A 57198-nucleotide genomic window follows, 5' to 3' on the forward strand; every position below is an offset into this window, starting at 1 on the left:
CCAGGGTGTCGGTGTGGTCGGGGCCGAGCAGGTCGGGACGCCCGGTGGAGCCGTACAGCAGCGATCCGCCGGTGAACACCGCGATCTGCTCGCCGCCGGCCTCCAGCGCGAAGGAGAGGTGGGTGTGGGTGTGGCCCGGTGTGTGGATCACCCGCACCCGCATGGTGCCGACCTCGACGACGTCGCCGTCGCGGACGCCGGTGCGCTCGTAGGAGACCTCGTCGTCGGCGTTGACCAGGTACTGCGCGCCGGTCTCCCGGGCCAGGGCCAGGCCGCCGGTGACGTAGTCGTTGTGGATGTGGGTCTCGAAGACGTGGGTGATCCGCACGCCCGCGGCCTCGGCCAGCGCCGTGACGCGGTCGTAGTCGCGCTGCGGGTCGACCACCAGCGCGGTGGAGCCGTCGTGGGCGAGGTAGGTGCGGTCGCCCAGGCCGGGGGTCTCGATGGGCAGAACGGTGATCATCGGGTCTCCTCGGTGGTGGCGGTGGTGTCGGGGGTGCCGGACTCGTCGCCTGTGGCCACGGGCCGGCCCGCGTCGGTCCAGGCCGCGGTGCCGCCGCTGGCGCTGTGGGCGTCGTAGCCCACGCCGCGCAGCAGTGCGGTCGCCTGCGTGCTGCGGCCGCCGCTCTGGCAGATCACGTAGACCGGGCGGTCCCTGGGCAGCTCGGCCGGCTTCAGCGGGAGCAGGCTGAGCGGCGCGGGCCGGGCGCCGGGGACGTGACCGGTGCGGTACTCGCCGCGGTCGCGGACGTCGACGACGAGGGCGCCGGCCGCGTGCGCCTCGGCGAACCGCTGCCGGCCGATCTCGGGAACCATGCGGGGACTCCTGCTCGCTTGCCTACGGTGAATACCCGGGGGGGTATGACTGGGTCAACCGTAACAGGGGTCGCCTTATGCCCCCGGGGGTATATAGGGTGACGTAGGTCACGGCAGAGGGGGCTGCGGGATTCGCCGGAGCGGTCTCCGGGAGCGCTCCTTGCGACGGAGCGCGGGTCCGCCGCGGCGGGAGTGGGGAGCGCACGACCGCCCGGCCGTGGACGGATCGCGGCCGGGCCGAGGCCGGGGGAGGCCGGGGGAGGCCGTCCGCGCCCACCTGTGCCGCACGTTCATCGTGCGGCGGGGGAGAGGGGCGGAGCCTGCTGAAGACCCTAGAAGTGGTCCATGCGCAGCCGTACGGTCAGCCCGGCGGACGTGGCGCGGGTCTCGACCAGATCGCACAGCTGGTGCATCATCCACAGCCCGCGCCCGCCGTCGGCGGAGTCCAGCGCCGGGCGGCGGCGGCCGGCCAGCGGATCGGCGAGATGCCCGCCGTCGCGGATCTCGGCGACGCAAGCGGGACCGTCGGACCACAGGCGCAGGGCGCCGTGCCCGCCGCCGTGGGCGATGGAGTTGGCCGCGGCCTCCGCCACGGCGAGGACGAAGTCGCCGCGCCGCGGCATGCCGAGCCCGGTCGCACCGGCCCAGGTGTCCGCGTGGTGGCGGACCTCTCCGAGGTCACCGGTGGTGAACGCCAGAGAGCGGGTGCGCGCGGGCGGGGGAGCCAGCGGGAGTGCGTCGCACTCGGCGCTGAGGGCGCGGGGATCGGTGTAGTGCCGGCTGGGCCGCTCCCGGGCGTCCTCCCACAGCACAGGATGGGTGCGGCGGGCGTCGGCGCACACACGCTCGGGGAGCCCGGAGACGTCGTAGGGGCACAGGATGGTCGCGGCGCGGCCGGTGAAGGCCGCGTTGATCAGTGCCTCGTGCCGGGTGGCCTCCACCAGTTCGGCGGGGGATCGCCGTGCCCAGATCGGCTCCCCGACGATGCGGGCGGGCCGCCCCGGATGCCGGTCGGCGAAGTCGCGCAGGCCCGAGAGGATGCGGCCGGGGTTGCGGCCGAAGTCGGTCATGTCCACCAGGGTGAGACGTTCCGCCGAGGCGGTGTCCCCCAGGTGGTCGCGCAGCATCTCCAGCCGGGGGCCGGGGACGGCGACGAGAACGGGGTCGCCCGCATCCAGCGCGCCGGCGACGAACCCGCCCACCCCGGCCAGGTACTCACCGGGATTCCGGTAGAACAGCGCGGGGTGGACGAAGGGATCCGAGTTCCCCCGTTCGGTGAGGGCGTGTTCGCTTCTGGTCACGGAGGGACCACCTCTGGCGTGGCGGGGACGTGCGAGAGAGGACCGGTCGCGCGCGCCGACGGCCGGAAACCGGTCGCGGACCCGCGTGAGCCGGCAGACGCCGGAGCGGCTGCCCGGGAGGGGACGCGCCGGACACACCGGCTCGGTGCCGGTATCGGCACGTCGGCGAACACCTCCGCTCGGTCCTCGACTCTGCTCCACGACCCCGTCTGCCCCGCGGGGCCCGGTGTACACCGGCGTTCTCGACTTGTGACCCGGGCCGGGGCCGCGGCCGGGCGCGCCGCGCGGAGGCGGACGGCTCCGGCGGCACGAGGCGTACGGGTGGGAAAGGGCGCGGCGGTTCCCGGGCGCGGTCCGGGCGCAGTCGGCGGGTGTCCGGCCGGTCAGCTCCTCCTGCCGTGCCAGTCCAGGCACAGGACCATGGCGTCGTCGTCCGCTGGCGGCTCGCCGCGGTGCCGGGCGAGCTCGCCGAGGACCGCCCCCGGCACCTGGGAGGGGGGAAGGAGCCGGGTGCTGGTCATGGCGCGTGCCAGGGCCCGCTCGCCGAACCGCTCACCCGAGGGTGAGGCGACCTCGTAGACCCCGTCGCTGGCGAACAGCAGCCGGTCCCCGGCCTCGATCCGGAAGTGCTGGACGGCGTAGGGGGTGTCCTCGAACATCCCCAGCGGGAGCTGCGCCTCCAGCTCGACCGGCTCCACCACGCCGCCGCGCAGCCGCCAGATGCGCGGCGACCCTGCGTCGACGGCCTCCAGCCGCCCGGTGGCCAGGTGGATGCGCAGCAGCAGGACGGAGACATGGGCGGCCCCGCGGTGCTGCCCGTAGACCGCCTGGTCGGCCAGGACCGCCTGGCCGACCAGGTCCAGCCCGGCCCGGCGGGCGTTGCGCAGCGCGCTGAGGGCGAGGTTGGTCAGGAGCGCCGCGTCGACGCCCTCGCCCATCCCGTCGGTCAGGGTCACGGTGAGGTGGTCGGCCGAGACGGACCAGTCGAAGTTGTCCCCGAAGACGGCGTAGGCGGGTTCGAGCTGGGCGCCGAGCTCGTACTCGGGGCCGGAGCAGGAGCGGCCGGGCAGCAGCTGCCACTGCATCTCGGCGGCGAGGGTGAGGCGCTCGGCCCGCCGTGCCCTCAGATAGACGTCGGTGCTGTGATCGGCGACGAGGATCTCCCGGCCGAGTGCCTCGCACAACTGCCGCAGTTCTCCCAGCGCCTCGGGCGAGGCCTCCTCGCCGGGGAGGGTCACCGACAGCACACCCAGCCGGTCGCCGCGGACGGTGACCGGCAGGTGCGCGGTGACGGCGCCGGCGCTCTCGTCGGGGGAGAGCCGGGGCTGCTGGGAGGCGAACGCCCTTCCGGGCTCGGTGGAGTGGACCGGGACGGGCTCCGTCGGGTAAGGAAGAGGACCGACAGGCTTGAGTATGGTCGTTCCGTAGTCGGCCATCAGCAGGTCCACGGTGAGTGCTCCGAAGTGCCGCGCCAGTGAGGCGCGGAGCGCGTCGAGCAGTGCGTGGGGAGCGGCATCGCGCAGGGCCCGCTCCACGGCCGTGAATCTGTCCACCGTGTCACAACTACTTTCTGTTTCCGCAGAAAAATCCGATATGGGAAGTTAAGTGCCGTTCGGAGCTCGGGCTGACAATGCAGACGCGGAGTGTCACAGTTATGGTCGTGAATTCCGGACCCTCCCAGCGCCCCTCCGCAGAGGCGGCCCATGCCGCGTCCGAGGTGATAGAGCTCCTGGAAGTGCTGTGGGAGCGGGGCCGGGAGGCCGCGTCGCCCGTGCCCGTCTCCGCCTCCCAGCTGAGGGTCCTGTACACCCTCGACCGCGATGAGGGCATCAATCTGCGCACGCTCAGCGAGGCGCTGGGTTCCGCCCCGTCGTCGGTCAGCAGGCTGTGCGACCGGCTGCAGGCGGTCGGGTTCGTGGAACGCGCTCCCAGTCCGGCGAGCCGGCGGGAACTCGAACTGAGGCTGACCGGCCGGGGCAGGACGTACCTGCGGGACCTGCGCGTCCTGCGGGAGGAGGCGTTGGCTACGGCCATGGCGGCGATGTCGCCCGTGGCGCGCAAGGCGCTCGCCGAGGGGCTGCGGGGGTTCCGGGCGGCGGTGGAGGAGACGCTGCCCAGACGCCGGGAGGCCGGGGCGGGCGGAGGGGTGAGATCGGCGTGAGGCCGCCGCCCTGGGGGGCATGTGCGTCGCCATTCTGCCTCACCGATACATCACACACCTCGTGGCCGCCGCGGAGCGCCGCACCGCGGGGGAATCCTGGCGTGGTGGCCGGTCGGGGCGGGTGCGACAGGGAAAGATTGTTGCGCGGCGGACACAGTTGTCAAATGGAAACAATCGATCGGGGATGCATTGAGGGCCGGTTTCCGGGAAGGTCCCGTCAGAGGCCGGTGGGTTCCACCATGCCCTGACGCCCCGTCAGTTGGGGCCGACAGGCTCCGCGGCCGCTGCTAACATTTGCCGGACGGCAACAAAAGGGGTGAACGGTGCTGTCCCGCCACCCCGCACATCCAGCCGGATGCCGACGTCACGGGCGTGGGCCGGCGACGAACGACTGTGAGAGGGCTTGTCAGTGAACGCCAGCGACGCAGCCGTACGAGACCGGTTGACAACCGCAATCCGCGAGCGCGGCGACGAGATCGCCGACCGGTGGGTGCAGTTGCAGCAGGAACGTGCGGCGATCGGGATGGACGAGGGCGAACTGCGCGAGGAGGCCGACGCGCTCCTCGTCCTGCTGGGCGGAGCCCTCAACAGCGACTACGGCATGGAGAACGTGGTCGACGCCCACCACGAACTGCGCGACGCGGTGATGGAGCTGTCCCTGCGCAGGGAGCGCAGCGGCGCGACTCCGACGGCCACGTCCCTGGCCATCCTGGCGCTCAAGGACGCCCTGCTGGAAGCCGTGGAGCGCGACAACCGCGATCCGCGGGAGCTGTTCCCGGCGGCCCTGACGATCAACCGGCTGCTGGACGAGGCCGCGGCCCTGTCCTTCAACGCCTATGTGGAGCGCCGCGAGGAGATCATCCAGCGGCAGAGCCGCCAGCTGCTGGAACTGTCCACCCCCGTGGTCCACCTGTGGAAGCGGATCCTGGCCGTGCCGCTGATCGGCACCCTGGACACCGCGCGCACCCAGGTGGTGATGGAGAACCTCCTGCAGTCCATCCAGACCCATGACGCCCGGGTGGCGATCATCGACATCACCGGTGTGCCCACGGTCGACACCGCCGTCGCCCAGCACCTGATGCAGACCGTCAACGCGGTGCGCCTGATGGGCGCCGACTGCTTCATCAGCGGCGTGCGGCCCTCCATCGCGCAGACCATCGCCCAGCTGGGCATCGACCTGTCCACCATCCTCACCCGCGCCACCCTCGCCGACGCCCTGGCCGCGGCGGTCGACATGACGGGACAGGCCTCACCGGCCACAGGGACGACGACGAACCGATGACCGGCCGCCAGTCCATGGACATCCCCATCCTCAGGCTCGGTGACGTACTGGTCACCGGGCTCATCAACGAGCTCGACGACAAGACGGCCACCGTCTTCGCCGACGAGCTGACCGAGCGCATCGCCGCCGAGCGGGCCACGGGAGTCCTCATCGACATCTCCCGGCTGGAGATCATCGACTCGTTCGTGGCGCGCACCCTGACCGAGCTGAGTACCATGGCCCGGCTGCTGGGCGCCCGGGTGATCGTGGCCGGCATGCGGCCGCCCGTGGCGATCACCCTCGTCGAGCTGGGCCTGCAGCTCACCGGAGTGGAGACCGCACTCAACGCGGAGCAGGGGATGGCCGCACTGGGCTGGCACCATGCCCCGCGGCCCCCGGAAGGGGTGACCCGGCGTGAAACTCTCGGGTGAAAGGACGATGGGCGTCCCGGCGGCCCCCGTCGAGGGAGGCGGCGGCGCCGTGAGCGCCGGGGCCACCTACCCGGTCCGTACCGACGAGGACCTCATCACGGTCCGGCACGCGGTACGGGCCGCCACCGTCGAGACCGGCTTCGGGCTCGTCGACCAGACCCGCGTCGTCACCGCCGCCAGCGAACTGGCGCGCAACGCCTACATCCACGGCGGGGGCGGCACGGTGACCATCGAGTTCCCCAGGAACTCCGGACGCCGGGGCGTGCGGCTGACCGTCAGGGACGAGGGGCCCGGCATCCCCGATCTGGAGGCGGCGCTGGCCGACGGCTTCACCACCGGCTCCGGCCTGGGGCACGGACTGGGAGGCGCGCGCCGCCTCATGCACGAGTTCGAGGTGCACACCGAAGCGGGCCGGGGCACCACCATCAGTGTGACCCGCTGGAACACGCAGTGAGCCGGACGTCCCCCGCCGCGGAGGGCCTGACCGAAGAGATCCGCATCGACCACGAGAGCGCGATCCACGTGGCGGCCTCGGCCGCGCGCGGCTGCGCACAGCGGTGCGGGCTGCCCGGGGCCATGCCCGACCAGGCGGCCGTCATCGCCAGCGAACTGGCCAGCAACCAGATCAAGCACGCCGCCGACGGAACGGTGTACGTACAGCCGACGCTCCGGGGCGACGGGGTGGAGATCACCGCCGTCGACCGCGGACCCGGCATCCGCGACCTGGACCGCTCGATGGCCGACGGCTACACCACCACCGGCTCCCTCGGAGCGGGGCTGGGCGCGGTCCGCCGGATCGCCACCGAGTTCACCATCCGCACCCAGCCGGGCTCGGGCACCCTGGTCAACGCCCGGCTGTCCGCTCCCGGCGGGCAGCGGAAGGCCCGGTACGGCGTCGGATCGGTGTGCCTGCCGGCCCACGGCGAGAAGCACTGCGGCGACGCCTGCGCCGTGGCCGAGACCGGCGACGCCCTCACCGGCCTCGTCGTCGACGGGCTGGGACACGGGGCCGCGGCCGCCGAGGCGGCCCGCTCGGCCCTGCGCGCCTTCCACACCGCACCCGAACGCCCCCTGGCCGAGATCCTGACCTCGCTGCACCGCTCGCTGCGCCACACCCGCGGCGCGGCGGCGGGCGTGGTGCGGCTGCACCCCGGCCGTGCCGAGTACTGCGGCACGGGCAACATCCGCGCCACTGTGCTCTCGGGCGGGGAGGTGGCCCACCGGATGGCCGGCCAGCCCGGCATCGTGGGCTGGAACGTCCCCACCCCCCGGCCGCGCACCGTGCCCCTGGCACGGGGAGCCGCGGTCGTCCTGCACAGCGACGGCATCGAGTCCCGCTGGTCGCACAGCCCGCCCACCTTTCTGCTGCGGCTTCCACCGCCCCTGCTGGCGGCGTCCCTGGCCCACATGCACCGGCGAGTCCGCGACGACGCCACCGTGCTCACCGTCCAAGCGGCCTGAGCGGCCCAGAGGTTCCATGACCGACAACACCACTTCCCACCACCACACGCTGCCGAGCCTGCGGCACGCGGTACGCGGCATCGCGCGCGTCCACCGGCTGCCGGTGGAGACCAGGGCCCGGCTGGTGATGTCCGCGGTGGAGCTGGCGCGCACCGAGATCGCGGCGGGGCGGCCGGTACGGCTGGAGGCGTACACCGAGCCGTCCGGCTGCGAATCGCCGGGACAGCTCGTCGTCACGCTCGTCACCCTCAGCGATCTGACGGCCGACCGTGACGGCATCGCCGACCTTCCCCTCCCCGCCCAGTTCGCCTCCGGGGGTTCGGCCACCTGGCGCATGCCGCTGCCCGGCCGGCACGGTGACGGCGGCAGCGGCGGCGAGGCGGGCACGGTCCCGCCCGCCCGCAACGGCGGCGGACCGGAGACCGGGAACGGCTGCCCCACATCGGAGATCCACGCGGTGGAGCAGGAACTGCGCGCGGCGCTGGCCCGCCTGGACGCCCTCACCGCCGAGCACCGGCGGCTCAAGCACGAACTCGCCGAGACCAACCGGGGCACCCTCGCCCTCTACGTCCAGCTGGAGGAGCGCGACGAGCAGCTGCGCAAGGCCCACGGCCAGACCCTGCGCGAGCTGGAGGACGCGCTGCGGCCCGCGCCCATCGAGGTCGACGGCCTGGAGATGGCCGTCCACTACGCGCCGGCCGGCACCGACGCGCCCACCGGCGGAGACCTGTACGACTGGCTCCAGCTCCCCGACGGCACCGTCCACATCACCGTCGTCGACGCCCTCGGCCACGGTGTGACCAGCACGCGCGGCGCGCTCAACGTCACCCACGCGGTACGGACCCTGGCGCTGGAAGGGCATCCGCTGGAGTCGATCATCGCCCGGACCGCCGAGATCCTGATGCCCTTCGACAGCGAGCTGATGTCCACCGTGCTGCTCGCCCGGATCAACCCGGCCACCGGCGACCTGTTCCTGGCCAACGGCAGTCACCCGCCGGCGCTGCTGCTGCCGGCCGGAGGCGAGCCCGAGTACCTGGAGGTACGCGGCCGGGGCATCGGCTATCCGCTGCCGGGCAGCGAGCGCCTGCTGCACACCCGGATGGGGCCCGGGGACATGCTCATCCTCTACACCGACGGCCTCACCGAGAGCCGCAAGGACCCGCGCGAGGGCGAGAAGCGGCTGATCGAGGCGTCCCGCCGCCACGCCGACAGGCCCATCACGGAGGTCCCCGGCGCCATCGCCGAGGACATGCACACGGTCATCCTGCACCCCGACGACACACTGGCACTGGCCGTACGCGTCCCGCCCGCCTGAGCTGCGGACGGGACGCGCACGGACGGAGTCCCTCAGCCGCCCAGCTCGGAGACCACGGTCTGCAGCCTGGAGGCCAGCGCCTCCAGGTCCCGCTCCGAGGGCGTCCCCGGGCCGATCCGGTCGGTGAGGTCGTCGCGGGAGACGACCTCCACGGCTCCGCGGTAGCGGTCGGCACCGGCCTCGGCGGCGGGCACCACCCGCGGGTGGCCCTCCAGGAGGACCAGCCGGGGATCGGGATCGGAGGAGCTGAGCAGCTCCCGTACGTGCTGGGCTGTGATCGTGTTCGCGCTCGGCACCTTGTGGGCCTTCCTCTCGGCTGTCCCGGTCCTTTCCGGGGCCCTCGGATCCTCAGGGCCGCCCCGGCCCCGCCGCGCCGGCCTCGACCGGGCCGGCGGCGTCGACGGTCACCCGCTCCCCCCGCGGGCAGTGCAGCACGCCGGAGGGGAAACCGGGCCGCTCCGCCTCCCGGAGGAAGTCCGACAAGGGGGATTTCATGACGGTGTAGTCGTCGTAGTGCACCGGCAGCACGCGGCGCGGACGCAGCACGGAGACGAGATCGGCGCCCTGCAGGGCGTCCATGGTCGCCAGCAGTCCTCCGGGGAGGGTGGTGCCGCCCAGATGGATCACCGCCAGGTGGATGTCCGGGCACAGACGCGCGATCTCGTGGACGCCGGGGAACATCAGGGTGTCGCCGGAGATGTACAGCCGCAGCCGTACCGTCCCTCCCGGGTCGCCGAACTCCAGCAGGCTGCCCATCACCGGCGGCAGCAGGAAGTCCACCGGGCCGGGACCGTGGCGGCCGGGCAGCGCCGTGATCCGCACCTGGCTGCCGCCGCGCACCAGCACGTGGTCGTGCCAGGTGGGCAGGCCCGTGGCGCGGCTGAACCCGTGCAGCCCCTGCAGCCGCCGCGAGGCGTGCGGGGTGGTGACGATCGGCAGGGAGCGGGGCAGGCTGCGGCGGGCGATCCGGTCCCAGTGGTCGCCGTGCAGATGGGACAGCACCACCGCGTCCAGGTCCGGAGGGAGGTCCTCCACCCGCAGGGCGGGCTCCCTCAGCCGCCGGGACAGCAGCCCCTTGCCCAGGTAGGCGTACTGACCGCGGTGGAGGAAGTTGGGATCGGTCAGCAGCTTCAGTTCGCCGTAGCGGATCAGGAGGGTGGCGTTGCCGACGAAGAGGAGCTCGGCGGCTCCCGGGGGCGGCGCGAGCTGCATGGCGGAGCCTCCTCACGTTCTTCATCGTCTCCACCGGGACGGGGCCCGGACGGACGGCCGGAATCAGGCGGCGGTCGTGGTGCGGCGGCCGCCCAGGACCGCGCCGAGAGCGATCATGCCCACCCCCAGCACGAAGTGGAGCCAGTCGTCGGCCGAGTTCAGAGGCACGAAGTTCGCGCCGCTGTCCTTGTCGACGATCAGCCCGTAGAGCCACAGCAGCAGGTAGATCACACCGCCGCCGATCAGGAACGCCTTGGCCCCGGCGACGCTCCGGGCCATGGCCAGGCCGACGGCACCGAAGGCGAGGTGCACCAGATTGTGCAGGATCGAGACCTGGAAGAGGCCGAGCAACTGGGCCTGCGACTCGTGCCCCGCGAACTGCATGTCGCCGTAGTCCGTGGTGATGCCCGGGATGAACCCCAGGATCCCCACCAGCAGGAAGACCAAGGACACCGCCATGGCAGCGGTGCTCACCGGTGCGCGGCGCGCCGTGCCCGCCGCCCTCGGACCTGTGCTGGCCATCGTCATCATCTCCACTCGGGGTCGGTTGACGGCCGGTACGGAGTACCCCCGCTTTCCGGACGGAAACGAAGCGGGTGACGCTTCCTCAGGCGCGGCCCTCCCGGGACCCCTCGTACGCGGCCGGCCGCACCGCCGCGAAGGCCGTGCCCGGCGCCAGCTCCGGCAGGCTGTTGCGGTGGACGTCGAAGCCCGGGGTGGAGCGGGACGCTTCCGGCAGCGGCGAGCGGACGGTGAGCACCGCGAAGGTCCGCCACCGGCCCAGCGGCTCGGCGGCCCGCAGGTCGAACACCAGCGGGCTGCCGGCGAGCGCCCGCCGCAGAGCCGGGGGACTGCCGTGGACCGGGCGCAGCCGGCGGCGCGGAAAGGCGGCCAGCACCATGCCGCGCCCGCCGACCCGGTAGGTGAGCAGACTGCTGTACGGGCCGCCCAGCGCGTCGCCGCGCGGCAGTGGCAGCCGGCGCAGTACGGGAGGCCGGGCGCTGCTGGTCAGCAGCAGGTCGACGGGCCGGCCGGGGCCGCCCGCGTCCAGCGCCCGGACGGCGAGCCCGAGCCAGTCGGGCAGCGGCCGCGGCAGGCCCGCGCCCCGGGACAGCCGCACCAGGCACTCGTACCGGCCCAGCCCGTCCAGCCAGGGGACGCCCCAGGCGGCCCCGGCGGGACCGGGCATCACCAGCTCACCGGAGCAGGTCAGACCGTCGGGGTGGAAGGCGGGGGCGTGGCGCAGCCGGGCGAGCTGCCTGAAGCCCGCCCGGGTACCGCGTACACGCAGGGGCACGGGTCGGGACATCGGCGCCTCCTGGAGGTGGGCGGACCGGCCGGACTCGCCCGGCGGGTTCCGGGCGAACCGTCCCGGTCCGCAGTTGCCGCGGGGCCGGTACCGAAACCCCGCGCGCCCCGGCACCGGACCACCGCCTTACCGGCCGGCCGGGGAAGGGCCCATACTGGACGGGCCGGGGGGCGGCAGGGCGAGAGGGGGCGGCTGCGCGATGAGGCAGGACACACTGATCCAGGGCCGGTACCGGCTGCTGGACCTCGTCGGACGCGGCGGCATGGGACAGGTGTGGCGCTCGCACGACGAGTCGCTGGACCGCGAGGTCGCCGTCAAGTGCCTCAAGCCGCCGGCCGGCCGGGACGACCCGCGCGCGATCGGGGCGCTGCGTGAGCGCTTCCGCCGCGAGGCGCGCGTCGCCGCCTCGCTCCAGCACCGCGGCGTGACCGTCGTCCACGACTTCGGAGAGCACGACGGAGTGCTCTACCTGGTGATGGAACTGCTGAACGGGCACGACCTCGGCCGGCTGCTGGAACTGGGCGGACGGCGGCCGCTGCCCGTGCCCGACATCTTCGACATCGCCGAGCAGATGGCCGACGCCCTCGCCTACACCCACGGCCGGGGCATCGTCCACCGCGACCTCAAACCCGCCAACGTGATGCGCACCGCCGACGGCACCGTGAAGATCTGCGACTTCGGCATCGCCCGGCCCGACCGCGGCACGGCCCCTCTGTCGGGGTCCGCCGGAACCAGCGGCGGCTTTCCCATGGGCACCCCGCACTACATGTCGCCCGAGCAGATAGCCGGAGCCCACCTCGACCACCGCAGCGACCTGTACTCGCTCGGCTGCGTGCTGTACGAGATGGCCACCGGCGTCCCGCCCTTCGACCTGGAGGACACCTGGGGCGTCCTCGTCGGCCACCGCGAGACCGCCCCCCGCCCGCCGGGCGAACTCCGTCCCGACCTGCCCGGGGACCTGGAGCGGATCATCCTCGACCTGCTGGCCAAGGAGCCGCACGAGCGGCCCGGGGACGCGGCGGAACTCGGCCGCCGTGCCGCCGGGGCGCGCCGCGCGGGGAGCCCCGGCGGCACGGCGGCCCCGCCCGGGGAGCGGGCCGGCTCCCCCGGGCGGCTTCCGGTGTGGACCCACGGTATGGGCGCCGGCGCCCGGGCCGTGGCCGGTCCGCCGCCGCGTCCCGGCACTTCGCCGCTCTTCGGGCACCAGGGGGTGCTCAGCGGCCCGTGGACCGGTCCCGGAGCCGACGCCGGCCGGGACGGGGATCACCCGGTGAGGGCCGCCACCGCCTCCTCGACGCTGCCGTAGAAGTCGAAGATCTGGTCCAGCCCGACGATCCCGAAGACACGCATGATGTCGTCGTCCAGACCGGCCAGCGCCAGGCTGCCGCCCACGGACTGGGTGAGGTGGTAGGCGGTGATCAGGACGGTGATGCCGCTGGAGTCGCAGTAGACCAGGCCGGACAGGTCGACGACGACCGCGGTTCCGCGGTCGCGGGGCAGCTCGTTGAGCGCCTGGCGCATCCGGTCGGCGGTGTGGTGGTCCAGCTCGCCGGACACCTCCAGCAGACAGGGGCCTGCGGGGTGGGAGCGCAGCGTGACGGTCAGATCTCGGTCGGGCACCCGTTCTCCTGTACGCGCTGGTCGGTCCGGTCGTCCACTCGGCACGGCCCGAGAGGCGGGACGGCGCCGGGACCGGGGAGGGACTCCCCGCGCGGACGCTGATCGACTGCCCGCTCACGGATCGGGTGAACCCCGCGACCCGGCCGCGCCACGGGCCGTGCCCCGGCCGCGTTTATCCTACGGGACCGGTTGCGGCGCATCCTCGCCGTACCAGTGGATATGCGCATCGGTGGCGGGAGACCGCGGGACCGCGGGACCGCGGGGCACACGGCGGGCGAGGAGGGCGGAGGCGATGGGCGACGCTGACGGGGCCGGGCCGCCGGAACTGCTCTTCCCCGGGAACGGCGAGATGGCCGAAAGGATGCGCGCCTTCGACTGGGCGAGCACTCCGATGGGCGACCCGGCCGGCTGGCCGGCGAGCCTGCGTACGGCCTGCCGCATCTGCCTGACCTCCCGCTACCCCATGTTCCTGTGGTGGGGCGAGGACCTGCGGCTGCTGTACAACGACGCCTATCTTCCACTGCTGGGCGACAAGCACCCCGGGCTGGGCAGGCCGGGCAGGCAGGTGTGGGGCGAGATCTGGGACGTGATCGGCCCGATGCTGCGGTCGGTGACGGAGACCGGGCAGGCCACCTGGTCGGAGGACCTGCTGCTGAGTATGGAGCGGCACGGCTATCTGGAGGAGTCGTACTGGACGTACTCCTACAGTCCGCTGCACGACGACGACGGCCGGGTACGGGGGGTGTTCACCGCGTGCAACGAGACCACCGAGCGCGTCGTGGGCGAGCGGCGGCTCGCCGTGCTGCGGGATCTGGGCGCCCAGGCGGGCACCGCCCGCAGCGTGGGGGAGGCGTGCCGGCTGGTCGCCGGGGTGCTGGGTCGCGCGCAGCGGGACGTGCCGTTCGCCGCGGTCCATCTGCGCGACTCCTGCGGTGAGCCGGTCCTGGCCGCCGTCAGCCCGCCGGGCACAGCCCTGCGGCCCCTGCCCCAGGGCCCCGGGGACTGGCCCCTGGAGCAGGTGCTGGCCACCGGCGAGCCGGTGGTCGTCGAGGACGTCGTGCCACGGTTCGGGCGGCTGCCGTCCGGAGGATGGGAGAGGCCGCCGACCCAGGCGGTGGTCCTGCCGCTGCCGGGCGAGACCGGGACGGGGCCGGTCGGGGCGATCGTCCTGGCCGCCAGTGCCGGGCGCGTCCTGGACGACGGCTACCGGGCCTTTCTGGACCTGGTGGCCCGGCAGACCGCCGCACTGGTCAACGGAGCCGTGGCGTACGAGGTCCAGCAGCGCAGGGCCGAGGAGCTCGCCGAGCTGGACCGTGCCAAGACCGCGTTCTTCTCCAACATCAGCCACGAGTTCCGCACCCCGCTGACGCTGATCACGGGGCCGCTGGAGGAGCTGCGCGGACAGCTCGCCGGAACCGGCGGACGGGTCGGCGAGGAGCTGGAGGTCATCCGCCGCAACGCGTTGCGCATGGGCAAGCTCGTCAACACCCTGCTGGACTTCTCCCGCATCGAGGCCGGGAGGATGCGGGCCGGTTTCGAACCGGTGGACCTGGCGGCCGTCACCACGGGGCTCGCCAGCGTCTTCCGCTCGGCGGTGGAGCGGGCCGGCCTGGACTTCGAGGTGGACTGCCCCGCGCTGCCCGAGCCGGTCCACATCGACCGCGACATGTGGGAGAAGGTGGTCCTCAACCTGCTGAGCAACGCGCTGAAGTTCACCTTCGACGGCTCCATCGGTGTGACGCTGCGCGCCGAGGACGGACAGGCGGTGCTGCGTGTGTCCGACACCGGTATCGGGGTGCCCCGCGGCGAGCTGCCGCGGCTGTTCGAGCGGTTCCACCGCATCGAGAACGTCCGCGCGCGCTCGAACGAGGGCAGCGGCATCGGACTGGCGATGGTGAAGGAACTGGTCGGTCTGCACGGCGGCACCATCACCGCCGACAGCACCGAGGGCGAGGGCACCGTCTTCACCGTCCGCCTGCCCTTCGGGACGGCACATCTGCCGGCCGGTTCGGCGGTCCGGGGCGCCGAGCCGTTCCCGGCGTCCGCCGCGGACCCGTACCTCCAGGAGGCGCTGCGGTGGCTGCCGGACGAGGAGGACGAGGAGGACGAGGGAGGGGACACCGGGCGGGACGGGCCCGTACCGCCGGCCCCCGGACCGGCGCGGGCCCGGGTGCTGGTCGCCGACGACAACGCCGACATGCGCGAGTACCTGCGGCGGATCCTGGCCCCCGGCTACCGGGTGACGACGGTGGCCGACGGGCGGGCGGCCCTGGAGGCGGTCCGCGCCGACGCCCCGGACATGGTCGTCAGCGATGTGATGATGCCCCGGATGGGCGGCCTGGAGCTGGTGGCGGCGCTGCGTGCCGACTCCCGCACCGCCTCCGTGCCGGTGCTGCTGCTGTCGGCCCGGGCCGGCCAGGAGGCGTCCATCGAAGGGCTGGAGGCGGGAGCCGACGACTACCTGGTCAAGCCCTTCTCCGCCGCGGAGCTGCTGGCGCGGGTGAGGGCGGCCGTGAAGCTGTCGCGGCTGCGCAACCACCATGCGCAGTGGCGCACCGCCCTGGTCGACTCGCTCCAGGAGGCGTTCTTCGTCTGCGACGAGGAGGGCACCGTCGTCGAGATCAACTCCGCCTTCACCGACGTGCTCGGCTACGGCCCGGAGGACCTCCCCTACCAGCCCAAGCACCCCTGGTGGCCGGGCGAGGAGACCGACCCCGAGGCCCACCGGGTCATCGAGAGGGCCTTCGCCCAGGTCGTCGGCGAGCGGAAGGGCAGCTACGTCACCCCCGTCAGGCACCGCGACGGGCACCGGCTGTGGGTGTACGCCTCCTTCAACGAGGTCCGCGACCCCGACACCGGCAGGCGCATGGTGGTCGGCACCTTCCGCGACGTCACCGCCGAACGCCTCACCGCCCAGCGCGAGACCGCCCTGGCGGCGCTGAGCGTACGGCTGTCCGAGGCCGGAAGCGTCCCCGAGGCCCTGCGGGCCGCGCTGGACGAACTGCGCGGGGTGTGGCGGGCTCCCCGCGCGCTGGCCGTCACCTGGGACGGCCCGGACCCGGCCCCCCGGCCGGCCGCCGCGGTGCCCGCCACCGCGTGGGGCCGGCCGGGCGACCCGGTGCGCGGGGCCGTCGAGTCACTGCGCGGCCGCAACCCCCTGCACCCGGTGGCCACCGCCGAACCGGCCGGAATCGGCATCACCCTGGAGCATCCCGGGGGGCCGCTGGCGCTGTGGGTCGAGGCCAGTGCGGAGCGTCCCTTCATCGGCGAGGACCACACCCTGCTGGCCGTGCTGGGCGGCTACCTCGGGCAGATGCTGCAACGCGTCCACGCCTTCGAACAGCAGCGCGAGACCGCCCTGGCCCTTCAGCGGGCCATCCTCGGCCCCGACCGCCTCCCGGCGGGGTTCGCCGTCCGCTACGAGCCCGCCGCCCGGCCCCTGGAGGTCGGCGGGGACTGGTACGACACCGTCGAGCTGCCCGACGGCCGCATCGGCATCGTCGTCGGCGACTGCGTCGGCCGCGGCCTGGAGGCGGCCACCGTCATGGGCCAGCTGCGCAGCGCCTGCCGGGCCCTGCTGCTGCAGTTCGCCGACCCGGCCCAGGTGCTGAGCGCACTCGACCGGTTCGCCGCCCTGATCCCCGGCGCGCTGTGCGCCACCGTCTTCTGCGGTGTGCTCGACCCCGCGACCGGCCGGCTGGCCTACAGCAGCGCCGGCCACCCGCCGGGCATCCTGACCCGTCCGGACGGCACCACCGAACTGCTCGACCAGGGCCGCTCCATCCCCCTGGCGGTGCGGCCGGGGCGTCCGAGGCCCACGGGAACGCGCACCATGCCGCCGGCCTCCGTCCTGCTGCTGTACACCGACGGCCTGATCGAGCGCCGCAGCCGCCCGCTGCACGCGGGCATCGCCGAGGCCTCGGCCGCCGCCCGGCGCGGGCGCGGCGCGGACCTGGAGAAACTGGCCGACGACATCCGCACCGGCCTGGAACCGGCCGGCGGCTACGACGACGACATGGCGCTGCTGCTCTACCGCCACCCCGCGCCCCTGGAGGTGGCCTTCCCCGCCGAGTCCGCCCGGCTCGCCCGCGTCCGCGGCGCCCTGCGCGACTGGCTGGAGCGGCTGGACGCCGGACCGCGTCTGACGCAGGCGGTCCTGGTCGCGGCGGGGGAGGCCTGCGCCAACGCCATCGAGCACGGCCACCGCGACAACCCCGGCCGCGTCGTGCGCCTGAGGGCCGTCGCAGCCGCGGACGAACTGCACCTGACCGTCACCGACACCGGGAGCTGGAAGCACCCGCAGCCCGAGGCCAACGCCCACCGCGGCCGCGGCCTGATCCTGATCCACGCGCTCATGGACCAGGTCGACATCGTCACCGACGAGACCGGAACCACCGTTGACATGCATGTGAGGATCACACGTTGACCACCCCCCTGACACTGACCGACCAGCGGCGTCCCGACGGCACCCCGGTGCTCGTGGCCGAGGGCGAGATCGACATGAGCAACGTCGGCGAGTTCCGGGCCGCGGTGGACCGGGCCGCCGACGCCGGTGCCGACGGCGGCGGACGGCTGGTGGTGGACCTCACCGCCGTGGACTACCTGGACAGCGCCGGGCTGGCGGCGCTGTTCGCCCACGCCGACCGTCTGGAACTGATCGCCCCGCCGCTGCTGGACCCCGTTCTCACCGTCTCGGGACTCGCCGACCTGGCCACCGTGCACATCGCCTGACGGGCGGCCGGGCGGCCGTGACGGGGTGTCAGTCGGCGGAGAGCGACCAGCCGTCGGCGGTGACACGGCCGGCGTCCCGGCGCCGTGAGTCGTCGAACACCGTGCGCCCGCCGTCCTCGATCCGGATGCCGTCGACGTACGCGCCGCGTCCCACGTAGCGGGCGTCGGTGGTGTACCGCCAGCGCAGCCGCACCGCCCGGCCGCGCCAGGCGTCCAGGTCCGCCAGCGCCCGGTGCCAGACGCGTCCGGAGAAGCCGTGCAGCGCACCCTCCGGGCGCTCCACCGGGGCCTGGCCGGGACGGGAGGTGGTGAACGGCACCGGCTTCCATGTGCCGCCGCCGTCGCCGGAGGCTTCCAGGCTCAGGACGTCGAAGGTGCGCTCGGTGTCCCACCACACCGAGAAGCTCAGCCGGGCGCCCGTACCGCCGCCCGCGCCCCCTTCCGTGCCGTCGCCGAGCGCCACCTCGGGCAGGGCGAGCACGGCCGAGGCGCCGCTCGCCATCCCCGAGAACCAGGCCTGACGCCCGGCGGCCGGGCGTACCGGCACGGCCCGGGCCAGGTGGGTGGCGGCGGCCACGCGCGGTGCGCTGCCGGAGCGCCAGGTGCGCACCGGATGGACGGAGTTGCCCAGCAGCACCAGGAAGGTGTCGGTGGTCGGGTCGAGTACCAGGCAGGTGCCGGTGAAGCCGGTGTGGCCGGCGGTGCGGGGGGTGGCCATGGCGCCCATGAACCAGTGCTGGTACAGCTCGAAACCGAGGCCGTGCTCGTCGCCGGGGAAGGCGGTGTTGAAGTCGCGGAAGAGCAGGTCCACCGACTCCGGCTCCAGGACGCGGGCGCCGCCGTACGCGCCGCCGCTGAGCAGGGCGCGGCACAGCACGGCCAGGTCCCAGGCGCAGGAGAAGACCCCGGCGTGGCCGGCCACACCGCCGAAGGCGTACGCGTTCTCGTCGTGGACCTCGCCGTGCACCATGCCCCGGTCCAGGCCAGACCAGGGGCGGCGGGCGTCCTCGGTGGCGGCGATGCGCGGCTTCCAGGAGGCGGGCGGGTTGTAGCGGGTCCACCGCATGCCCAGCGGTCCGGTGACGTCCTCGCGCAGCAGCGTGTCCAGCCCTTTGCCGGTGACCCGCTCCAGCACGAGCTGAAGGGTGATCAGATTGAGGTCGGAGTAGCGGTACACCGTGCCCGGCGGGTCCAGGGGCACCTCCCGCCACAGCCGCCGCAGCCGGTCCTCCCCGGTGGGCTCGGCGTACAGCGGGAGCCAGGCGGCCAGCCCGGAGGTGTGGGTGAGCAGATGCAGCACGGTGATCCCGCCCTTGCCCGCCGCACCGAACTCCGGCAGGTAGGAGGCGACAGCGCCCTCCAGCTCCAGGGCGCCGCGCTCGATCTGCCGCACGGCCAGGATCGCGGTGAACAGCTTGGAGACGGAGGCCAGGTCGTAGACGGTCTCCGGGGTGGCGGGGACCTGTTCGCCGGCGGGGAGTTCGATGCCGGTGCCGGTGGCCTCGTCGTAGGCCGAGTAGCGCACCGCGTGGCCGATGGCCTCGTGGAGGGCGACGGTGCCGCCGCGTCCGGCCAGCAGGACCGCGCCCGCGTACCAGGGATGCTCGGGGGAGGGGCCCAGGAAGGTCCGCGCGTCCTCCATCAGACGCCGCAGATGCGGCTCCAGCAGTCCGGCCCGCCGCGCGGAGCCGCGCCGCAGGACGGGCGCTCGCCCGCCGGCGGCGAGGGCGTGCCCGCCCCGGGCGCGGGCCGCCGCGACGGGCGCCGAGGCCAGAACCAGGCCGCCGCCGAGCGCGAGCGCCCTCAGGCCGAGCTGCCGCCGGCCGATGCCCCCGCCCGCCCCGGTGCCGGAAGCGGGCGCCGGGCCCGGTGTGCGATCCCGTGCCGAACCTGTCATGCCGCGCCCCTTCGGGAAAGTATCTTTCAGCGGATCGGGAGAACGCTGGAACCTTCTTCCCGACCGGGCCGTCCGTCAACCCCCGCGGCACGGCGGACGGGAGTTCCCGGCGGGCCGCGCCCTAACGGAGCACCACGCAGCCGCGCCGCTCCAGCTCCTCCACCAGCCCCGGATCGACCGCCGCCCCGTTCCAGCGCAGATCCAGCTTCTCCAGCGCGGGCAGCTCCCGCCCCAGCCAGCGCGGCACCGTGCGCAGCCGGTTGCCCCGCAGGTCCAGGCGGCGCAGCCGCGGCAGGCCGCGCAGCGCATCGGGCACCTCCTCCAGGGCGTTCTCGCGCAGTTCCACCTCGCGCAGCTCCCGCAGCCGGGAGAGGGAGGCGGGCAGCGACGCCAGGGCGTTGCCGCGCAGCCACAGCTCCCGCAGCTCGGTGAGCCGCCCGAGTGAGGCCGGCAGCTCCCGCAGCCCGCACCGCTGGGCCCGCAGCTCCACCAGCCCCGCCATGCCGCCGATCTCCTCGGGCAGCGCGCCCAGCGGGTTGTCGCCGACGTTCAGATACGTCAGCGAGCGCAGCCGCCCCAGCGAGCGCGGCAGCGCGGTGAGCCGGTTGTCGTGGAGGTAGAGGCAGCCGTCCAGCCCCGTCAGCTCCCCGATCTCCTCGGGCAGGGAGGTGAACGCGTTGTGGCCGAGGTCGAGGGTGCGCAGGCGCCGCAGCCGGCCGATTAGCGGCGGGAGGCCGGTGAGCGCGTTGTCCGCGAGGATCAGCACACGCGTCTCCCGGCGCTCCCACACCTGTTCGGGAACGCGGGTCAGGCCCGCGCGCCAGAGGTCGACCGTCGTCCCGTCGTCCGTCCGCTCCGCCGCATCCGTCATGTCCGCACCGTATCCGCGGCCCCGGCCCCGGTTCCGGCCCCGTGCTCCGGCGCACCCGCCCCCGGCGGGCGGGCCCACGGGCGCAGGCGCCCGCCGCTGACGGCGGCGACCCCGGCGTCGTCGTAGCGCCGGCTCTCCAGGGACCAGTCGAGGTTGCCCCGCATCACGTTGCGCATGCCGTCGACGTAGTCCTCCACATGTGCTCGTGTCCTACGGGGTGTGCCCGCGGCCTCCAGCAGGCCGGGCAGTCGCGCGGCGAGCTCCCGGAAGCGGGCGACCCGCCCGTTGGCGGCGGCGCTGACCTCGCGCACGCAGTCCGGAAGCGGGCGGCCGGTGCCGTGCCGCAGGAGGACGACGGTGTTGTTCACGTCGCCGGCGGCCAGTTCCTTGTCCAGCGAGACGATGTCGTTGACGAAGATCGCCACGTCGTCGGTGATCCGCCGCATCTCCCTCAGCGGACGGCCGCCGTGCAGCTCGGACGGCAGGGTGTAGCGGCCGCAGCGTTCGGCCAGGTCCAGGCAGGGCTGTATGCCGATGGTGTGCCGTCTGGCCTCCAGGAACTCCTCCACCGTGGGCAGCCGTGCCCCGGAGCGGTTGAGGGCCTCCCGGCGGTGGGCCAGCAGATAGCCGTGCCAGTGCCCGCGGAAGCGGTCCCGCCACACCGGCGGCACCCCCTCGTTGACCCGGTGCCACAGGTCGCGGAAGCCCTCGACCAGCGGGTCCGCGGGGACGCCGGACGGCGGTCGCCGCCCGTCCATGACGCGGACCAGGCGGTCCACGAGGCGGGAGACATCGTGCGGCCGCCGCCCCGAAGGCCCGTCCAGCCGGTCGTCGAAGACGAAGAACCAGCCGTTGACGTCGGTGGCCAGTATCAGGTCCTCGTCCGCGGCCCGGGGGTAGAAGCGGGCCATCGCCCGCTCCAGCCGCAGGGCGTCGTACTCCTCCAGCGCCGCTTCCCCGGTGAGCAGTCCGAAGTCCCCGAGCCACCGGAGGGTGTGGAGCCTGGCCTCGCCGACGGCGGGGCTGACGGCGCCGGGGAAAGGTATCTCCAGGCGGGCCGTCCGCCGCAGCAGACCCTCCCGCCCGGCGGTGTCCCCGGATGCGCCGGCTTCGGTCACGGGCATGACGCCTCCCTGGCGAACGGTGAGCGAGGTGGTGGACACGATGGCGAGAATGACGGGCGCATACGCCAACACACCTTTGGACAAAGGCAGTTGCCGGTCAAGAGTGCCGGGGACGCTCCGTGCTTCCTCCGGTACGGGGAGTGTGTGCGGGCGGCGTCGGCCGTCACCGGGCGGCCCCGGCGCGGACCCTCGGACGGCGGCGGGAGCCCGGCCCCGCCGCCGTACGGCAGGGGTACGGGCCTTCGGGCCCGCGGCGGCACCGGGCCCGTACCATGGCCGCATGTCCTTTCTCCGCCGCCGCAGTGCCGCCACACCCGCCGGACCCGACTTCGACGTGCTGGCCATGGACCCCGGGGACTGGCCGGGCAACCTCGGAGCCGGGCTGCTGCCCGCGCCGGACGGAAGCTGCCAGGGCGTCTTCCTGCGCTACGACCTGTTCGGCGGACGCGGACCGGCCATGGTCATCGGGAACCTGCCGGAGGGCTCCCCGGCCCGCGAGACGGCCGAGGGGCAGATCCCGTTCGAGGTCGCACAGTTGCTGGCGGCGCTGGAGAACGACGAGGAGGTCACCGTCACCGGGACGGAGGAGAGCCCGGTGATGCTGGACGACAACCTCCTGATCGTGCGGCGGGTCATCTGCTCGGAGAGCCGGATCTCCTGCGTCCAGTTCGACCGCAGCGACGGCGTGCTGGTCACCATCGCCAGCTGGGACCGGCCGATCACCGAGGACCTCTACCAGCTGCTGAAGCCGCTGCCCGCGGAGCTGTTCCAGCGCTGACGCACCGGTGGCGCGGACGGCCGGGGAATCCAGGGACACGGCGGCGAGGGACACGGAAGGGGAGGGGCGCTCCCGGGAGCGCCCCTCCCCTGTGCCCTGTGTCCGGCGGCCGTCACCTCACCGCCGGGCCGGCCGCACCGTGACGTCGGCGGCCTTGACGAAGGCCACCCGGTGCCCGAGCTGGATCTGGTAGTACTCCTCCTCGCCGCGGACCACCACGTGGTTCGCGGGGTCGAAGGTCCTGGCGTAGTAGTACTCGCCCTTCGTCCGCAGCCCCAGCGCGTACGCCTGGCCCGCCTCCACCGTGTACGGCAGCGGCGAGATCGCCTGGGCCGGGATGCCCTCGGGGTAGGCGGAGGCCTCCGGGTAGGCGCGGCCGTACACGGGCACCGCTCCCGCGCCCTCCTTCGGGGTGACGACCAGGCCCCGGGAGGGCACCGCGGTCGGGGCGCCGGCGGGGTTGTGGAACCACGCCTTCCGCCCGAGGTACCAGATCGCCGTCCACTCGCCCCGGCGCTCGGCCACCGCGTACCGCTGGCCGGTCGAGGCGCGGGCGCCGGTGTCGTTGACGCCGGTGGTGGAGTCGCCGCCGCCCGGCCGCAGCCCGGCGTCCTTCACCAGCGGCGCGTCGGCACTCGGGGCGGTGTGCAGCCGCACCGCGCCCGAACCGTGCGGCGGGCAGGGCTGCCCGGAGGCGTCGCAGCGGGTGTAGAGGGGCTGGTGCTTCTCGTAGTCGGGCCGGATGGTCACCAGCTCCGAACCCGGTCCGGCCGTGGGGTGGAAGGGCGCGCCCAGCAGTGTGAAGTAGTGCTGCCAGTCCCAGTACGGCCCCGGATCGGTGTGCATACCGGGGATGTTGGCGGACGTCACGCCCGGCACGTTGTCGTGCCCGATGATGTGCTGCCGGTCCAGCGGGATGTCGTACCGGTGGGCCAGGTACCGCACCAGCCGCGCCGAGGTGCGGTACATCGCCTCGGTGTACCAGGCGTCGGGGGCGGTCAGGAAGCCCTCGTGCTCCAGGCCGACCGACTTGGCGTTGACGTACCAGTTGCCCGCGTGCCAGCCCACGTCCCCGGTGGGGACGTGCTGGGCGATGTGGCCGTCGAAGGCGCGCAGCGAGTAGTGCCAGGAGACGTACTTCGGGTTCCGCACCAGGCTCAGGGTGGTGTCCCAGGTCGCCTCGGTGTCGTGCACCACGATGTAGTCGATCTTCTGCGACGCGGGGCGGTCGGCCTTGTCGTGGTTGCCGTAGTTCGGCGAGCCGTCGGGGTTGGCGTACTCCTCGTACGGCGCCGGGATCCACTCGCACGAGACGGACTTCGGGCACTCCACGCGCTCGTCGTGCGCCGGGGAGGCCGGGCGCGGCCCCGGGCCGTCCAGCTGGGCGGTCTCCGGGGTCAGGCCCGGGTCGCCCTCCAGCACCACGTGCTGGCCGGAGTCGGTGGTGCGCCGCTGCCCCTCGCGGATCACGTCGAAGACCTCGTCGGCGAAGACCTGGGCCGCCCGCGCGTTCCCGGAGCCCGGGTAGCGTGCCACGGCCCCGTACCACTGGGCGGGGTCGTCGCTCGGCGGCAGCCCCAGCTCCCGCTGTGCCGCGGCCAGCAGTGCCGCACCGCCGGCGACGTTGGCCGCAGGGTCCCGCCGCAGCTCCTCCTCGTCCAGCCCGGTCAGCTCGGCCGCCCGTTCCAGGGTGCGCAGCCGGCCGGGCAGCGAGGCGGGATCGGGCAGCGCGTCGTGGGCCCGCCTGGTTTCGCGGGCGGTGTCGCCGCGCGCGTCCTCCGAGCCGTGGCTGTGGTGGGGGTCCTCGGCCAGGGCGGTGCGCGCGTCGGTCAGGTGCATGGGCCCGTAACCGCCCGAGACGCTGGGCGCGCCGCGGTGGCCGTCCCAGCGGGACTGCAGGTACGACACCCCCAGCAGCACGCTCTCGGGCACCTGGTAGCGGTCGGCGGCGCGGGAGAACGCCTCCTGCAGCGAGTTCGGCTCCCGCCCGCCGGCGTCGGCGGTGGCCGGGAGGAGTGGCAGCAGCAGGGCGGCGACCGAGGCCGCGGTGAGCACCCGCAGCCGCCGGCGGACGAAACCGCGCGGGGATGTCTGCGGGCGGGAGGGGACGGGTCCTGGCAAGACGGCCTCCTGAGGGGTACGCCGCGTCCGAGCGGCACGGGACTGCCCACAGGGGTATCGGTCGGCCGACGATCCGTCAACGACCCGGAGACAAGGGATCGCCGGCGGATCCTCCCACGTCAGAGGCCATATGGGGGAGTCTTCGCCCCGGGGCGGGCCCGGACCTGCGCGGCGTCACAGGTCCAGCCCGGTGACGCTCCGCCCCCGGACCGCCGGATCACCGGATCCGGCCCCGGCCCGCGCGGCGTCGCGCGGGCCGGACCGTCAGCGGGTCCCCACCGCCGCCCGTACCGCCCGCCGGGCCATCGCGCAGTCGTCGTGCAGACGGCGCAGCAGCAGCCGCTGCTCCTCGCCGGCGCTCAGCAGACCGGTCCGGTCGCAGCCCGGGGCCGGTCCCGGGTCCCGCATGGCACGCTGCACGGCCGTCTCGCAGGCGCGGACCTCCCGGGTGAGGACGAGCAGCAGATTCACCAGGAAGGCGTCCCGCGCGTCGCGGCCCCCGGCCTGGGCGAGCCGGCTGATCCGGCGGCGGGCCATCGGGCTGTCGCCCAGCACCGACCACAAGGTGGCCAGGTCGTGGCCCGGCAGGTACCAGCCCGCGTGCTCCCAGTCCAGCAGCACCGGGCCGGACGGGGAGAGCAGCACGTTCGACGGCAGGGCGTCGCCGTGGCAGAACTGCGCGTGGCCGCCGCTGCGCGCCAGACCGTGGAGCAGCTTGCCCAGATCGCTCAGATCACGGTCCGTCAGCAGCCCCAGCCGGTGGTAGCGGGCGATCCGTACTCCGTAGTCGACCGGAGTCCCGAAGCGTCCCGGGGGCGGCCGCCAGGCGTTCACCCGGGACACCGCGCCCAGCACCGCGCGCAGATCGGCCGGCGACGGGGGCTCCAGCGGATGCCGCTGGAGCGCCATCGGGCGGCCGGGGGCCCGCTCGGCCACCAGGACGCAGCCGTCGGGGTCGGCCGCGATGAGCCGGGGCACCCGCACCGGCGGCCGGTGGCGTACGAAGGTGCGGTAGACCGCTATCTCGTGCCGGAACCGCTCGACCTGTGCGGGCGAGTGGTCCAGCAGGCACTTGGCGACCGCGGTGCCGCGGCCGACGGTGCCCGCCAGCAGTACCGAGTGCCCGCCGCGGCGCAGCACCTGTACCGGCTGGAACTCCGGGCAGACCCGGTGCACCGAGGCGATGGCGGTGCGCACCCGCCCGTCCTGCGGGCCGGACGGTTCCGGTCTCCCGGCGGCCGGCCGGCCCACCGTGCCGGGCGCCCGGCGAGGCCGGGGCAGACCGGCGACCGCGGGCGGTGTGCGCACCGGCTCGGGGCGGACCATGCCGTGCTGCGGTCGCGGACGCGGCCGGACCGGGGCCGGCACGGGAGACGGTGTTGGATTCATGGACGAGCCGGATCCCTTCGTGCGCCGACGGATTGCCGCGCCACCCGGCCGGCCGGGGCGTGCCGCACCCTGGGGAATGCGGGAGCCCGTGGGACCGGACGGGATGGCGCGTTCCTACAGCACACCCGGGCGCGGGTGGCACACCATCTGGCGGACCCTGGCGAACCCTGGCGAATGTCCGCGCGCCCCTTCGGGGGCGACCGGCGAGGGCTACTGTCGAGGCAGCCGAGAACCTGGGGGCTTCGACGTGACCAAGGGACCCAACACCCGCCTGGCGGACCTGTTCGGCCTCACCGGCTGGTCCAAGGGCGAACTCGCCCGGCGCGTGAACCGGCAGGCGGCGGCCATGGGCCATCCGCAGCTGGCGACCGACACCTCCCGGGTGAGGCGCTGGATCGACATGGGGGAGACCCCGCGCGATCCGGTGCCGAAGGTGCTGGCGACCCTGTTCACCGAGCGACTCGGCCGTGTCGTGACCATCGAGGACCTCGGGTTCAGCCGATCGGGGCAGGCAGGCAGACGGCAGTCCGTCCACGGACTGCCGTGGGCCCCCGAGCAGACCGCCGCGGTCCTCACCGAATTCACGGGAATGGACCTCATGCTCAACCGACGCGGCTTGGTGGGCGCGGGCGCCGCGCTCACCGCAGGACCGGCGCTCAGCAGCGCTCTGTACGACTGGCTCCGGACCGACCCGGCCCCGGCGGGCGCCCTCCGGTCCGCCGGGGCCCCGCCCGCCGTCCCCGCCTCCTCCGACCGCTACGAGGCCGTGCCCGTCGGCTCGGAGGAGGTCGACTCCCTGGAACACTCCGTGGAGGTCTTCCGCGCCTGGGACGCGGCACGCGGCGGCGGTCTCCAGCGCAAGGCGGTGGTGGGCCAGCTCAACGAGGTGGGGGGCATGCTCGCCTACCGCCACCCGCAGCACATCCAGCGGCGGCTGTGGGGAGTGGCGGCCAACCTGGCGGTGCTCGCCGGCTGGATGTCCCACGACGTCGGCCTGGAGCCCACCGCTCAGAAGTACTTCGTCATCGCCGCGCACGCGGCCCGCGAGGGTGGCGACCGGCCCCGCGCCGGGGAGGCCGTCTCCCGGGCCGCGCGCCAGATGGTGCACCTGGGCAAACCCGACGAGGCCCTGGACCTGATGAAACTGGCCCGGGCCGGCTGCGGCGAGGAGACCCTGCCGCGCACCCGCGCGATGCTGCACACCATCGAGGCCTGGGCCCAGGCATCGATGGGGCGCGGACAGGCGATGCGGCGCACCCTGGGCCGGGCCGAGGACCTGTTCGTCTCCGACCGGGGGGACGTGCCGCCGCCCAGCTGGATGCAGCTGTTCGACGAGGCCGATCTGCACGGGATGCAGGCACTGGCGTACCGCACCCTGGCCGAGCACGACCCCTCGGCCGCGAGGACGGCCGAGAAGCACGCAAAGGAGGCGCTGCGGCTGCGGGAGAAGGGGCGGGAGCGGTCCAAGATCCTCGACTACATCTCGCTCGCCTCGGCCTGCTTCATCGCCGACGACCCCGAGCAGGCGGACCGCTACGCGCGGCTGGCCCTGGTCAGCATCGGCAGCACCTCCTCCCACCGCACCTGGGACCGGCTGCGGGAGATGTACCGGCTCACCGGACGGTACGCCGGGTATCCGAAGGTCGAGGACCTGCGCGAGGAGCTCGCGCTCGCCCTGCCCACGGCTCCCGGATCCCCGGGCACGGGAGCCGCCGTGCCCGCGCCCCGGCGGGCCGGGGGTGGCACGGCGGTGTAGCGGCGGACGGGCCCCGGGACGCCCGGGCGTCCCGGGGCCGCCGTTTCGCGCACCACCATCGGTGCGCGCGGACTCGGCGCGGCGCCGCGGTCCCGGTATCCTTCGGCGGCCGGAGTGACCGCTTTCCGCACGGTGCCGGGAAGCCGCGGAAGACCCCGGGACGAACGGGGGCCGAACCCGCGGTGACCGGCCGGAACACCGGAGAGCGGAAATCCCGTTGCCAGTCCCTCACCCCGCACCGGATGCTGACCTTATGTTCGCCGATTCCGTCGATTCCGACATAGCGCCCAGCGGTACGCTGCTCGGCCTCCTCCAGAGGGGCCGCGGCGACGGCACGCTGCACGCTCTCGCGGCCCCGCGTGCCGAAGCGCTCGCCGCGCTGAGTCACTGCCTGCGCTGTGACCCCCGGCGCGACTGGCGGCTCGAGCACCGCTCCCTCTACTACGCACGGCTCCACGTGGAGCTGGACGCCGGGCTCGACGACATCGAGGAGCACCTGTTCGGCCCCGACGACCTCACCGACACCGGCGAGGAACGCACCGGACTGGCCCTCTCCGTCCTCGGGCACCTGGCCTCCTACGGGGACCGCGGCGCACTGCTGCTGCTGCGCCGCTACGCCGCGCGCGGCGCCAACTGGCGCTGGGCCCTGGACGAACTGGCCGTCCGCGACGACGACACCGGACTGCGTCCGCTGGGCCCCGCCGTCCTGGCGCGCTTCCCGCGAACCCCCGAGGGCGACGCCGAACTCGCGGCGGCCGTCCGCGACGCCTTCGAGCCCAGGCCCTGGAGGCTGTGGGCCGAGGACCCGACCCGTCCCGAACAGGGCGAACGCCTCGCGCACGCCCGTGAACAGGGCTCCTTCGGCCGCTGGCAGCGCCAGATGAGGCCGTCCGGGCCGCGCCCCGGCTGGAGCGTGCGCGCGGTGCTCGACTGGGCACAGGAAGGCGACCGGCTCCTCTCCGCCGACCCCGCCGCCGACGGACCGCTCGCCTCCGGGCCCGCGGGGCCCGGGGCGCCCGCGGGCCGCGACCCGCGGCACCGCGAGGCCGCCGCGGCCCGCTGCCTGGCCGCCGTCGCCGGGCCCGAGGACCGTCCCGAACTGCTCGACGCCGCCCGGTCCGGCCCCGGCATCGCGCGCGCCGTCGCCCTGCGCCACCTCGCCGAGCGCGGCGACCCCGCAGCGCTCGACCTGATCGAGGCCGCCGTGGCGGACCCGGCCGCCTCCGGCGCGGACGACCCCTCCGGCACCGCCGCCCGGGCCGCGCTGGACGCCCTCGCCCGGATGCGCGGCGCCGCCGCGCTGGACCGCGCCCGCCGGTGGGCGCGGCGCGAGGACGCCCTGGGCACGGCGGCCGCCGCACTGCTGGCCTGCCACGGCACGGAGCGGGACGCCCCCCTGGTCCTGGCCGCGCTGCGCCGCACGGTGTGTACCGAAGGACCCGATCGCGACGGTCTGCGGCCGCTGGTCGACGGCGCCGGCCGGCTGGCCGTGCAGCGCGCCGCCCCCCTCCTGCGGCACGTCTACCGCGAGACCTCCTCCTCCCAGCTGCGCGGCCGGGCGGCCCGCGCCCTGGCCGCCACCGACCCCTCCTTCGCGGCGGGCTTCGCCATCGAGTGCCTGTGGGACTGCGAGGAGTCCACCCGCGAGATCGCCGCCCGCCACGCGGCCACCGGCGACACCCGGGTCGTCGAGCGGCTGCGCCGGCTGGCCGCCGACCCGGCGGAGGAGGAGGGCGTGCAGAGCGCGGTGCGCGGCCGGCTCGACTCCGACGGCGCCCCGGCCCGCTGACCGGGCCGCGCGGGCCTCGTCGGCCGGGCCGCCGCGCCCCGGCCGACGAGGCCCGCGCGGACAGGGCGCATACCCGCCGTTTCGATCTTTGTCAGTGTCAGCGCCTAATCTGTGCCGTGTGACCACAGCAGTATCCGCACCGCCCCCCGGCGCCGGGCGGCCCGCACCCGGCCCGGCCGCCGACGAGGGCCTGGCCCGGCGCCTGCGGGCACTGGCCTGCACCGCGCCCCTGCACGACCTGGACGCGCGCAAGGCCAACCTGGCAGGGGAGTACGGCACGTACTCGATGGCGGAGGTGGCGCTGGCCGCCATCGACCTGGTCACCCTGCACATGGACTTCGACACCGGCGCCGACCACGAGGAGATAGTGGCCCGGCTGCTGCCGCGGGTGGCGGCCCAGGCCCCGCGGCGGCCCGCCGCCGAGCACGAGCGGGTCGCCCGCTGGGTCCTGGAGAACCTGATCAACGTCGGCAGCGTCGACCGGGGCTTCCGCGCCGTCTACGGCACCTTCGGCCCCGACGGCGAGTACGTGCGGCGCGACTACGACTTCAAGCTGATCGAGGAGGTGCCGGGGCCGGGCGGAGGCGTGTACCTGCGCACCACCGACGAAGCGGTCAACGTCCTGGTCGGCGCCCTGGACACCGATGTCACCAGCGCGCAGATCGCCGCCGAGGTCAAGCTGGAGGTACTGGTCAGCCGGGGCCGCCTCGCCGACGCCCAGCTCGCCGCCGAGCAGGCCCGCTACCGCACCGTGCAGTACGCCGAGACGCTGCGCCGTACCCTGGAGGCCACCCGGCGCAACGTCCGCGCGGTCGACTGGCTCAACGCCGTCCCCGACATGATCGCCGAGGCGCTCGACCACGTCGCCGACCGCTACCGCCACGAGAACGCCATCCTCACCAACATCCGCAGGGCGCGGGACGAGGCACCGGCCGACAAGAACCCCGACCACAAGCTGCGCGCCGCCGAACTGGTCGACATCGTCAAGGACTGCATCCGGCGCCACACCCAGCTGCAGTCACGGCTGCTGGAGGCCGGGCCGCTCTTCCGCGCCGAGCAGGACCGGCAGGCCTTCGCCCCGCCCGCCGCCGCCTCCGGCCTGGATCTGTACGGGCAGCTGCTGGCGCCCCTGCTGCCGCTGCCGGTGGAGCGGGCCGGCAAGGTCACCGACGCCTTCTTCGCCCGCGGCACCGGGCTGCGCGCCCCGGCGGCCGTACGCCTGGGGGACCTGACCGAGATGCTCCTCACCCCGCCCGTGCCCCGTGAGCATCTGGGCGCCGAGATGCCCGAGCCGGATCTGGTCGCCACCCCCGACGACAGCCGGTTCAGCGAGGAGCAGATGGAGGCCGCCCGGGAGCTGCTGGAGCTGCCCGCCGACGCCCCGCGCCGGCTGTCGGGCCTGCTGACCGAGGCCCGCCGCCGTGACCCGGAGCTGCCCTATCTGGTGGCCCTGCTGGCGGTGCACGCCGCCAGCCCGCCGGTCGGCACCGCCTACCGGCAGGGCGAGCGGCGCCTGCTGTTCGCCGTGGACGACGGCACGGAACTGGACGACCCGGAGTTCGGCGGCGCCGACCTCGTGGTGGGGACGGCCCTGCTGGACGCCGAGGGGATGGCGGCCGACCGTACGGAGGTGGCATCGTGAACGAGTACGGCCCATACGGCGGTCACGTCGGTTACGAGGGTTACGAGGGTTACGAGGGTTACGACGAGCGTGAGGGGCCCGGCGGACACGGGACGCCCGGAACGGAAGGCCCGCCGGAGTCCGCGCGGCGGCCCGCCGCCCTCGCTCCGCCGGACGCCGCCGACGCCGCCCGGCTGGTCTCCTTCGGCCTCCAGCCCAAGCTGCTGCCCGCCCGCGACGCCGAGTACGCGGAACTGCTGCGCCGCTACCGGGAGGAGCCCGCCTTCGCCCGGCTCGCCGACGCCGTCGCCACCGGCCTCGGGCTGGTCGTGCTGGAGGTCTCCCCGCGCGCGGGGATGGCCGTCACCGCCGCCGAGGACTCCGTCTTCGCCGTGCGCATGGGCGACTACGCCCGCCGCGCCACCTCCGACTCCACCGACCGCTTCCTGCACGGCCTGGCCCATCTGGCCATCGCCGCCCTGGCCTTCCCCCGCCCCGAGGACCTGGCCGACGACGGCTACGTCGGCAGGATCTCCGTCAACGGCGTGGACGCCTTCGTCCGCCAGGCCTGCCGGAGACTGGAGGAGCGCGCCGAGCGCGAGGGCGAGAACACCGACCCGGCCAGCGACGCGCCCGGCCTGGAGGCCGCCTGGCGGGTGTACACCCGGCGCAGTGCCACCGGGGCCACCAAGGACTCCCGCCGGCTGGCCGGCTCCACCACCGGGATCGTCGCCAAGGCCGCCGCCTTCCTCGCCGACTCCGGCTTCCTCCAGCGCACCGGCGACGACGCCGGGGGCACCTACCGCACCACCGCCCGCTACCAGCTCCAGGTGCGCGACATGGCGGGCAGCGCCGCCATGACAGAGCTGCTGGAGCTGGGCGTGGTGCCCGTCGGCGACGGCCGCGCCACCCTGCTGCCGCCCCCCGACCCCGACGCCCTGGAGCCGGCCGCCGACGCCGGACTGCCCTTCCACAGCTGAACCCCGTCCCCAGCGACCCCAGAACAACGAGAGCCCCGCCGCCATGTACGAGCTGTCCCGGATCCGCCTCTACTCCATCGGGCCCGCCGGTGCGCGCTACGCCGACACCGTGCTGGACCTGCGCGGGGTCGGCGAGCCGGTGCCCAGCCCCGCCCCCGCCCAGGCGGACTTCTTCGAGGACGAGCCGATCGGCCCGCCGCGCCGCCCCGCGCCCGCCGGCGTGCTCTTCCTGGAGAACGGCGGCGGCAAGTCCGTCCTGCTCAAACTGATCTTCTCGGTGATGCTGCCCGGCCACCGCAACACCCTCGGCGGCGCCAGCTCCGGGGTGCTGCGCAAGTTCCTGCTGGCCGACGACTGCGGGCACGTCGCCCTGGAGTGGCAGCACACCCTCACCGGGGAGACCGTCGTCGTCGGCAAGGTCAGCGAGTGGCGCGGCCGCCAGGTCTCCAGCGACCCGCGGAAGTTCGCCGAGGCCTGGTACAGCTTCCGGCCCGGGCCGGGGATGAACCTGGACTCCCTGCCGGTGGCCGAGTCCACCGCGCTGCGGCCCGTCGCCGAGGGCGCCTCCGCCGCCCGGGGTCGGCGCCGCACCATGAAGGGTTTCCGCGACGTCCTGGTGGAGACGGGCAAGGCCTACCCGAACCTCGACGTGGTCTGGGAGGAGGTCCACGAACGCTGGAACGAGCACCTGGGCCACCTGGGCCTGGACCCCGAACTCTTCCGCTACCAGCGGGAGATGAACGCCGACGAGGGCGAGGCCGCCGGCCTGTTCGCCGTCAAGAACGACTCCGACTTCACCGACCTGCTGCTGCGCGCCGTCACCGACACCCGCGACACCGACGGGCTGGCCGACCTGGTGCACGGCTTCGCCCACAAGCTCGGCCGCCGCGCCGAACTCACCGCCGAGAAGGACTTCACCGCCGGGTCGCTGGACCTGCTGCGCCGCATCGACGAGGCCGCCCGGCACCGGGAGCAGGCCCGCGCCGTCCACGCCGGAGCCGAGCAGCGCACCCGCACCCTGGCCCGGCGACTGTCCGCCCGCGGCACCGAGGAGCGCGGCCGCGCCGCCGAACTCGCCGAGCGGGCCGACCACGCGGCCCGGTCCGCGGCCGCCGCCGAACGCGAACGCGAGCGCGCCGGGCTCATCGCGGCCGAACTCGCCTACCGCCACGCCTGCCTGGCGCTGGCCGCAGGCGAGAGGAGCGCCGCCGCCCAGCGCCGGGAGCTGAGCGAAGCCCGCACCCTGCACGCCGCCTGGCAGGCGGCCGAGACGGTGCTGGCGCACCGTGCCGCCGCCGATCGTGCCACCCGGGTCGCCGCGGCCATCCGGGAGGCCGAGCGCGACGCCGCCCCCGCGCTGGCCGCCCGCGCCCGGGCCGCCACCGAGCTGGTGCGCGCCCTGCACGCCGCCGCGGAGCAGGCCGAGCACCTCGCGGCCGAGGAGGAGGAGCGCTCCACCGCCCTGCAGGGCGAGGGCGAGGCCGCCCACCGCGACGCCACCGCCGCCGCCACCGAGGCCCAGCGTGCCCGCAGCGAGGGCGATCACCTGCGCCAGCGCCTGGCCGAGGTCGAACAGGAGACGGCCGAGGCCGTACGCGCCGGCTGGCTGGACGGCTCCTCGCCCGACGCCGACCCGGCCCGCGCGGCCCTGGCCGCCAGCGACGCCGAGAAGGCCGCCGTCGCCGCGTGGGAGACCGCGCGCGAGAGCGCCCGCGGCGCCGCCGACCGCGCCCGGGAGACGGCAGCGGCCCGCTCCCGCGCCGAACTGGCCGCGGCCCGCGCCGCAGACGCCGCCGAGGCGGCCGGGAGCGCGTACGCTGCCGAGCGGCGCGCCGCCGAGGCCCTGGGCGCCGAGGAGCGCCTGGCCGAGCTGCTGGGACTGCCCGGCGGACAGCGGTCGGCGGCCTCCCCGGAGCCCGGCCCCTCCGGTCCCGGCCCCTCCGGCGCGCTGGACGCCGAGGAACTGGACCGCAACGCCGAGACCCTGCGCGAGCTGCTGGAGGAGTCGGTCGCCACCGCCGAGCGCCAGCTGTTCGACCTGCGCACGGCCGCCGCCGACGACTCCCGCATCCTCGGCGCCCTCGGTGACGGCGGACTGCTGCCGCCCGGCCCCGACGTCCTGGCCACCGTCGAGTACCTGGGCGAGCACGGCATCCCCGCCCTGCCCGGTTGGCGCTACCTCGCCCAGTCCGTGGACCCGGCCGATCACGCCGCCGTCCTGGCCGCCCGGCCCGAGCTGGTCGACGGTGTCGTCATCACCGATCCCGAAAGCCACGCCCGTGCCCGGGAGGTCCTGGCGGGCGCGGCCCTGCTGCCCCGCTCGGCCGTCGCCGTCGGCACCGCCGCCGCGCTGCTGGCGCCCGTCCCCGCGCCCGGCGGCGAGAGCGCCGCGGCCCCGGACGGCTCCGGCGTGTTCCTCGTACCGCCCAACCCGGCCATGCACGACGAGCACGCGGCCGACGACGAGCGCCGCCGGCTGCGCGAGCGCGCCGCAGCCCGCGACGAGGAGATCCGCTCCCTGGCCGCGCGGCTGTCCGCCGACCGCTCCCTGGCCGCGCGGATCGCCTCCTGGCGCACCGGCTGCCCGCCCGGCCGCCTGGCCGAGCTGGCTGCCGGGGCCCGGGCCGCCGCCGAGGCCGCCGAGACCGCCCGGCAGCACCTGGAGGAGGCCCGCGCCGCCGCGGCCGAGGCCGAGGAGAGCGCCGCCGAGGCCGCCCGCGTACGCGAGGAGAGGCAGGAACGGGCCCAGCAGGCCCGCCGTTCCGCGGACGCCCTGGCCGGACTCGCCTTCCGGTTGCGCGAGCGCGCCAAGTGGCAGACCCGGTTGCGGGAGCTGGCCGACGAGGCGGCCGAGGCCGAGGCCCGGGCCGGCGCCTGCCTGGAGCGGGCCCGCGCCGCCGACGAGGACCGGCGCGCGGCCCAGCGCGCCGCCGACGACGCGCGCCGCACCGCCCGCGCGCTGCGCGCCGAGCGCGCCGAGATCGCCGGCGCCCCCGACACGCTCGACACGGCCGACGCCCCGGACACCGGCGCGCCGCCCGCCGGCCCTCCCGCCTCCCTGCCCGCCCTGCGCGAGGCGTACCGCGCGGCCTCCCAGCTCTACGAGAAGGTCGGGGTCGGCGCCGACCTGCGGGCCGAGCAGGCGCGTGCCGAGGGCGACGAGAGCGCCGCGCGCGCGGCCCTGGACCGGCTCACCAACAAGGTGCGCACCCGCGCCGCCCAGCTCCTGGAGGGGCCCGACGGTGCCGACGGCCCCTCCCGGCAGGCCGCCGCGGCCCGCGCCGAGGCCCTGGTCCAGATGCTGGAGTCCCGTGCCTCGGCAGCCAGCGAGCAGCTCGGCCGACTGCGCGGCGAGGCCGAGCGTCTGGCCCCCGGCGAGGACCGGGACGCCTACACCGATCTGCCGCGGGAACTGGTCCCCGCCGATGCGCAGCAGGCCCAGACCCTGCTGCGCGGCGCCAACACCGAACTGGCCGCCCGCACCGACGAACTGGAGACCGCCCGCGCAGCTCACGCCGAGCTGCTGCGCGCCCAGCGCGCCGCCGAGGACGCCGCCGGCGCCTTCGACGAACTGGCCGCCATGCTCCGCGACCTGCTGCGAGACCCGCACGGCGCGGGCGGCGCGGGCCCGGAGGAGGACGGGGAGCGGCCCGAGCCGTACGCCGGCGCCCTCGACCAGGCCCGGCAGGCGGCCGCCGAGGCCCGCCGTTCCCTGCGCGGCTGCGCCGCCGACCTCACCGCCGCCGAGTCGGCCGTGCGCGAGGCGAGCGACATCCTGGTGCGGCACGCCAACTCCACCCGCTACGAGCAGGTACGAACCCCCGCCCGCCAGCAGATCCGCGAACTCCCCGCCGCCGCCCTGCCCGATCACGCGGCCTCCTGGGCCGCCGCCTTCGAACCCCGGCTGCGTGTCCTGACCGACGAACTGGAGCAACTGGAGCGCAACCGGGACAGCATCGTGGACCGGCTGCGCGGCCTGGTGGAGTCCTCACTGGCCACCCTCCGCTCCGCGCAGCGCCTGTCCAGGCTCCCCGGCGGGCTGGGGGAGTGGTCCGGGCAGGAGTTCCTGCGCATCCGCTTCGAGGACCCCGACCAGGCCGCCCTCACCGAGTGGCTGGGAGAGGTCATCGACGAGGCCACCCGGGCGGCCGTGCGCCGCAACTCCGACCTGCGCCGGGACGGCATGACGCTGCTGCTGCGCGGCGTGCACGCCGCCCTCCGGCCGCGCGGGGTGTCGGTGGAGATCCTCAAGCCCGACGCGGTGCTGCGCGCCGAGCGGGTGCCGGTCGGGCAGATGGGGGACGTCTTCTCCGGCGGCCAGCTGCTGACCGCGGCCATCGCCCTGTACTGCACGATGGCCGCGCTGCGCAGCAACGACCGGGGCCGCGACCGGCACCGGCACGCGGGCACGCTCTTCCTCGACAACCCCATCGGCCGGGCCAACGCCACCTATCTGCTGGAACTCCAGCGCGCGGTGGCCGACGCGCTGGGCGTCCAGCTCATCTACACCACCGGTCTGTTCGACACCACGGCGCTGGCGGAGTTCCCCCTGGTGATCCGGCTGCGCAACGACGCCGACCTGAGGGCGGGGCTTAAGTACATCAGCGTCGAGGAGCACCTGCGGCCGGGGCTTCCCAGGCGGGATCCGGAGTCCGAGCCGGTCCACGGCGAGATCACCGCCACCCGGATGTTCCGCCGCCCCGACGGAGCCGGCCGGGCGCAGGAGGCGCCGCCCTCCGTCCCGGCCGTCCCGGCGCCCGCCGCCCCCGGTGAGGAGGCCACCCCGGCGAGCGCCCCCGGCAGCTCCTGAGGCCGCGGGTGACTGGTCCGGTCCGGCGGGACCGCCCACCGGGCGACGGCTCAGCGGTTGAACGCGGGGAACGCGAAGCGCTGGACGTTACCCATCGCGTCCCCCTTGGCGTCGGTGCTGTTGACGCAGTAGACGAGCGTCCGCGACAGGTCGCGCGTCGCGGCGACGACGGTCTGGTAGCCGGGGCGGGAACCGGTCTTGCCCCAGACCTTCCTGCCGTTCACCTCGTACGGAGCCATGCCGCCCGCGGCCACGCCCGTCCCGGGGACGTCCGGCACGGTGAAGAACTCCTCCAGCTGCGGCTCCGGTACGACATCCCCGCCGAACAGCGCGGTGACGAGACGTTCCAGGTCCGCGGTGGTGGAGATCATGTCACCGGCCGCCCAGCGGTCCGACACGTTCCACTCGGTGACGTCCACGAGCCTGCCGTCGATCCAGTCGTAGCCGCGGTTGTGCGGACCGCGGACACGGGGGTCGGGACCGTCGGGGAAGGAGGTGTGCCGCATGCCGAGCGGCCGAAGGACACGTGTGGCGGCCTGGTGCTCGTAGGTGTCCCCGGTGACCTCCTCGATCAGCATGCCCAGCACCGTGTAGTGGATGTTTCCGTATTCCTGCCGCTCTCCGGGAGCGTGCGCGGGTCCCCTGGCGACGGACGCGGCCACGACCTTTCGCGGCGTGAGCGTCTCGAAGCGGTGCGGGTACCCCTCCTCCACGGTGTCGCCGAGCGAGCCGCCCGGCCGGAGCCCGCTGGTGAAGTTCAGCAACTGCCTCACGGTGAAAGGCTTCCCGAAAGCAGGTGTCAGCAGCTCCGGCAGATAGGTCCCGACAGACGCGTCGAGGTCCACCCCGCCCTCGGCGGCGAGTTGCAGCACGACGGCCGCGGTCACCAACTTCGTCACGGACCCGGCCCGGAAACGGCCGTGCTCCAGGACCGGAGCGCCGGTCCGCAGGTCCCGCACCCCGGCCGCGCCGCGCCAGGCGCCGTCGCCGCCGACGCGTACGAGCGCCGCGGTCACGTCCCGGTCCGGCAGTCCGGTCAGTGCGGCACGCAGAGCATCGGCGTCGGGCCCCGCGGGGTCGGCCTCCCCGGTGGCCGCCGCGGGGAGGCGGGTGTGGGCCGCCGCGGGCAGGGCCAGTGGGCCCGCCGTCAGCCCGAGGACGAGGGCGGCCGCCAGGGCGGTACGGGTGCGCTGTCTCATCGGCTCCTCCGGTGGTGCGGACGGGGTGTCCGCCGCGCACCACATCCTCGGCGACCGGCCCGGACGGCGTGATCGTTCCCGAGGAGGGCGTGCACCCTGCCGAATCCCCGGTCAACGAGGCTCTCCCGAAGCGGAGTTGTGGGGGTTTCCCCCTAGAGCCCCGCGGCCCGGGGAGCCCGGCTCCCCGGACCGTCAGCCGTGTCTTCGGCGGAAGCCACCGCGCTCGCGCGCCACGCTGCTCGGCGTGGAGACCACCCCGTTGCGCTGGTTCCACATCTGCCGGGTGACCCACACGTCCAGCACCCCCCAGGTGGTGACCACCGTGCCCGCCACCGCCGCGAGCACCATGGGCAGGGCCAGCCACACCTGCGCCAGGGAGCACAGGACGGCGACCATCACCAGCACCAGGGTCACGGCCACGAGGACGACCGCGCGCACGGCCGCCGCCCGTACCGGGTCGGGCAGCCCCGGTCCGGTGTCCACGGGATCTCCACTCTCCTCGTACATCACATCCTCATCCCGGTCCCATCGAAACTGATCGAATCCACCCGGTCCCCAGTCGGTCCTGCTCAGCCCCATGCGGTCTCCCCGTGCCCTGCCGTGCGCGCGTTCCCCGCGCACCGTGCGGCATCCGGCGTATCACAACACAGCGTCACAACAGCGCACGACAGGCGCCGTACGGATGCCCGATGTCCCGGACGCGCCCACGGCCGGCCCGTTACCAGTAGTAGGCTCGCGCCGTTTGCTGAGGGAACCCATGCTCCCGTTCGACGGGATGGACACAGGGGAGGCCATGCGCTTTCGCGGCAAGTCGATCCGGCGGAAGATCGTGGCGCTGCTGCTGGTCCCTCTGGTGGCGCTCACCTCGATCTGGGTGTTCGCCACTGTGATCACCGGCCGTGAGGCGGACCGGCTGCTGGACGCCGCTGCCGTCATGGGCGAGCTCGGCGAACCGGTCCAGGAAGCCGTCCGCGCCCTCCAGACCGAGCGCCGCCACACCCTCGTCCACCTCGCCGACCCGCGCCGCTCCGACTCCCTGGCCGCCCTGCACGACGGCCGGCGGGCCACCGACGAGGCGGTGGCGGCCCTGCGTTCCCGGGCCGGGGGCGAGGAGATCCGCGGTGAGCTGGACGACGACCCCCGCGGGCGTCTGGACGAACTGCTCGCCGCGCTCGACCGGCTGGAGAAGGTGCGTGCCCGGGTCACCGACAACGCCGTCGGGCGCCAGGACGCCTACGACGCGTACAACGCCCTCATCGACCCGTGCCACACCTTCCTCACCGGCATGCGCGGGGTGGACGACGTCCGGCTGGAGAGGGAGGGCCGGGCCCTCATCGGCCTCTCCCGCGCCCGCGAGTACCTCTCCCGTCAGGACGCCCTGCTGGCCGCCGCGTTCACCGCCGGCCGGATGACCGGGGATCAGCTTCGGGCCGTCTCCGACCGGGTGGCCGAGCGCGAACTCACCTACCGCACGCACCTTTCGGTGCTCCCCGCCGAGGACCGGGAGAGATACGGCAGATTCTGGTCCGGCACCGACGGCCGGGCCCTGCGCGCGGCCGAGGACGAGATCATCGGCGCCGGCGCCGCGGGAGCGGTGAAGGCCTTCGACGCGGAACGCTGGCGGGAGATCTCCGGTACCGCCCTGGAGGAGTTGCGGCGCATGGACCGGGAGACCGGCGAGCGCTACCACCGGAGAGTCGAACCGGAGGCCGCCTCCGTACTGCTGCGCGCCGCTGTCGTCGGAATCCTGGGCTTCGCGGCCGTCGTCGTCTCCGTGGCCGTCTCCCTGCGCATCGGCCGCGGCCTGGTCCGCGACCTCGGCGCCCTGCGCAGGGAGGCGGGGGAGGCCGCGGGCGTACGGCTGCCCGGGGTCATGCGGCGGCTCGCCGCGGGCGAGCAGGTCGACGTGGAGACCGAGGCGCCGCGTCTGGAGTACGGGCGCGACGAGATCGGGCAGGTCGGGCAGGCCCTCAACACCCTCCAGCGGGCCGCCGTCGAGGCCGCCGTCAGACAGGCGGACATGCGCCGCGGCGTCTCCGAGGTCTTCGTCAACCTCGCCCGCCGCAGCCAGGTGCTGCTCCACCGCCAGCTCACCCTGCTGGACGCGATGGAGCGGCGCACCGAGGACCCCGGGGAACTGGCCGACCTCTTCCGGCTCGACCACCTCACCACCCGTATGCGCCGGCACGCGGAGGGCCTGGTCATCCTCTCCGGCGCCACGCCCTCCCGCCAGTGGCGCAAACCCATCCCCCTGATGGACGTCGTCCGCGCCGCCGTCTCCGAGGTGGAGGACTACGAGCGCGTCGAGGTGCGGCCGATGCCCCCGCTCGCGGTCGACGGCGCCGCCATCGCCGACCTGACCCACCTCGTCGCCGAACTCCTGGAGAACGCGACGGTGTTCTCGCCGCCGCACACCGCGGTCCAGGTGCTCGGAGAGCGGGTCCCCAGCGGCTTCGCACTGGAGATCCACGACCGGGGCCTGGGCATGTCCCCCGACGCGCTGCTGGAGGCCAACCTCCGGCTCTCCGAGACGCCCGACTTCCGGCTCTCCGACACCGACAGGCTCGGTCTGTTCGTCGTCTCCCGGCTCGCCCGGCGCCAGAACGTCCGCGTCTCCCTGCAGCCCTCGCCCTACGGGGGCACCACCGCCGTCGTACTCGTCCCCGGCGCGCTGCTCACCGAGATCCCCGGCGTCTCCCCGGACGCCGTGGCGGCGGGGGAGGAGGACACCGGGGAGCACCGCGCCCGGACCGCCGCGGGCCTCCCGCTGCGCGGGGCCCGGCCCGCCATAGCGGCGGGCCGGGGCGGCCCGGACGGACCGGAACCGCCCGCCGGGGAGGCCAGGGGCACAGGCGCGGACGTCGGGACCCTGCTGCGCGGCCACGCCGCCGACCACCGCGGCGATCCGGCGCCGCGGCCCATGTCCCGCCGCCCGCCCGGCGAGAACGGCGGCGCCGGACTCGTCCGGGAGCTGCGGCCCGGCACCCGCCGGGCACCGGAGGGGAGCAGGGAGCCGGAACAGGGTGAGGACCGGGGCGGGGGCCGGGAGCGGGGAGGGGACGCCGACCGGGCGCGCGCCCGGATGGCCTCGTTCCAGCACGGACTGCGACGCGGCCGGCAGCGGAGCGTGAACTCCCCCGGCGACACGGGTGTGGACGCCCCGGAGGACGGGAACGGCTCGGACGGTGGAACCGGTTCGGACGACACGGCACCGCGACCGACACACTGGAGGGGGACGGCCGATGACCGCAGTGCACGGCACGGGGGAGGACGCCACGGGGGCGACGGGTGAGCCGGACCGGCTCCCGGACGGCCCGGCGGGCCGGGCCGGGCAGCCCCGGCGCGACGCGACCGGTGCGGGGTGAGCCCGCCATGACGGACCGTTGGTTCGACGACGCCGCGGGGCCGGTGGTGCGGCCGTACACCATGACCCGCGGCCGCACCCGCAGCGAGACAGGAAGCCGTATCGACCCGGTCGCGCTGGTGGTCGCCGAGACGCCCGCCGGGCCCGCGGGCGGCACCGGCGTACTCGGCCCGGAGCACCTGGACATCGTCGCCCGGTGCCGCCGGTCCCCTCAGCCGGTCGCCGAACTGGCGGCCGTGCTGGACCTGCCGGTGGGCGTCGTACGCGTCCTGGTCGGAGATCTCGTCGAGGCCGAGCTGGTCCGCGTCACCCGTCCCGTGCCCCCGGCCGAACTGCCGGACGAGCGCATACTGCGCGACGTGATCAACGGCCTGCGGGCGCTCTGAGCCACTTTCCGGGGCGCCCCGGCGGGGTCCGGGGCGCCCCGGGTGTCCCTGAACGGCCGCGGGAGACCCGCTCAGGCCGGGCCGGTCTGCCCGGCCGATCCGGCCACGGGGTGGTGTGCCCGGTCCGGATCCTGGATCAGGCGCGCCTCCACCCGGCCGTCCACCACCCGGGTCTCGAAGACCGGCTGGGGGGAGGTCGCGGGACCCCGTACGTTCCAGCCATCCGCCAGACGGAAGACGCTGCCGTGCCAGGGGCACCGCACGCACCCGTCGGCGACCGTGCCCTGCGACAGCGGCCCGGCCATGTGGCTGCACCGGTCGGCCAGGGCGTGCACCTGCCCGCCGGTCTCGCGGACGACGACCACCGGCGTCTCGCCCGCGTACCGCCGGACCGGCTCGCCGACCGGCAGGTCGGCCATGTCACCGACGGGATGCCAGCCGGGGCCGACCACGGCGGGTACCTGTTCGGCGTGGTTGACGGCGGCGGCCTGCCGGTAGGCCAGATGGCCGCCCAGGGCCCCTCCCGCGCTCACCACGGCCAGTCCCGCGAACCCCAGCAGGCGGCCCCGGCCCCGCCGGCCGCGCAGGCGGGCGGTCAGCGAGGCCGAGTACAGACCGACGGCCGTGGCGTTGGCCGCGGCGTGCACCAGACCGACCCGCATCTGCGGTTTGCGCAGCTCGGCCCAGTCCACCCAGCCCGTCAGGGCGGCCGGGGCGGCCGCCGCCAGGCCGACCCCCACCAGGACGTCGGCGCCGCGGCGCTGCCCGGGCATCAGATCGAGTACGGCGGCGGACATCCAGGTACCGATGGGGACCTGCACCATCAGCGGGTGCACCGCGTGGCCCAGCCAGCGGCCGTGCAGGGCGTCGCGCGCACCGCCCAGCGGAAGCGCGTGCACGGCGCGCCGCAGAGGTCCGAGCGCGGCGTCGAGACGCGGGGTGCTCTCCAGCCTCTCCACCGCAGTCAGGATCCGTCCCGGACGCTCGGGATCCGGAAGCGCGGAACGGGCGGCGGAGAGAGCGGCCGAGAAGGCCGTGCGGACGTTCTGAGAAACAGGCATACCGCCCAGTTCCCTGACGATACCGGCCGTAAACGACCCGCGGAGGCGGCGCAGGGCCGTACTAGGCGGCCATTGGCCGTACTCGGCCTGTAGCGGTACTTGGCCTGATCACGTCCCGGCCGCCGCGGGGACTTGTCGTCACCGCGCCGGTACGGAACGATCCCATGCTCCGACGGGCGGCACCGCGGGATGCGGGCCGCACTGCGAGATGCGGAGGAAGAACCGATGGTCTTCGCGGACTCCGGCGCCTGCCGAGAGCACCGGAAAAGCACCGTCGCCGCCTCACCGGTGGCGCTGAAGGTGCTGGTGGCGGGCGGCCCGGGAGCGGGCAAGACCACCCTGATCGGCTCCGCCAGCGAGGTCGGGCCGCTGCGCACCGAGGAGTTCCTGGCGCAGGCCGGCCCTCCGGCCGGCGGCCCCGGACGGGCGTGGGGAGCGGCGGCGGAAGGCCCCGGCGAGCGGGAAGCCGCCACCGTCGCCATGGACTTCGGCCGTATCACCCTGAGCGAACGGCTGACCCTCTGCCTCCTCGCGGCACCGGGGCATGAGCGGTTCGGGCCCCTGTGGGACGAGCTGGTCCAGGGGGCGCTCGGCGCGGTGCTCCTCGCCGACACCTGCCGCCCGCAGGACTGCCTCGGCGCACTCGGCCGCCTCCGGCGGCACGCCGTTCCGTACGCCGTGGCCGTGAACGGCTCGGACGGCGCCCACCGGCCCGCGGCGGAGGCGGTGCGCGCCGCGCTGGAGCTGGAGGCGGCGGTGCCGGTCCTGCGGTGCGACGCGCGCGACCGCGGCTCCGTGCGCGAGATGCTGGCCTCGGTCGTGGAGCACGCCATGACCGCCGGCGCACCAGGGCGCCGCGGAAGCGCTCCCGGCCCGACGCGCTCCCCGGCCTGACGCACCCCCGGCCTCCGGCGCCCGGCGGGCCCGGCCCGGAAGCCGGGTCCGCCGGGGGAGGGAGATCCGGCCTTAGGGAGGGGGCCCCGGCCGGGAGAGGGAGGCTCAGCCGCCGTCCTCCTCCCAGCCGAGGCTGCGCTCGACGGCCTTGCGCCAGTTGTGGTGCTCCCGCTCACGGACCTCCGCGTCCATCCGGGGAGTCCACTCGGCCTCCTTCTTCCAGTGCGCCTTGAGCTCCTCCAGGTCCGACCAGACCCCGGTGGCCAGACCGGCCGCGTACGCCGCGCCCAGACAGGTGGTCTCGGAGATCACCGGCCGGATCACCGGCACCCCGAGCACATCCGCCTGGTGCTGCATCAGCAGCCCGTTGGCGGTCATGCCGCCGTCCACCCTGAGGCTGGTGATCTCCACCCCGGAGTCCTGGTACATCGCGTCGACGACCTCACGCGTCTGCCAGCTCGTCGCCTCCAGCACGGCCCGCGCCAGGTGCGCCTTGGTGACGTAGCGGGTCAGGCCGGTGACGACGCCGCGCGCGTCCGAGCGCCAGTACGGGGCGAACAGGCCGGAGAAGGCCGGGACGATGTACGCGCCGCCGTTGTCCTCCACGCTCGCGGCCAGGGGCTCGATCTCGGCGGCCTCCCGGATGATCCCGAGCTGGTCGCGGAACCACTGCACCAGGGCGCCGGTGATGGCGATCGAGCCTTCCAGGCAGTAGACGGGCCGCTCGCCGCCGAGCTGGTAGCCCACCGTGGTCACCAGCCCGCTCTTGGAGGCCACCGGGCGGTGGCCGGTGTTCAGCAGCAGGAACGAGCCGGTGCCGTAGGTGTTCTTGGCGTCGCCGACCTCGTAGCAGGTCTGGCCGAAGATGGCCGCCTGCTGGTCGCCGAGCGCGGAGGCCACCGGCACCCCGGTGCTCGTCCCCACCGAAGTCGTTCCGTACACCTCGGCCGAGGAGCGGATCTCCGGAAGCACCGCCTCGGGGATGCCCATGGCCTCCAGGATCGAGGAGTCCCACTGGAGGGTCTCCAGATTCATCAGCATCGTCCGGCTGGCGTTGGTGACGTCCGTGACGTGCACGCCGCCCTCCGTGCCGCCGGTGAGGTTCCAGATCAGCCAGGAGTCCATCGTGCCGAAGGCGATATCGCCGGCCTCGGCGCGCTCGCGCAGCCCGGGCACGTGCTCCAGCAGCCAGGCGGCCTTCGGCCCGGAGAAGTAACTGGCCAGCGGGAGCCCGGTCCGGTCGCGGAAACGGTCCTGGCCCACGTCGCCGCCCAGCTCCCGGCAGAGCGCGGAGGTGCGGGTGTCCTGCCAGACGATGGCGTTGTGGACCGGCCTGCCGGTGGCGCGGTCCCACAGCACGGTCGTCTCGCGCTGATTGGTGATGCCCAGCGCGCTCAGATCGCGGCCGCGCAGTCCCGCCTTGGCGAGTGCTCCCGCGACCACGGCCTGGACCTTGGACCAGATCTCGGTGGCGTCGTGCTCCACCCAGCCGGGCTTGGGGAAGATCTGCCGGTGCTCGCGCTGGTCGACGGCGACGATCGCGCCGTCGTGGTCGAAGATGATGCAGCGGCTCGACGTGGTGCCCTGGTCGATCGCGGCGACGTAGGTGGCTGCGGTGTCCGTCATGGCGGTTCCTCCGGTCCCCTTGTGCTGGTCGTCCTCGGTACTTCCCGCTCTTCCCCGGTCCCTCTGCGGCCTTGTTCCCAGTCCTCGCGGCCCGGATCAGAAGGCGAGGTTGTAGACGAGTGCCCCGAGGACGCCGCCGATGATCGGCCCCACCACCGGAACCCAGGAGTACCCCCAGTCGGAGGTGCCCTTGTTGGGGATGGGCAGCAGCGCGTGGGCGATGCGGGGGCCCAGGTCGCGGGCCGGGTTGATGGCGTAACCGGTGGGGCCGCCGAGGGACAGACCGATTCCCACGACCAGCAGCGCGACGATGAGGAGCGCGGTACCGGACTCGCCCAGCCCCCTGGTCAGGCCGAAGGCCAGGATCGGCAGCACCAGCGCGACGGTCGCGATGATCTCGGTGACCAGGTTGGCCACCGGGCTGCGGACCTCCGGAATCGTTGAGAAGATGCCGAGGGTCGGCATCGCGGTCTCCTTGTCGCGGTTCAGCGCGAACTGCGCGTAGTAGACCAGCCAGGCCAGCACGGCGCCGAGGAACGCACCGAAGATCTGCCCCGCGATGTAGACCGGGACCTTGTCCCAGTTCTCACCCGTCTGGGTGGCGATGCCGATGGTCACGGCGGGATTGATGTGCCCTCCGGAAAGGGGCGCCGCGGTGTAGGCGCCCGTGAGCACCCCGAAGCCCCATCCGAAGGCGATGACGATCCAGCCCGCGTTCTGCGCCTTGGACCGGTTGAGCGTGATGGCGGCGTTGACCCCCGCGCCGAAGAGGATCAGGAGTGCCGTTCCGATGATCTCGCCGATGAGGATATCGCTGGTGGGAAGGTTCATTGCCGCTCCTCCGTGCCCTCACCCCGGGCAGCGGCCCCGGGTGTCCCTGCGGGGTGCGTTGTGCGGTGCCGACGGATCCGGCGGCACGGCGCGGCCGCGCCCCGCCCGGCGTCCGCGACGAGCGTGCGTGTCCAGCGGAACCGCCCCGGGGAGCATCCGGCCATGGAGACCGACGTGCGGCGATACCGTCTGATAATCGGAAGTGTTCCCCCGGTGAGGAAGGCCGTCAAGGCAACCCGCAGAGGGAGGCGGCCCGTTCCGTCCCGCATCCCGCACCACGTCCCGGAGCCGACGGTGTGTGTCACCGGCCTCCCCGGCCGGGCCGTTCGACCACCCGGCCGGGGAGACCGGACGCGGCTCAGCCCGCGCCCGGGCGGGGCATCCGGGTGAGCCGGTCCAGCCCCGGGGCGTCCTCCATACGGCTGTCGGCCAGCGCCCTGATCACCTCGGCCAGCCGGACCACCCCCACGCAGCGCCCCGCCTCGTCCACGACCGCCACGTCGTCGGCCGTACGGCTGCTGTCCCCGGCGGCGACCACGTCGAGCACCTCCCACGCGGTGGCGCCCACCCGGACCGTGCGCGGCCGGTCCGCCAGCCGGACCGCGGGCCGGTCGGCGTACAGGGCGTGGCCGTAGCGGCCCGACATGGCCAGCAGGAAGCGGTCCCGGTCCACCGCGCGCACCGGCACACCGTCATGGTCCACCAGCATCACCCCGGTCACCTCCGGCGAGCCGGTGAGCAGCGCCCGCACCTGGGAGGCGGAGGCCGACAGCGGCAGCAGGGCCGCGGGGTGCAGGAACTCCGAGACCGGCGGCCCCTGCGAGCCCCTCCCGTCCGGCGGAGCGGCGGGCGGGCACACCGGCACACGGACCTCGACGGCCGGACGGCGCGCGGGCGGGGCGAACAGATGCCCCTGCGCCAGGTGCGCGCCGGCCGCCCGCGCAGACGCGTACTGCAGCTCGGTCTCCACCCCCTCGACGGCCAGCAGCGCCCCGACGCCGTCGCAGAACCGCCGCAGCCCGGCGACCGCCGCACGGTAGGCGGGCCGGTGCGGCAGCCCGGCCACGACGGCGGCGTCCACCTTGAGCAGATCGGGGGAGAGATCGGCGAGCAGCAGCAGCGGCGGGTCCCCGGCGCCGATCCCGTCCACGCAGATCCGGAAGCCGTCCTCGCGCAGCGCGCCGGCCGCCGCCACCAGCGCCTCGCGGGGCACCGGCGCCCCACCAGGCACCGACGCCGGCCGCGGGGTGATGTCGAGCGTCACCTCCCACGGCCGGCGACCGGCCTCCCGCACGGCCCGGCGCAGTGCGGAAAGGTCGCCGAGACCGGCGAGGGTGGCGGCGAAGACGTTGACGTGGAGGGGCAGCAGTCCTTCCCGGCGTGCGGCGGACCGCAGGGCCAGCGCGGCCAGCTCGGCGTCCAGCTCCGGATCGCGGCACGCCTCGGCCAGGACATCGCCTCCCTCGCAGCGGGCCAGGACCTCCAGGGCCGTCACGGAACCGGTCCCCAGGTCCACGACCGGCTGGTAGGCGAATCGGATTTGGCTCGTCCAGGCACGCACGGCACCAGCATGCTGCCACCGAAGGCGCCCGGAGGGGTTGTTCGCGCAGAGTTCACGAGCATTTCCGCGCCTCCCGCCCGCCGCCCCGGACGCGGGCGGGGAGTCCGGGAAACGTGGCGAACGGGTGACAGCGCACCGAATCCAGAACCGCCATGGGGCGGGCCGCGTCCCCAACACCGGACGACGGCGGTACGGGATCCACGGGGGTGGTGCCGTACCGCCGCTCCGCCTGGCGCACCGCGTACCGTGCGCCGGGCGGCACACGCGGCCGGTGGAGGCCGCTCAGCGCCCGGTGAGCGACCTGGGGTGCACGGGGAAGTCGAAGTAGGTGTCGGGGAACGGCTCCCGCCGGAAGGAGTAGTGCCACCATTCGGCCTCGTAGTTCACGAAACCGACCTCCTCCAGCGACTCCTTCAGCAGCAGCCGGTTGGCGCGCTGCTCACCGGTGATCCGCGGGTCCAGCGTGTGCGAGAGGGTGTCGAAGCAGTCGTAGCCCGTCCCCATGTCCACCGAGTTGTCCGGGAAACGTTCCTCCCGGGGCGCGAAGCACGGCGTCAGCGGCTCACCGGGCACATACGGCCGGGTCGGCCAGGCGGGCAGCCGGACCAGGGTCAGGTCGACGGTGCTGCCCCGGCTGTGCCCGGAGCGCTCGGCGATGTACCCGTCCGAGAACAGCCGCGTCTTGTCCACCCGGGGATAGAACTCCTCCTTCATCCGCTGGTCGCCGAGATCCTGGGCCCACGCCACGAAGTGGTCCACGGCCCGCTGCGGGCGGTAGCAGTCGTAGACCTTCAGCGAGTACCCCCGCCACAGCAGCTTCCACTGCGCCCGGCGCAGCGCCTCGGCGGCGTCGCGGGTCAGCAGGCACATCGGCTTGCGGTACCCGTCCACGGGATCGCCGACGAAGTTGTGCGCGGTGGTGTAGCGGATCTCCTGGAGGATCGTCGGATCCACCTCGGAGAGCGCCACGAACTCCGGGGGCGCCTTCGGCTCCGGATCGGCCCGCGCGGACGGCGCCGCGGCGACGAGGACGGCGGGTGCGAGGAGTACGGCGAGCACGAGGAGGACCGCGGCCACCGGAACGCGTGTCCCGTGCCCTCGCACGGAGGGATTCACGCCCGGTCGCGCGGACGGCGAAGTGATCGGTTCCCTGATCGGCATGACCCCTCCGTCTACCAGGTGCCCGGCACACCGCGGAAGACCGCCCGCGCGCCCCGCGCGGACGCCCCGCGCCCTCCGTGCGCTCACGTCCCCGAGCCGCGCACCCGCACCGGGTACCCCACTTCCGGGCTCCCCTCCCGCGCCACCACCACCTCCTGGCCCAGCACCCGCACCGAGAACCGCTCCAGCTCCACCCGCCCGAAGCCGTCCCCCGGGTCCGCGGCCACCACCCCGCCACCCGTACGCCCGGGCGGCGGAGCCCACACCTCCAGCTCGGTCCCGCCCTCCGGCCCGGCCACCGGCACCACCGACCCCGCCCGGGCCAACACCGGTATCTGCGCCCGCGGAGCCTCGACGACCACCCGGCCCGGGCCCCTGTGCACCTGCCCCGTCGCCGTGTCGTACCACCACCCGCGCGGCAGCCGCACGGTACGGCGCACCACCCCCGGCTCCAGCACCGGCGCCACCAGCAACGCGTCCCCCAGCAGGAACGCGTCCTCGCACTCCCGCAGCGCCCGGTCCTTCGGCGCGGCCCACCACAGCGGGCGCACGTACGGAGCCCCCGAGCGGTGCGCCAGCCGGGCCAGCGTCGCGAAGTACGGCAGCAGCCGCTGCCGTTCGCGCAGCGCCGCCCGCACATGCTCCAGCACCTCCGGACCGAACTCCCACGGCTCCCGCCGCCCGGGACCCGGCACGGCCGGGGTGCGGAACAGCGGCAGGTACGCGGCCAGCTGGAACCAGCGCAGATACAACTCCGCCGACGGTCGCCGCGACCCCGCAGGACCCCCCACGTCCGCACCGCAGTACGGCACCCCGCACAGTCCCAGGCCGATCACCTGGGCCAGTGCGTCCCGCAGTCCCTCCCAGCCGGCCGACGTCTGATCCGTCCAGGTGCCGCCGTAGCGCTGCAGACCCGCCCAGCCCGAGCGCGACAGCAGCAACGGCCGCTCATGGGGCCGCAGACCCCGCAGCCCCTCGAAACCCGCACGTGCCATCGCCAGGGCGTAGACGTTGTGCGCCTCCCGGTGGTCGCCGCCGCGCGACTCCAGGCAGTGCCCGGCCGACCGGGGCAGCGTCGCGTCACCGAAGGCCGCCAGGGAGACCGGATCGTTCATCTCGTGGCAGAACCCGGCGAAACCCCGCGCCAGCCGCTCGGAGTACAGCCCTCCCCACCACTTGCGCACCCGCGGATCGGTGAAGTCCGGGTACACCGCCTCACCCGCCGGGCCCAGCCCGCGCACCGGCCCGCCCACCGGATCCCGGACGAAGGCGTCCTCGCCGAGCCCGCCGTCGTACACCGCATCACCCGGCTCCGCCCGCACCGCGGGATCCACGCACGACACCAGCCGCACCCCGTCCCCGTCCGGCCCGCGCAGCGCCTCCGCCAGGGCCGGCAGGTCCGGGAACCCTCCGGAGTCCACCGTGAACCCCCGCCGCCCTTGTTGGTGGCCCGCCCCCAGATGCACGGCGCTCAGCGGCAGCCCCCGCTCGGCGTACCCCGCCACCACCCGCCGCACCTCGCGCTCGCCCCCCGTCCCCCACAGGCCCGCCTGGTGGCCCAATGCCCACCGGGGCGGCAGCACGGGCGCGCCCGTCAGCGCCCGCCAGCCGTGCAGCACCCGCGAGGGCGCCCCCGTCAGCACCCAGTAGCGCAGCGGACCGCCCGACATCCGCACCTCGCACCGGCCCGGCCGGTCGTGACCGGAACCCGCGCCCTCCAGGCCCTCACGCAACGTCACCAGGCCGTCCCAGGAGTTGTCGTGGAAGACCAGATGGCCGCCCGCGTCCGCCACCACCCACAGGACCGGCATCGTCAGCGACCGCGCCCCGCGCCCGGTCCGGAACGGAACCGGACCGGCGTTCCACAGCCGGTACGGGCCGCCGCGAAGCCTCGGCCCCGGAGCCCGCCCGCCCAGGCCGAAGAACCGCGCGTCCGCCGGCACCTCCGAACGCTGCGTCCAGCGGCTCCCCGCACCACCCCGCGCACCCTCTTCCGCACCGTCCGCCGGCTCCCACCAGCGCGGCGGCAGATCACGGCGCAGCACCACACCGCCCGGGGTGCGCACCTCCACCGCACCCAGCCGGGTCACCGTCACCAGCACCCGCTCGGAGACCACCCGCCAGCCGCCGTCCTTGTCCGGCTCCAGCACCGCTCGCGGATCCGCCTGCGGATACGAGCCCGCCAGCGCGTACGACGGCTCGGGCGCCGCGCCGTCCCAGCCGCAGAACACCATCCCGCCCGCCGTCACCCGCACCCGCAGCGACGACCGCTCGAAGTGCACCACCCCACCGCCCGGCCGCGGCTCCGCCCCCCGCGCCGGACCCGGCACCCGCGCCCGTTCCCGGCCGCCGCGCGGCAGCGCCCGGGCGTCCGTGCGCCGCCCCCGCCACGCGGACCGCGCCGCACGCAACCCCTGCGCCGCACCGACCAATCTCACCGACCGCACCAGGTCACGTGCATCCATGCTGATCAGAGTGCCATCACCGGCGAGCGGCAGATGCCGCGTTCAACCGCCGTTCACCGGACGTCCCCCCGTGGTTGAACCACACCGTCCGGCCCCCCGGTATGGGGGAGCGGCCCTGGTGCGGAAACCGATCACATGGCACAGTCCTGCACAGCCGCCGCGCACCCGCACGCCCCCGGCCACCATCCCAGGGGCCGAGCGGTGCGGAGAGGCGAACGCACACGAAGCGTGAAAACAGCCCGGGAGCCGCCATGACCGCCGCGCACAGCGCCGCACCGACGACCGCAGACCAGCCGGAGCCCCTGTGGAGCCCCGGCCCCGACCGGATCGAGGGCGCCCGGATCACCCGCTTCCAGGCATGGGCCGCCGAACGATTCGGCGCCCCCGCCGCCGCCCCCGGCGACCCGGCCGCGAGCTACGCCGCGCTGCACCGCTGGTCCGTCGAGGAACTCGGAGCCTTCTGGCAGGCGGTCACCGAGTGGTTCGACGTACGCTTCACCACCCCGTACGAGACCGTCCTCGCCGACCCCGCCATGCCCGGAGCCCGCTGGTTCCCCGGCGCCACCCTCAACTACGCCGAACACGCCCTGCGCGCAGGCGAGGACCCGGCCCGCGCGGACACCCCCGCCCTGCTGTACGCCGGCGAGAGCCACGAACCGGTCCCCGTCACCTGGGCGGAGCTGCGCCGCCAGGTCGGCTCGCTCGCCGCCGAACTGCGCCGCCTCGGGGTGCGCCCCGGCGACCGCGTCAGCGGCTACCTGCCCAACATCCCCCAGGCCGCCGTCGCCCTGCTGGCCACCGCCGCCGTCGGCGGCGTGTGGACCTCCTGCGCCCCCGACTTCGGCGCCCGCAGCGTCCTGGACCGCTTCCAGCAGGTCGAACCGGTCGTCCTGTTCACCGTCGACGGCTACCGCTACGGCGGCAAGGAGCACGACCGCACCGGCACCGTCGCCGAACTGCGCCGCGAACTGCCCTCCCTGCGCGCCGTCGTCCACATCCCCCTGCTCGGCACCAAGGCCCCCGAAGGCGCCCTGGAGTGGAACGCCCTGACCGCCGCCGACGGCGCTCCGGCCGAACCGGTCTTCGAACCCGTCCCCTTCGACCACCCGCTGTGGGTGCTGTACTCCTCCGGCACCACCGGACTGCCCAAGGCCATCGTCCAGTCCCAGGGCGGCATCCTGGTCGAGCACCTCAAGCAGCTCGGCCTCCACTGCGACCTCGGCCCCGGAGACCGCTTCTTCTGGTACACCTCCACCGGCTGGATGATGTGGAACTTCCTCGTCTCCGGCCTGCTCACCGGCACCACCGTCGTCCTCTACGACGGCAGCCCCGGCCACCCCGGCACCGACGCCCAGTGGCGCGTGGCCGAACGCACCGGCGCCACCTTCTACGGCACCTCCGCCGCCTACGTCATGGCCTGCCGCAAGGCCGGCGTCCACCCCGGCCGCGACCTCGACCTCTCCCGCGTCAGGTGCGTCGCCACCACCGGCTCCCCCCTCCCGCCCGACGGGTTCCGCTGGATCCACGACGAGGTCGCCCAGGACATGTGGATCGCCTCCGTCAGCGGCGGCACCGACGTGTGCAGCTGCTTCGCCGGCGCCGTCCCCACCCTCCCCGTCCACATCGGCGAACTCCAGGCCCCCGGCCTGGGCACCGACCTGCAGTCCTGGGACCCGCACGGCAGGCCGCTGGTCGACGAGGTCGGCGAACTGGTCGTCACCCGCCCCATGCCGTCCATGCCGATCCGCTTCTGGAACGACCCGGACGGCTCCCGCTACCGCGACAGCTACTTCGAGATGTTCCCCGGCGTGTGGCGGCACGGCGACTGGACCACCCTCACCTCACGCGGCACCGTCGTCATCCACGGCCGCTCCGACTCCACCCTCAACCGGCAGGGCGTCCGCATGGGCTCGGCCGACATCTACGAGGTCGTCGAACGCCTCCCCGAGATCCGCGAATCCCTCGTCATCGGCGCGGAACAGCCCGACGGCGGCTACTGGATGCCCCTGTTCGTCCACCTAGCCCATGGCGTCCGCCTCGACGACGCCCTGCGCGACCGGATCAAGCGGGCCATCCGCGAACAGCTCTCACCCCGGCACGTCCCCGACGAGATCATCGAGGTCGAGGGCGTCCCCCACACCCTCACCGGCAAGCGGCTGGAGGTCCCGGTCAAACGCCTCCTCCAGGGCGCCGAACTCGACAAGGCGGTCAACCCCGGCTCGGTCGACGACGTAGCGCTCCTGCGCTTCTACGAGCGCCTGGCCAGGGAACGCCGCACCTCCTGAGCCTGTCCGAGGCCCGTTGTCAGCCCCCTCGATTACGGTGAGTCGCCAAACGAACACACCATCGAGGGGGATGGCGACATGCCACACCACGAAAGGCGCGACCGCCGCGGGCCGGAGACGGCGCGGAGGGCCCTGCGCCGCGAGGCGCCCAGCACGGTCGCCGTCGTGGCCGATCCGGCCGGCTTCGCGGCCATGCGCCGCTACACCACGTTCACCTTCGACGATCACCACCGCTACCTGCGGCAGACGGAGGGACTGCTGCGCTCACTCACCACCCAGGGCGTCCACACCCGTGTCGGTCTCTTCGAGCCGGACGACTACGCGCACTTCTGCGCCCAGGAGCGGATCGACCCCGACACCCCCGACAGCCGCGCACGCTACGTGGCCGAGATCGCCGCGACCGGCGCCACCGTCCGCTACCGGGGACAGCCCCTGGACCGGCTGCTGCCCCTGCTGCTCGACGGCTGGGAGCGCCAGGACGCCGGGGAACGCGCCACCGACACCCTCACCGGCCTCGGCCGGTGCCCCGGTTGCGGAAAAGACCTGGAACAAGAGGCCCTCGACGCCGCCTCCGGCATCCTGGACCGGCTCACCGCCGGAGCCGGCCCGGGCACCCACCACCTGGTGTGCAGCGTCACCGGGGCCACCGGCCCCCTGGTCGCCGTCCTCCACACCGAGCGGACCTCACGCGGCGGTACGGGAGCGGCCACCGCCGAGGAGTCGGCCTTCCGCACGGTGCTCGCCGCGGGGCTGGCCACCGGACGGCCGGGGGGAGTGGTGATGCGCACCATCCGCGACGGCGACGAGCAGGTGCGCGGCTGGAGCCTGAACGACGGCCGCCTCCGCCCCCTCACCGAGGCAGAGGTCTTCTCCGCCTACTGCACCGACGCCCGCACCGGAGGGCCGGTCCCACCGGAGCCAGGCCTTGTCTACCGGGCCGGCTTCCCGCTGCCGGAGCACACGGCGGAGGACCGAAGGCACGAGCGGCGAAAGGACGACCACTGACTCCCGCCCTCCGGTTCCGGCCGTCCCGCTGCGGGACGGCCGGAACCCCACACCCCGACGAGCAACGCTCACTCCCCGGAGAGCACCGACTGCGCGGCCGCCCGCGCCTGCTCACCGCTGTCCGACGCACGCGCGGCTGACGCCGCTCGCTCGCACTGCGCCATGGTCCGCCTGGACAGCTCCGCACGTACGTGGGGAATGGCCTTCGCACCCATGGACAGGCTTGTGACACCCAGCCCGACCAGCACACACGCGAGCAGCGGATCGGAGGCGGCCTCACCGCAGACACCGCAGCCCTTGCCCTCGGCCCCGGCGGCCTCCGCGGACATGGCCACCAGATCCAGCAGCGCCGGCTGCCACGGATCCTGGTAACGGGCCAGCGCGCCCACCTGCCGGTCGGCGGCGAAGGTGTACTGCGCCAGGTCGTTGGTGCCCAAGGACAGGAACTCCACCTCCTGCAGCACCGACCGGGCCCTCAGCGCGGCCGAGGGGACCTCCACCATCACGCCGAACTTCGCCCGCAGCCCCGCGTCCCGGCAGGCGTCGGCGAACGCCCTGGCGTCGGCCCGGTCGGCAACCATCGGCGCCATGACCTCCAGATACACCGGCAGCCCCTCGGCGGCCCTGGCGAGCGCCCGCAACTGGGTGCGCAGCACCTCGGGACGGCCGAGCAGCGTACGCAGCCCGCGCACGCCCAGCGCGGGGTTGGGTTCCTCGGCGGGGGTGAGGAACTCCAGCGGCTTGTCCGCGCCCGCGTCCAGCACCCGCACCACCACACGCCCCTCCGGGAACGCCTCCAGCACCTGCCGGTACGCCTCTACCTGCTTCTTCTCCGACGGCGCCTTCCCACCGGAGTCCAGGAACAGGAACTCGGTACGGAACAGGCCGACCCCTTCCGCACCCGCCTCCACCGCGGCCGCCACATCCGCCGGACCGCCGATGTTCGCCAGCAGCGGCACCTTGTGCCCGTCCGATGTCGCGCCCGGGCCGGTGGCGGACGCGAGCGCGGCCCTGCGCTCCCCGGCGGCCCTGAGCATCTCCTCCCGCTGCTCCGGGTCCGGATCCACGGTGACCACGCCCGTACTGCCGTCCACCGCGACGACCGTCCCCTCGGCCAGTTCGACGGCGCCCCGCAGGGCCACCACCGCGGGCACTCCCAGTGCCCGGGCAAGAATGGCGCTGTGGCTGGTGGGGCCGCCCTCCTCGGTCACGAGACCGAGGACGAGCGACGGATCCAGCAGCGCGGTGTCCGCGGGTGCCAGATCCCGCGCGACCAGCACATAGGGCCTGTCGCTGTTCGGCACCCCCGGCATCGGGACCCCGAGCAGCCGGGCGACGATCCGGTTCCGCACGTCGTCCAGGTCCGCGACCCGCCCGGCGAGGTAGTCGCCGGCCCCCGCGAGCAGCGCCCGGTACGCGGCGAGCGCGTCGTACACCGCGCGCTCGGCGGTGCTGCCCACGGCGATGCGCCGTTCGACATCGGCGATCAGCTCCGGGTCCCGGGCCATCATGGCCTGGGCCTCCAGCACGTCCTGGGCCTCACCGCCCGCGAGGTTCCCCCGCGCGGTCAGGTCGGCGGCCACGGCCTCCACCGCCTGGCGCGCTCTCCTTCGCTCGTGCGGCACCTCGTCCCGGGTGGTCTGCCGGGTCGGCGGTTCCAGCTCGGCGGTGCCCATGTGCCGCACCTCGCCGATCACCAACCCGTGGCTGACGCCGATCCCTCGAAGCGTTGTCTCCATCTCACCTTCACCCTCGCCCGTCTCCGGATCTCCGACCGGTTCAGTCTCGTAGGCGGAACGCGTCCGCCTACTGCCCGCCCCTCCCGCCAAGGCCCCGCGGCCGGCGGGAGGGCGGTGGGTCACCGCCAGGTGAACAGCGTGCCGCCGGAAGGCACGTCGACGCCCTCGGCCACGTCGGCGAGTGCGTCGGGAGTGGTCTCCAGCGCGACGACCGGGCAGACCGGAGACTTCCCCGAGGCCTCCACCTCGACCGGGTTCCAGCGGACGATCGGGTCACCGCGCCGTACGGTGTCGCCCTTGGCGGCCAGCAGTTCGAAGCCCTGGCCGTTCAGCTGCACGGTGTCGATGCCCAGATGCGTCAGCACCCCGTGCCCCTCAACGTCCACGACGACGAAGGCGTGCGCGTGCAGTGAGACGACGATGCCGTCGACCGGGGCCACGGCGACGGATGGTCCACGGACCGGATCGACGGCGGTACCGGGCCCCACCATCACTCCGGAGAACACCGGATCCGGCACGGCCGCGAGACCGATGGCACGCCCGGCCAGCGGGGACGTCACGGTGGTCATGGAAGCCTCCCAGGCGCGGGGACCGAGCGGTCACCGTCGTCGTGTGTCCTGACTTGTCCTGAATCGGCGAGCTGATCAGAAGCGTATGACATGGGGGCCGCCGGTTCCGGTGAGCACGCGCGTGGCGGCCTGTCCGGGTCCGTCGGCCCGATTTGCCTCTGCATCCGTCCACCTGTACTCTCGTACCTCCGTCCGGCGCCATTGGTGCCCGTGACGTCCGACCTCGTCTCCCTCTGAGAAACCGGTTCGGTTCTGCACGTTCGCAGAGAAGACCGGATTTCAGAATTCAGAGGAGGGG

At 74.5% G+C, this 57198-nt stretch carries 42 protein-coding genes and 2 pseudogenes (1 of these 44 running past the window's edge); 20 read left to right on the plus strand and 24 right to left on the minus strand.

Going from position 1 to position 57198, the window contains the following annotated elements; genetic code table 11:
• The 4 genes from ACW69E_RS06330 to ACW69E_RS06345 all read right to left on the minus strand — a co-directional run.
• Positions 1-463: the 5' portion of an MBL fold metallo-hydrolase gene (locus ACW69E_RS06330; RefSeq protein ID WP_457497182.1), read on the minus strand. The gene continues 917 nt to the left of window position 1, outside the view; only the first 463 of its 1380 coding nucleotides appear in the window; its start codon is at positions 461-463; the stop codon falls past the left edge of the window.
• Positions 460-816 carry a rhodanese-like domain-containing protein gene (locus tag ACW69E_RS06335; RefSeq protein WP_457497183.1) on the minus strand — a complete coding sequence of 119 codons (357 nt, stop codon included), beginning with the start codon at positions 814-816 and terminating at the stop codon, positions 460-462. Before ACW69E_RS06335 ends, ACW69E_RS06330 begins: the two co-directional genes overlap by 4 nt.
• Before the next feature lie 332 nt (positions 817-1148).
• Positions 1149-2117, minus strand: coding sequence for an anti-sigma factor RsbA family regulatory protein (locus ACW69E_RS06340; protein WP_457497184.1), 969 nt, complete (start codon positions 2115-2117; stop codon positions 1149-1151).
• Between the two features lie 383 nt (positions 2118-2500).
• Positions 2501-3670 (minus strand): PP2C family protein-serine/threonine phosphatase, encoded by a 1170-nt coding sequence (locus ACW69E_RS06345; protein ID WP_457497185.1) that lies wholly within the window; start codon positions 3668-3670, stop codon positions 2501-2503.
• Positions 3671-3771: 101 nt separating this feature from the next.
• On the opposite strand from ACW69E_RS06345, the gene ACW69E_RS06350 reads away from it, so the two are divergent.
• From ACW69E_RS06350 to ACW69E_RS06375, 6 genes are all read left to right on the plus strand, one after another.
• Positions 3772-4278 (plus strand): MarR family winged helix-turn-helix transcriptional regulator, encoded by a 507-nt coding sequence (locus ACW69E_RS06350; protein WP_457497186.1) that lies wholly within the window; start codon positions 3772-3774, stop codon positions 4276-4278.
• A 409-nt stretch (positions 4279-4687) separates the two neighbouring features.
• Positions 4688-5560 (plus strand): STAS domain-containing protein, encoded by an 873-nt coding sequence (locus tag ACW69E_RS06355; protein WP_457497187.1) that lies wholly within the window; start codon positions 4688-4690, stop codon positions 5558-5560.
• Entirely contained in the window at positions 5557-5970 is a 414-nt protein-coding gene (locus tag ACW69E_RS06360; protein ID WP_165869426.1) for an STAS domain-containing protein, read from the plus strand. The genes ACW69E_RS06355 and ACW69E_RS06360 overlap by 4 nt, the downstream gene beginning before the upstream one ends.
• A gap of 7 nt (positions 5971-5977) precedes the next feature.
• Positions 5978-6424 carry an anti-sigma regulatory factor gene (locus ACW69E_RS06365; RefSeq protein ID WP_457497188.1) on the plus strand — a complete coding sequence of 149 codons (447 nt, stop codon included), beginning with the start codon at positions 5978-5980 and terminating at the stop codon, positions 6422-6424.
• On the plus strand, positions 6421-7431 hold the full coding sequence (locus tag ACW69E_RS06370; RefSeq protein ID WP_457497189.1) for a SpoIIE family protein phosphatase: 1011 nt from the start codon (positions 6421-6423) through the stop codon (positions 7429-7431). The genes ACW69E_RS06365 and ACW69E_RS06370 overlap by 4 nt, the downstream gene beginning before the upstream one ends.
• Positions 7432-7447: 16 nt before the next feature.
• On the plus strand, positions 7448-8746 hold the full coding sequence (locus ACW69E_RS06375) for a PP2C family protein-serine/threonine phosphatase (RefSeq protein ID WP_457497190.1): 1299 nt from the start codon (positions 7448-7450) through the stop codon (positions 8744-8746).
• Positions 8747-8778: 32 nt separating this feature from the next.
• Here ACW69E_RS06375 and ACW69E_RS06380 read toward each other — a convergent pair whose 3' ends face one another.
• From ACW69E_RS06380 to ACW69E_RS06395, 4 genes are all read right to left on the minus strand, one after another.
• Complete coding sequence (locus ACW69E_RS06380; protein WP_457497191.1) at positions 8779-9042, minus strand: hypothetical protein; 264 nt, start codon at positions 9040-9042, stop codon at positions 8779-8781.
• A gap of 52 nt (positions 9043-9094) precedes the next feature.
• Positions 9095-9958 carry an MBL fold metallo-hydrolase gene (locus tag ACW69E_RS06385; protein ID WP_457497192.1) on the minus strand — a complete coding sequence of 288 codons (864 nt, stop codon included), beginning with the start codon at positions 9956-9958 and terminating at the stop codon, positions 9095-9097.
• A 63-nt stretch (positions 9959-10021) separates the two neighbouring features.
• Positions 10022-10480, minus strand: a complete 459-nt coding sequence (locus tag ACW69E_RS06390) for a DUF4383 domain-containing protein (protein ID WP_457497193.1) — start codon at positions 10478-10480, stop codon at positions 10022-10024.
• An 85-nt stretch (positions 10481-10565) separates the two neighbouring features.
• The gene (locus tag ACW69E_RS06395; RefSeq protein WP_457497194.1) at positions 10566-11267 is read right to left on the minus strand and encodes a phosphodiesterase; all 702 of its coding nucleotides are present in this window, start codon (positions 11265-11267) and stop codon (positions 10566-10568) included.
• Between the two features lie 199 nt (positions 11268-11466).
• Between ACW69E_RS06395 and ACW69E_RS06400 the strand changes: the two are divergent.
• Positions 11467-12567: pseudogene (locus ACW69E_RS06400) on the plus strand (serine/threonine-protein kinase); the annotation flags it as partial.
• Here ACW69E_RS06400 and ACW69E_RS06405 read toward each other — a convergent pair.
• On the minus strand, positions 12531-12887 hold the full coding sequence (locus ACW69E_RS06405; RefSeq protein ID WP_457497195.1) for an STAS domain-containing protein: 357 nt from the start codon (positions 12885-12887) through the stop codon (positions 12531-12533). The pseudogene ACW69E_RS06400 and the gene ACW69E_RS06405 sit on opposite strands and share 37 nt — an antisense overlap.
• 292 nt (positions 12888-13179) lie before the next feature.
• Here ACW69E_RS06405 and ACW69E_RS06410 point away from each other — a divergent pair, with 292 nt between their 5' ends.
• Together ACW69E_RS06410 and ACW69E_RS06415 are read left to right on the plus strand one after the other, a co-directional pair.
• Positions 13180-17313 (plus strand): SpoIIE family protein phosphatase, encoded by a 4134-nt coding sequence (locus ACW69E_RS06410; protein ID WP_457497196.1) that lies wholly within the window; start codon positions 13180-13182, stop codon positions 17311-17313.
• Positions 17310-17618, plus strand: coding sequence for an STAS domain-containing protein (locus ACW69E_RS06415; RefSeq protein ID WP_457497197.1), 309 nt, complete (start codon positions 17310-17312; stop codon positions 17616-17618). Before ACW69E_RS06410 ends, ACW69E_RS06415 begins: the two co-directional genes overlap by 4 nt.
• 28 nt (positions 17619-17646) lie before the next feature.
• Here the strand turns inward: ACW69E_RS06415 and ACW69E_RS06420 are convergent, their stop codons facing one another.
• The 3 genes from ACW69E_RS06420 to ACW69E_RS06430 all read right to left on the minus strand — a co-directional run bounded on the left by ACW69E_RS06420 (position 17647) and on the right by ACW69E_RS06430 (position 21510).
• Positions 17647-19515, minus strand: a complete 1869-nt coding sequence (locus ACW69E_RS06420; protein WP_457497198.1) for a serine hydrolase — start codon at positions 19513-19515, stop codon at positions 17647-17649.
• A gap of 121 nt (positions 19516-19636) precedes the next feature.
• Positions 19637-20386, minus strand: a complete 750-nt coding sequence (locus ACW69E_RS06425; protein WP_457497199.1) for a leucine-rich repeat domain-containing protein — start codon at positions 20384-20386, stop codon at positions 19637-19639.
• Complete coding sequence (locus ACW69E_RS06430) at positions 20383-21510, minus strand: isoafricanol synthase (RefSeq protein WP_457497200.1); 1128 nt, start codon at positions 21508-21510, stop codon at positions 20383-20385. The genes ACW69E_RS06425 and ACW69E_RS06430 overlap by 4 nt, the downstream gene beginning before the upstream one ends.
• A gap of 280 nt (positions 21511-21790) precedes the next feature.
• Between ACW69E_RS06430 and ACW69E_RS06435 the strand changes: the two genes are divergently transcribed.
• Positions 21791-22288, plus strand: coding sequence for a hypothetical protein (locus tag ACW69E_RS06435; protein ID WP_457497201.1), 498 nt, complete (start codon positions 21791-21793; stop codon positions 22286-22288).
• A gap of 117 nt (positions 22289-22405) precedes the next feature.
• On the opposite strand, the gene ACW69E_RS06440 is transcribed toward ACW69E_RS06435, so the two are convergent.
• Both ACW69E_RS06440 and ACW69E_RS06445 read right to left on the minus strand, forming a co-directional pair.
• Positions 22406-24343 (minus strand): N-acetylmuramoyl-L-alanine amidase, encoded by a 1938-nt coding sequence (locus tag ACW69E_RS06440; RefSeq protein ID WP_457497230.1) that lies wholly within the window; start codon positions 24341-24343, stop codon positions 22406-22408.
• 330 nt (positions 24344-24673) lie between these two features.
• Positions 24674-25798, minus strand: coding sequence for an aminoglycoside phosphotransferase family protein (locus tag ACW69E_RS06445; protein ID WP_457497202.1), 1125 nt, complete (start codon positions 25796-25798; stop codon positions 24674-24676).
• A gap of 247 nt (positions 25799-26045) precedes the next feature.
• Here ACW69E_RS06445 and ACW69E_RS06450 point away from each other — a divergent pair, with 247 nt between their 5' ends.
• From ACW69E_RS06450 to ACW69E_RS06470, 5 genes are all read left to right on the plus strand, one after another.
• Positions 26046-27554: a DNA-binding protein NsdB gene (locus tag ACW69E_RS06450; RefSeq protein WP_457497203.1), complete on the plus strand. Its 1509-nt coding sequence runs from the start codon at positions 26046-26048 to the stop codon at positions 27552-27554.
• Positions 27555-27807: 253 nt separating this feature from the next.
• Entirely contained in the window at positions 27808-29343 is a 1536-nt protein-coding gene (locus tag ACW69E_RS06455; RefSeq protein ID WP_457497204.1) for a HEAT repeat domain-containing protein, read from the plus strand.
• A gap of 118 nt (positions 29344-29461) precedes the next feature.
• Positions 29462-30985: a hypothetical protein gene (locus ACW69E_RS06460; RefSeq protein WP_457497205.1), complete on the plus strand. Its 1524-nt coding sequence runs from the start codon at positions 29462-29464 to the stop codon at positions 30983-30985.
• Positions 30982-31944, plus strand: coding sequence for a hypothetical protein (locus tag ACW69E_RS06465; protein ID WP_457497206.1), 963 nt, complete (start codon positions 30982-30984; stop codon positions 31942-31944). The genes ACW69E_RS06460 and ACW69E_RS06465 overlap by 4 nt, the downstream gene beginning before the upstream one ends.
• Before the next feature lie 43 nt (positions 31945-31987).
• Entirely contained in the window at positions 31988-36754 is a 4767-nt protein-coding gene (locus ACW69E_RS06470; protein WP_457497207.1) for a hypothetical protein, read from the plus strand.
• 50 nt (positions 36755-36804) lie between these two features.
• Here ACW69E_RS06470 and ACW69E_RS06475 read toward each other — a convergent pair whose 3' ends face one another.
• Positions 36805-37953, minus strand: coding sequence for a serine hydrolase domain-containing protein (locus tag ACW69E_RS06475; protein WP_457497208.1), 1149 nt, complete (start codon positions 37951-37953; stop codon positions 36805-36807).
• A gap of 192 nt (positions 37954-38145) precedes the next feature.
• Positions 38146-38436 (minus strand): hypothetical protein, encoded by a 291-nt coding sequence (locus tag ACW69E_RS06480; RefSeq protein ID WP_457497209.1) that lies wholly within the window; start codon positions 38434-38436, stop codon positions 38146-38148.
• 310 nt (positions 38437-38746) lie between these two features.
• Between ACW69E_RS06480 and ACW69E_RS06485 the strand changes: the two genes are divergently transcribed.
• A complete protein-coding gene (locus ACW69E_RS06485) occupies positions 38747-41245 on the plus strand; it encodes a sensor histidine kinase (RefSeq protein ID WP_457497231.1) in 2499 nt (832 codons plus the stop codon).
• 80 nt (positions 41246-41325) lie between these two features.
• Positions 41326-41703: a DUF742 domain-containing protein gene (locus ACW69E_RS06490; RefSeq protein WP_457497210.1), complete on the plus strand. Its 378-nt coding sequence runs from the start codon at positions 41326-41328 to the stop codon at positions 41701-41703.
• Between the two features lie 71 nt (positions 41704-41774).
• Here the strand turns inward: ACW69E_RS06490 and ACW69E_RS06495 are convergent, their stop codons facing one another.
• The gene (locus ACW69E_RS06495) at positions 41775-42764 is read right to left on the minus strand and encodes a Rieske 2Fe-2S domain-containing protein (protein ID WP_457497211.1); all 990 of its coding nucleotides are present in this window, start codon (positions 42762-42764) and stop codon (positions 41775-41777) included.
• Positions 42765-42989: 225 nt separating this feature from the next.
• On the opposite strand from ACW69E_RS06495, the gene ACW69E_RS06500 reads away from it, so the two are divergent.
• Positions 42990-43658 carry a GTP-binding protein gene (locus ACW69E_RS06500; protein ID WP_457497212.1) on the plus strand — a complete coding sequence of 223 codons (669 nt, stop codon included), beginning with the start codon at positions 42990-42992 and terminating at the stop codon, positions 43656-43658.
• A 105-nt stretch (positions 43659-43763) separates the two neighbouring features.
• Here ACW69E_RS06500 and glpK read toward each other — a convergent pair whose 3' ends face one another.
• The 5 genes and pseudogenes from glpK to ACW69E_RS06525 all read right to left on the minus strand — a co-directional run bounded on the left by glpK (position 43764) and on the right by ACW69E_RS06525 (position 51302).
• A complete protein-coding gene (glpK, locus tag ACW69E_RS06505) occupies positions 43764-45284 on the minus strand; it encodes a glycerol kinase GlpK (RefSeq protein ID WP_457497213.1) in 1521 nt (506 codons plus the stop codon).
• A 96-nt stretch (positions 45285-45380) separates the two neighbouring features.
• On the minus strand, positions 45381-46115 hold the full coding sequence (locus ACW69E_RS06510) for an MIP/aquaporin family protein (protein WP_457497214.1): 735 nt from the start codon (positions 46113-46115) through the stop codon (positions 45381-45383).
• A 376-nt stretch (positions 46116-46491) separates the two neighbouring features.
• Positions 46492-47676, minus strand: a pseudogene (locus tag ACW69E_RS06515) (EAL domain-containing protein); the annotation flags it as partial.
• 282 nt (positions 47677-47958) lie between these two features.
• Positions 47959-48753, minus strand: coding sequence for a M15 family metallopeptidase (locus tag ACW69E_RS06520; RefSeq protein ID WP_457497215.1), 795 nt, complete (start codon positions 48751-48753; stop codon positions 47959-47961).
• A gap of 167 nt (positions 48754-48920) precedes the next feature.
• Positions 48921-51302, minus strand: a complete 2382-nt coding sequence (locus ACW69E_RS06525; RefSeq protein ID WP_457497216.1) for a glycoside hydrolase family 31 protein — start codon at positions 51300-51302, stop codon at positions 48921-48923.
• Between the two features lie 251 nt (positions 51303-51553).
• On the opposite strand from ACW69E_RS06525, the gene ACW69E_RS06530 reads away from it, so the two are divergent.
• Entirely contained in the window at positions 51554-53587 is a 2034-nt protein-coding gene (locus ACW69E_RS06530) for an acetoacetate--CoA ligase (protein ID WP_457497217.1), read from the plus strand.
• 78 nt (positions 53588-53665) lie between these two features.
• Positions 53666-54592, plus strand: coding sequence for a hypothetical protein (locus ACW69E_RS06535; protein WP_457497218.1), 927 nt, complete (start codon positions 53666-53668; stop codon positions 54590-54592).
• A 68-nt stretch (positions 54593-54660) separates the two neighbouring features.
• On the opposite strand, the gene ptsP is transcribed toward ACW69E_RS06535, so the two are convergent.
• Complete coding sequence (ptsP, locus tag ACW69E_RS06540) at positions 54661-56331, minus strand: phosphoenolpyruvate--protein phosphotransferase (RefSeq protein ID WP_457497219.1); 1671 nt, start codon at positions 56329-56331, stop codon at positions 54661-54663.
• A 119-nt stretch (positions 56332-56450) separates the two neighbouring features.
• Complete coding sequence (locus ACW69E_RS06545) at positions 56451-56900, minus strand: PTS sugar transporter subunit IIA (protein WP_457497220.1); 450 nt, start codon at positions 56898-56900, stop codon at positions 56451-56453.
• Between the last annotated feature and the right edge of the window lie 298 nt (positions 56901-57198).

This window comes from Streptomyces sp. SS8 (assembly GCF_054072955.1).

Excerpts from the sequence above, each read along its gene's own strand:
- ACW69E_RS06375 (WP_457497190.1), top strand. The coding sequence starts at position 7,448 with ATGACCGACAACACCACTTCCCACCACCACACGCTGCCGAGCCTGCGG.
- ACW69E_RS06395 (WP_457497194.1), bottom strand. The coding sequence starts at position 11,267 with ATGTCCCGACCCGTGCCCCTGCGTGTACGCGGTACCCGGGCGGGCTTC.
- ACW69E_RS06485 (WP_457497231.1), top strand. The coding sequence starts at position 38,747 with ATGCGCTTTCGCGGCAAGTCGATCCGGCGGAAGATCGTGGCGCTGCTG.
- ACW69E_RS06350 (WP_457497186.1), top strand. The coding sequence starts at position 3,772 with ATGGTCGTGAATTCCGGACCCTCCCAGCGCCCCTCCGCAGAGGCGGCC.
- ACW69E_RS06530 (WP_457497217.1), top strand. The coding sequence starts at position 51,554 with ATGACCGCCGCGCACAGCGCCGCACCGACGACCGCAGACCAGCCGGAG.
- ACW69E_RS06470 (WP_457497207.1), top strand. The coding sequence starts at position 31,988 with ATGTACGAGCTGTCCCGGATCCGCCTCTACTCCATCGGGCCCGCCGGT.
- ACW69E_RS06385 (WP_457497192.1), bottom strand. The coding sequence starts at position 9,958 with ATGCAGCTCGCGCCGCCCCCGGGAGCCGCCGAGCTCCTCTTCGTCGGC.
- ACW69E_RS06500 (WP_457497212.1), top strand. The coding sequence starts at position 42,990 with ATGGTCTTCGCGGACTCCGGCGCCTGCCGAGAGCACCGGAAAAGCACC.
- ACW69E_RS06475 (WP_457497208.1), bottom strand. The coding sequence starts at position 37,953 with ATGAGACAGCGCACCCGTACCGCCCTGGCGGCCGCCCTCGTCCTCGGG.
- ACW69E_RS06430 (WP_457497200.1), bottom strand. The coding sequence starts at position 21,510 with ATGCCCGTGACCGAAGCCGGCGCATCCGGGGACACCGCCGGGCGGGAG.
- ACW69E_RS06335 (WP_457497183.1), bottom strand. The coding sequence starts at position 816 with ATGGTTCCCGAGATCGGCCGGCAGCGGTTCGCCGAGGCGCACGCGGCC.
- ACW69E_RS06490 (WP_457497210.1), top strand. The coding sequence starts at position 41,326 with ATGACGGACCGTTGGTTCGACGACGCCGCGGGGCCGGTGGTGCGGCCG.
- ACW69E_RS06425 (WP_457497199.1), bottom strand. The coding sequence starts at position 20,386 with ATGACGGATGCGGCGGAGCGGACGGACGACGGGACGACGGTCGACCTC.
- ACW69E_RS06410 (WP_457497196.1), top strand. The coding sequence starts at position 13,180 with ATGGGCGACGCTGACGGGGCCGGGCCGCCGGAACTGCTCTTCCCCGGG.
- ACW69E_RS06535 (WP_457497218.1), top strand. The coding sequence starts at position 53,666 with ATGCCACACCACGAAAGGCGCGACCGCCGCGGGCCGGAGACGGCGCGG.
- ACW69E_RS06390 (WP_457497193.1), bottom strand. The coding sequence starts at position 10,480 with ATGGCCAGCACAGGTCCGAGGGCGGCGGGCACGGCGCGCCGCGCACCG.
- glpK (WP_457497213.1), bottom strand. The coding sequence starts at position 45,284 with ATGACGGACACCGCAGCCACCTACGTCGCCGCGATCGACCAGGGCACC.
- ACW69E_RS06495 (WP_457497211.1), bottom strand. The coding sequence starts at position 42,764 with ATGCCTGTTTCTCAGAACGTCCGCACGGCCTTCTCGGCCGCTCTCTCC.
- ACW69E_RS06420 (WP_457497198.1), bottom strand. The coding sequence starts at position 19,515 with ATGACAGGTTCGGCACGGGATCGCACACCGGGCCCGGCGCCCGCTTCC.
- ACW69E_RS06445 (WP_457497202.1), bottom strand. The coding sequence starts at position 25,798 with ATGAATCCAACACCGTCTCCCGTGCCGGCCCCGGTCCGGCCGCGTCCG.
- ACW69E_RS06455 (WP_457497204.1), top strand. The coding sequence starts at position 27,808 with ATGTTCGCCGATTCCGTCGATTCCGACATAGCGCCCAGCGGTACGCTG.
- ACW69E_RS06365 (WP_457497188.1), top strand. The coding sequence starts at position 5,978 with ATGGGCGTCCCGGCGGCCCCCGTCGAGGGAGGCGGCGGCGCCGTGAGC.
- ACW69E_RS06510 (WP_457497214.1), bottom strand. The coding sequence starts at position 46,115 with ATGAACCTTCCCACCAGCGATATCCTCATCGGCGAGATCATCGGAACG.
- ACW69E_RS06435 (WP_457497201.1), top strand. The coding sequence starts at position 21,791 with ATGTCCTTTCTCCGCCGCCGCAGTGCCGCCACACCCGCCGGACCCGAC.
- ACW69E_RS06360 (WP_165869426.1), top strand. The coding sequence starts at position 5,557 with ATGACCGGCCGCCAGTCCATGGACATCCCCATCCTCAGGCTCGGTGAC.
- ACW69E_RS06545 (WP_457497220.1), bottom strand. The coding sequence starts at position 56,900 with ATGACCACCGTGACGTCCCCGCTGGCCGGGCGTGCCATCGGTCTCGCG.
- ACW69E_RS06525 (WP_457497216.1), bottom strand. The coding sequence starts at position 51,302 with ATGGATGCACGTGACCTGGTGCGGTCGGTGAGATTGGTCGGTGCGGCG.
- ptsP (WP_457497219.1), bottom strand. The coding sequence starts at position 56,331 with ATGGAGACAACGCTTCGAGGGATCGGCGTCAGCCACGGGTTGGTGATC.